The organism is Kingella sp. SNUBH-2017 (assembly GCF_028680565.1).
GTDB classification, from domain to species: Bacteria; Pseudomonadota; Gammaproteobacteria; order Burkholderiales; family Neisseriaceae; genus Kingella_D; species Kingella_D pumchi.
This window is the reverse complement of sequence record NZ_JAPHVK010000005.1, coordinates 113,485-160,683: the sequence shown is the minus strand read 5'-3', so window position 1 is coordinate 160,683 and position 47,199 is coordinate 113,485. Positions and strand designations below refer to the sequence as shown.

The following is a 47,199-nucleotide window of genomic DNA, read 5'->3' as shown; positions in this document are numbered from 1 at the left end:
TGACGATATTGAATGCCCGGATGCGTGATTACTTTGTCAAAAACGATACCACCGAAAATGGTATCCAAACGGCTTGATTTGAGTTTTGGTATTTTTGCCCGACGGGGTGAAAAATACAGTTGCTACGCTTGCTGCAGGGGTGGGAGTTTTCGCTGGGTTTGTCGCTGCGCGAGTGTACACTCCCCCACCCCAACCCTCCCCCGCTTCGCAGGGGAGGGGGTATATCTGTTCACAACACCCCCTTGCTGCTCGGCAGCTCGCTGCCTTCGATACGGATGGCCTGGCGCAGGGTGCGACCGAAGGCTTTGAACACGCTTTCGATTTTGTGGTGGTCGTTGCGGCCTTTTGCGGCAAGGTGCAGGGTGCACATCAGGCTTTGGCTGAGCGAGTAGAAGAAGTGTTCGGTCATTTCGGTGGCAAAGCCGCCAACCTGTTCGCGTTTGAATTCGGCTTTGAAGCAGCAGTAGGGGCGGCCGGAGAGGTCGAGCGTGCATTTGGCGCGGCATTCGTCCATCGGCAGGACGAAGCCGAAGCGGGCGATGCCGCGTTTGTCGCCCAGCGCTTGGCGCAGCGCCTCGCCGAGGGCGAGGGCGGTGTCTTCGATGCTGTGGTGTTCGTCGATGTGCAGGTCGCCCGCGCAGTCGATGTTCATCTGGAAGCCGCCGTGGGTGGCGATTTGGTCAAGCATGTGGTCGAAGAAGCCGATGCCGGTGCGGATGTGGTTGATGCCGGCGCGGTCGAGGTCGAGGCTGATGCGGATGTCGGTTTCACGGGTTTGGCGGTGCACGTCGGCACGGCGCGGCGCTCGCTCGGTCGCGGCTACGGGCAGCAGTTTTTCGGCGATGTGCGCCCAGCCGAGGTGGTCGGGGTGGTAGCGCAGACCGGTGATGCCGAGGTTTTGTGCCAGTTGCAGGTCGCTGTCACGGTCGCCGATGACGTAGCTGTGCGCGGGGTCAAAGCGCGAGGCGGCGATTTCGTCGCGCAGCAGGCCGATTTGCGGCTTGCGGCAGGTGCAGCCGTCTTCAGCGCGGTGTGGGCAGATGTACACCGCGTCGAAGCGGATGCCTTGTGAGGCGAAGGTTTCCAGCATTTTGTTGTGCGGCGTGTCGAAGCTCGCCTGCGGGAAGCTGGCGCTGCCGAGGCCGTCTTGGTTGCTGACGATGACCAGGCGGTAGTGGGTTTGCAGGCGCAGTAGCGCGGGGATGACGTCGCGCTCGAAGCGCAGTTTTTCTAAGCTGTCGATTTGGAAGTCGGTTTTCGGCTCGTCGATGAGGGTGCCGTCGCGGTCGATGTAGAGGGTTGGGCGGGTCATGGGGTTTGCTCCAGTTGGCGCAGGGCGCGGATGAGGGTGTCGTTTTCGGCATGGCTGCCGACGGTGATGCGGATGCAGTTGGCGAGGCCGTGCGCGTTTTCTTGGCTGCGCAGGATGATGCCGCGCTGCCACAGGGCTTGGAACACGGCGGGGCCGTCGCTAAAGCGGGCGAGCAGGAAGTTGGCGGCGCTTGCGTAAACTTCGCGCACCAGCGGGCTTTGTTGTAGGGCGGCTTGCAGGGCGGCGCGCTCGGCGAGGGTGTCTGCCACCCGCTGCCGCATTTGTGCGAGTCCCGCTGCGCTCAAGGCTTGCGCGGCGATGTCGGCGACCGGTGTCGGAATGGGATAGGGGGCGATGATTTTCGCCAACAGGCCGATGAGTTCGGGATTGGCGAGGACGAAGCCGCAGCGAATACCCGCCAGCGCGTGCGCTTTGGATAGGGTGCGGATGAGGGCAAGGTGCGGTTGGCGCGGCAGTTCGCCGGCGAGGGTGTCGGCAGCGCTGTATTCGATGTAGGCCTCGTCAATGACGACGATGGCACGACCGCGCGTCATGGCGAGCAGCGCGTCGAGGTCGGCGCGGTTGAGGCGGGTGCCGCTGGGGTTGTTGGGGTTGCAGATGAAGATGAGTTTGACCGGCTGGCTGTCGAGTGCGTGTGCGATGGCAGGCAGGTCGAGCTGGAAATTGGCACGTTGCGGCACGGTGAGCGCGCTAACGCCGTTGGCAGCGGCAGAGACGGCATACATACCGTAGGTGGGCGGGCAGTAGATGAGCGCGTCGCTGCCGGGTTGGCAGAAGGCGCGCACCAGCAGTTCGATGCCTTCGTCGCCGCCGCGTGTGATGAGTACGTTTTCCGCCGGTACTTGCGCGTAGCGGGCGTAGGCGGCGAGCACTTGCTGCGGCTGCGGTTCGGGGTAGCGGTTGAGCGCGGTGCAGGCAGCCTGAATGTCGGGGGCGGTGGGGGCTTCGTTGGCATTGAGCCACACTTCGCCCGCGCCGCCGATGCTGCGCGCGGATTGGTAAGGGATGAGGTCGCGCAGTTCGGCGCGGGCGAGTTGGGTGATGCTGGGCATGGTTGTGTCCTTTGTTGGTTGGTTTATGTGCGGGGTAGCGGGGTTTTGTCGCTGCGCGGCGTGTTTGCTGCCCCCACCCCAGCCCTCCCCCACGGGGGAGGGAGCCGTTCTGCTGGGTTTTGTCGCTGTGTGGTGCTCATTCCGCGCCTCCTTCGCTGTTGGCAGGGGCAATTTGTGCCGTTTGTAAGGCGACGAGGCGCACGGATACGGCGTTTTTGTGCGCGTCGAGGTGTTCGGCGGCGGCGAGTTGTTCGACGGTCGCCGCCAGCGCGGCGAAGCCTTGCGGGCTGAGTTCTTGCACGGTCATGCGTTTGCTGAAGTCGGCGAGGCCGAGGCTGGAATGGGTTTTGCTGTAGCCGTAGGTGGGCAGGACGTGGTTGGTGCCGCTGGCGTAGTCGCCCATGCTTTCGGGTGAATAGGCGCCGAGGAAAATAGAGCCGGCGTTGTCTAATTCTGGCAAGAGCGCGCGCGGGGCAGCGGTTTGTACGATGAGGTGTTCGGGCGCGTAGGCGTTGCTGATGGCGACGCATTGCGCGAGGTCGGCGGCGATGATGATGCGGCTATGTGCCAGCGCTTGCCGGGCGGTGGCGGCGCGCGGCAGGGCGGCGAGTTGCGCGGCGGTTTCTTGTGCGACTTGGCGAGCGAGTTCGCGCGAGGGCGTAACCAGCATCACTTGGGAATCCGCGCCGTGTTCGGCTTGTGAGAGCAGGTCGGCGGCGACAAAGGCGGGGTTGGCGGCTTCGTCGGCGATGATTAACACTTCTGATGGCCCGGCGGGCATGTCAATGGCGGTGCCGCTTTGTTGTACTTGCCGCTTGGCTTCGGTTACGTAGGCGTTGCCGGGGCCGAAGATTTTTTCGGCTTTGGGGACGCCGCCGCTGCCGTAGGCGAGGGCGAACACTGCCTGCGCGCCGCCGATTTGATAAACGCTGTCGATGCCGCACAGCCGCGCGGCGTAGAGGATTTCGTCGGCTATCGGCGGCGGGCTGCACAGGGTGATGCGGTGGCAGCCGGCGATTTTGGCGGGCACGGCGAGCATTAGCACGGTGGAAAATAAGGGGGCGCTGCCGCCAGGGATGTAGAGGCCGACGCTGGCGATGGGGCGGGTGATTTGTTGGCAGCGCACGCCCGCTTGGGTTTCGATGTCGATTTCCACCGGGATTTGCGCGCGGTGGAAGCGCTCGATGTTGGCTTTGGCGGTCTGCATCGCGCTTTTCAGGCTGTTGGAAACGCGGGCGCTGGCGGCGTCAATGGCCTCGCTGGCGACGGCGAGGCTGGCAAGACGGACGCCGTCGAAGCGTTCGGTTAAAGCCAACAGGGCATCGAGGCCGCCGGTACGCACTTGTTCTTGTATTGCGGCGACGGCAGCGCGGATGTTGGCGTCGTTGTTTTGTGCGGGGCGGCGTAAGGCAGCAGCGCGTTCGGCTTCGTTCAGTTCGTTCCAATTCAGGGTTTGCATGGCGGTATCCTCAAGCAAGCATTTTTTCGATGGGCAGCACCAGTATTGAGCTGGCGCCGACGGCTTTGAGCTGTTCCATCGTTTCCCAAAAGAGGTTTTCTTGGCTGACCATGTGCAGCGCGACGTGGCTGCTGTCGTGGGTGAGCGGCAGGATGGTCGGGTTTTCCACGCCGGGCAGCAGCGCGACTACCGCTTCGACTTTGTCTTTGGGTGCGTGCAGCATGATGTATTTCGACTCGCGCGCCTGCGCCACGCCCTGGATGCGGGTGAGCAGCCGCGCTGCCAGCGCCCGGGTTTCTGCGGCAAGCGCGCCGGCGCGTTGTATCAGGCAGGCGTTAGAGCGGTACACGGTTTCCACTTCGCGCAGGCCGTTGGCTTCCAGCGTCGCCCCCGATGAGACTAAATCGCAGACCGCATCCGCCAGTCCCGCGCGTGGCGCGACTTCCACCGCGCCGCCGAGCAGGCAGGTTTTGTAGGCGATGCCGCACGTTTCCATGAAGCGCTTGAGCAGTTGTGGGTATGAGGTGGCGATGCGCCGCCCTGCCAAATCTGCCGCGTCGCGGTAGGTTTCGTCGCGCGGGATAGCCAGCGCCAGGCGGCAGCCGCCGAAATCGAGACGGCGCAGCAGGGTGTAATCCGCCGTTTCACCGGCTGCAAGCCGCGCCAGTTCTGCTTCTTCCAGCACGTTTTCGCCCAAGATGCCCCAATCGACGACGCCGTCAAAGACCAGGCCGGGAATGTCGTCGTCGCGCACGCGCAGGATGTCGATGGGCAGATTTTCTGCGTAGGCGAGCAGGCGCTCACCGCTGAAGTTGATTTTGACGCCGCATTGTTTGAGCAGGCTCTGCGATTCGCTGCTCAAGCGGCCGGATTTCTGCATCGCAATGCGCAGGCGTGGGGAGTTGGGGTTGGCAGTCATGGTTTCTCCTTTGGGATTTTTAAAAACAAAAACGCAAAAAACCTTTCGGGTTCAACAGAACTTCCGAAAGGTTTTTTGCGTATGAAAACAGATATTGCCGCACGCTCCGGAAGCCTAATCTTCCGGATACAGCCCAGCACCCGAAAGACTAATCGGGGTGGTGATGGTGGCGGACGGCGGCAATCAGATACATGGTGTTTTCGCTTGTGTGATGGGTTAAAGTGTTTTTTACGGTAAACCAAAGCGGCGCTGATTGCAAGGCTTACGCGCAAAAGGGTAAGAATTAGTTAGTTAATGTGTTGATATTTAAAATATGAAAAATGTTTTTTCGCAGCCGTTTTACTGCTTTTCAGGCAGCCTGAAAGCCGTTTTCGCGCATCTGCCGCTTTGTCGGCCGGCACTTGGGCGGGCGGTTTCGGCTATAATCGCGCCTTTTTTCCTACCGCCGCTTTCAGGCTGCCTGAAAGCGGTTTGCAGAAAGCGTTTATGAATGATTTTTCCGTGTTCGATACCGTTTGCGAGCGGCTGCTGCATGCACACGGACTGAGTGCCGAAAACCTGTACGCCAGCCTTGATTTGATCGGCGCCCACCATGTCGATTATGCCGATATCTACTGCCAGCGCACCGCATTCGAGAGCTGGCATCTGGAAGAAGGCATGGTCAAGTCCGGCAGTTTTCAGATCGACCAAGGCGTGGGTGTGCGGGCGGTTTCGGGCGAGAAAACCGCTTTTGCCTATGCCGACAGCCTGACCGATGCCGCCGTGCGCCGCGCCGCCGAAACGGTGCGCGTGATCGGCGCGGCGGGCAACAACCGTCCGGTGCGTGTGCCGCTGCAAAAAGTGGCGGCCGCCCCCATCCACGGCGATGCCAACCCGATTGCCAGCCTTGATTCGCCCGCCAAAGTGGCGCTGCTGCAAAAAGTCGAAGCGCTGGCCAAAGCTGCCGACCCGCGCATCGTGCAGGTGATGGCCGGGCTGACCTGCGAATACGATTTGGTCTATATCGCCCGTCTCGACGGCCGCCACGCCGCCGACATCCGCCCGCTGGTGCGCCTGAGCGTAACCGTGATCGCCCAGCAAAACGGCCGCCGCGAACAAGGCAGCGGCGGTGGTGGCGGTCGTTTCAATTTGGACTATTTTAGCGACGCGCAAATCAAAGGTTATGTTGATCACGCTGTCAAACAGGCGCTGACCAATCTCGAATCCCGCCCCGCCCCCGCCGGCGAAATGACTGTTGTTCTCGGCAGCGGCTGGCCGGGCGTGCTGCTGCACGAAGCGGTGGGGCACGGTTTGGAAGGCGATTTCAACCGCAAACAAACCAGCGCCTTCTCCGGCAAACTCGGCCAGCGCGTCGCCGCCCCCGGCGTTACCGTCGTTGATCAGGGCAACCTTGCCGAGCGGCGCGGCTCGCTCAATATCGACGACGAAGGCAACGAAACCCGCCGCAACGTCCTAATCGAAGACGGCATCCTCACCGGCTATATGCAGGACGAAACCAACGCCCGCCTGATGGGCATGCCGGTAACCGGCAACGGCCGGCGCGAAAGCTACTCGTCAATCGTGCTGCCGCGCATGACCAACACCTTTATGGAAAACGGCAGCCACGACCCGCAGGAAATCATCGCCTCCATCGACAAAGGCATCTACGCCGTCAATTTCGGCGGCGGTCAGGTCGATATCACCAGCGGCAAATTCGTCTTTTCCGCCTCCGAAGCGTGGTGGGTGGAAAAAGGCAAACTGCAGTATCCGGTCAAAGGCTCGACCATCGTCGGCAGCGGCCCCGAAGTGCTCAAACACGTTTCGATGATCGGCAACGACAGCAGCCTCGATGCCGGCGTCGGCGTCTGCGGCAAAGACGGCCAAAGCGTGCCGGTAGGCGTCGGCCAGCCCACCCTGCGCATCGATGCGGGATTAACGGTCGGCGGCAGCGAGGCATAAACCGCCAAACAGGCAAAAGGCAGCCTGAAAAGTTTTCAGGCTGCCTTTTTCCTGCTTCGCCCCACCTGCAGCAAACCAGCCTTTGCCGACCAGCGCCCTACCCTCTTTCAGGCTGCCTGAAAGCCCAAAGCAGCCTGAAAGCCCAAAGCAGCCTGAAAACCGGAAAACCGGCTTTCAGGCTGCTTTGTTTTACTGCAACGGGCGGCGGATGGGGTTTTCAGGCTGCCTGCAAACGCGGTAGGCGGCGGTTTATACGGTTGGCAGCTGTTCGCCGCGGTCGGTGATCAGGATTTTTTCCGGCCAGCGCAGGGCGGCAAGGCGGTAGGCGGAGTGCTGGGGGGCAATGTAGCGCTTGCGTTCGCGCCAGCGGGCGCCGACGGAGAAGTCGCAGCAGAACACTTTGCCGCCGGCGCCGTGCCAGTGGTGCGGCGGCACGGTAAACATTTCGCTGCGGCGGGGCGCGGCTTCGCCCTGCCACGGTCGCCAATAGTGGCCGATAACCAGGGCGGCGCTGGCGGTATAGCGGTTCCACCACGGCTCGCGCACGGAAAAGCGCCAGCGGCCGCCGGCAAAAAACGGGGCGGCGGCGGAGGCTTCGGGGCCGCAGGTCAGCATCCGCAGCGGATTGGCGCCGTTGCGGTAAACATCGTGGGCGGCAGTGGCGGCCAGCAGCGGCAGTTTGGCGGCAGGGTCGTCGAACAAATGGGCGTAGCGGCGCTGCTCGTCGAGATAGTCGTCGTACCACGGGGCGTGGCGGATGCAGCGGCAAAGGTCGTCTTCCCATTCCTGGTAGAGATCGGCGAGGTTTTCGCTGCGGCGCCGGCGCACGGTTTCGACGGCTTTGTCCTGCCAGGCGGCATGGACGATGCGCAAATCGCTGCGTTCGAGCAGCAGCGGCTGTTGCGCGAGAAAATCGAGTATGCGGCCGTGTTCGCCGGCCGGCAGGGTTTGCCACGGGGCGTAGTTGCGCCCGTCCCGCTCGCTGCGTTCGGCGAAAAACCAGCCGGAGCCGTCTTTGGCTTCGCCGGTGAGCAAATTGGCTTCGTGGTTGCCGAGCACCATATGGGCGCGGCCGGCGGCGCAGGCGGCCATTACCCATGCGAAAACCGCGGGCGAATCGGGGCCGCGGTCGGCCAAATCGCCGACAAATACCAGCCGCCGGCCGGCGGGATGGCTGCCGTTGTCGCGGTAGCCCAGATGATCGAGCAGCTCGGTCAGGGCGTCAAAATGGCCGTGGACGTCGCCGATGATGTCGAGTTTGCCTGCAGGCAGGGTGTCGGTAAGCATGGGATGGGGAAACGGAAAGGGTTTTCAGGCTGCCTGATTGCACGGAAAAACAGCCTTTCAGGCTGCCTGAAAGGCTGTGCGGCGGGCTTGGGGCGGTTTGCATTGGGTGTTGTCAGAAAGCGGTATTGGCTACTTTGCAGCGTAAAAGCCGCCACAATACCAATGTAAACAGCCCCTAGCCCAGCTTGGTTTTTTTCAGATACATCGATACGCCTTCGCTGATGCCGGCCGCCATTTTGCGGCGGAACGCGGTTTCGGACAACAGTTTTTCTTCGGTGGGATTGGACACAAAGGCCAGTTCGACCAAAATCGAGGGAATATCCAGCGAGCGCAAAACAACAAAATTGGCCTGCTCGACCCGCCCTTGGTGCAGGCGGTGGCGGCGGCCGAGCTGGCCGAGCACCAGATTGCCGAGACGGCGGCTGTCGTTGGCGGTCTGGCTTTGCAGCATATCGGTTAGCACGACATTGACTTCTTTATTTCGGTTTTGCGGCAGGCCGTCAACCAGATCGGCATCGTTTTCCTTTTCCGCCAGCTTGCGCACGGCTTCGCTGTTGGCCTGCCCCCACATAAAGACATCAATGCCGCTGGCCGCCTTGCTCAGGGCGGAATTGGTATGGATGGAAACAAACAGATCGGCTTTGGCCTGCCGCGCTTTCTGGCGCCGATCGCGCAGCTGGATAAACTGGTCGTCGTTGCGGGTAAGGAATACGCGGTAGCCCTGCGCTTCCAGCAGCTTCTGCGTTTCTTTGGCCACCGCCAGCACCACGTCTTTCTCGCGCACGCCGTTGGGACCGATGGCGCCGGTATCTTTGCCGCCGTGGCCGGGATCGAGCATGATGATTGGACGGCGCTTGCTGACCGGCTTGGCCGGCGCCGGCTCGGCGGGGGCGGCAGGCGCAACGCTATCGCGCTCTTTCGCCTTATCCTGGGCGGCGGGCGCGGCTTTGCGGCTGTGTTTTTGCGCCAGATCGCCGATGGGATCATCGGCTGCCGCAGCCGGCGCCGCAGCCGCGGCGGGAGCAACGGCAGGGGCAGGCGCGGCGGCATTAGGCGTCGTCAGTTCGACTTGCAGCAGGTGCTTTTGGCCGTCGGCCAGCGGGCTGTTGCTGACGGCAACCTGCGCCTTGCCGCGCAAATCGGCCACCAGCCGCACGGTGCGTTCGTCTTTTTTGCCGATGCGGATGCCGGCAATCAGCGGATCGTTGGCGCGAACCTGGCCGGCAAGCGCAGACAAAACCTTATTCGGTACAACGTCTTCAATATCGACCACCAGCCTGTTTGGCGTATCGAGCATAAAGTAGCGGTAGCGCACGCGGCCGGCGGTTTCGATGGCCAGACGGCTGCGGCCTTTGCCGCTGGTAAGCTTGGCGGACAGGATATCGGTAGCAGCAAACAGATTGCCGCTGAAACCCAGCAGCAAACCGCCGGCCGACCACATCAATAATCTGCGGCGACTGATGCCCGCCATAACTCCACTCCTTCTTCTGCCGCCGCACTCAAAGCCGACACCGAGCAGCGGCGGCCGCCTTCTTCGGTGCGCAAATCAAAAACGTAATCGGCCGCGGGCACAAACTCTCCGCCCTGCAAGGGCCATTCGATCAGACAAATGCTGTTGTCCGCAAACAAATCGTCCAAGCCCGCGTCTTCCCATTCCGACGGATCGGCAAAGCGGTACAAATCAAAATGGTGCAACACCCTTTCCTGTGGCAGGCGGTAGCTTTCCACCAGCGCGTAAGTCGGGCTTTTGACTGTGCCGCGGTGGCCGAAACCGTGCAGCAGGCCGCGGGTAAACGTGGTTTTGCCCGCGCCCAGATCGCCCTGCAGATACACCACGCAGGGCGCGCGCAGCAGCTGCGCCCAAGCGCCGCCCAAAGCAAGGGTGGCGGCTTCGTCGGGAAGAAAAACGCTGGGTGGCGGCAAATCGGCCATACGGGTTTCCATCGGTTTTTTGGTGCGGCTGCGACACCGGCATCGGTTTGTTTTTTGCCCGCGACACAAACAGCGGCGGGCGGGAAAACATATTTTCAGGCTGCCTGAAAGCCGGTTTTCATATTTTTCAGGCTGCCTTTGCGAAGCTAAAACGCCCAAACGGCTGTGCAAACGCTCTGCCCGCCTGACGGCATGGGCAGCGGCGGCGGGCAGCGGATTTATTTTTTGGCAAAACCCTGCTGCTGAAGAAACGGCAGCAGACCGGGGCGCACTTCGGTGCACAGATTGGCGCGGATTTGGTCTTGCCAGCTCAAATCGAGATTGCTGCGGTCTTTATAGTATTTTTTCACGACTTCGTCGTAAGCCGCCAGCTCGGCATCTTCAGCCTCACGGTAGCGGTTTTCGCTCATTACCACCTGCAGCGGCAAACGCGGACGCTGGCCGGGATCGTGGTCGGGATAACCCAGGCACATGCCCACCAGCGGCACCACGCCGTGCGGCACTTCGAGAATGCGCGCCAGCGTCGGCAAATCGTTGCGCAGGCTGCCGATAAACACGCCGCCCAAGCCGAGCGATTCGGCGGTCAGCAGCACGTTTTGCGCGAAAATGCCGGTATCGACGGCGCCAATCATCATCACTTCGATCCAATCGATCTGGGCATCGGGCGCCAGGCGCAGATGACGCGAAGCGTCGGCGCAGAACACCAGAAACTCGGCGCAGTTTTCCACATAATGGTGCCCCATCTTGCCTTTGTAGGCGTTGGCGCAGATTTCGCGGATGGCGGCGCGCTTGGCCGGATCGGTAACACGGATCACGCTCACCGCCTGCATATAGCTGGAGGTGGACGCCATCTGGCCGGCGGTAATAATCTGCTCCAGCACGGCGGCGGGAATCGGGTCGGTTTTGAATTTGCGGATGGAACGGTGCGCGAGTGCGGTTTGCAGTGCGGCTTGGCTGTTCATGGATTACTCCTCTGGCGGATGGTAGGGAAAGATAAGGGCTGCGGCGGTTTTTTCAGGCTGCTTTTGGCTTTCAGGCTGCCTGTGCCGGCGGATTGATCTCGCTGCCGTCGGCGCGCAGCAGTTTGGGCATTTTGCCTTCTTCGATAACGCCTTTACCCACCACAACCTTGTTCACATCCTTCCAGTCCGGCAGGTGGTACATGGTGTCAAGCAAGGCGCGTTCCATAATCGATCTCAGGCCGCGGGCGCCGGTTTTGCGCTCCATTGCCTGCCGCGCGATGGCCGACAGCGCTTCGGCGTCGATTTCCAATTCGGCGCCCTCCATCGCAAACAGGCTTTGGTATTGTTTGACCAGTGCGTTTTTCGGCTCGGTCAGGATATTGACCAGCGCCGCTTCGTCCAGTGCTTCGAGCGTGGCGATTACCGGCAGGCGGCCGATCAGCTCGGGAATCAGGCCGAATTTGATCAAATCTTCAGGTTCGACGGTTTCAAACAGTGCGCCGATATCGGCGTTTTCATCCTTACTGTGGACGGTGGCGCCGAAGCCGATGCCTCCTTTTTCGGTGCGCTGGCGGATGACTTTTTCCAAACCGGCAAAGGCGCCGCCGCAGATAAACAGGATATTGGTGGTATCAACATCGATAAACTGCTGGTTCGGATTGCGGCGCCCGCCTTGCGGCGGCACGCTGGCCACGGTGCCTTCGATCAGCTTCAGCAGCGCCTGCTGCACGCCCTCGCCCGATACGTCGCGGGTAATCGACGGGTTGTCGCTCTTGCGCGAGATTTTGTCGATTTCGTCGATATAAACAATGCCCTGCTGCGCTTTTTCCACGTCAAAATCGCATTTGCCCAAGAGCTTGGTGATGATTTGCTCGACATCCTCGCCGACATAGCCCGCTTCGGTAAGCGTGGTGGCGTCCGCCATCACAAAGGGTACGTTCAGCCGCCGCGCCAGACTTTGCGCCAGCAGGGTTTTGCCCGAGCCGGTGGGGCCGATCAGCAGAATATTGGATTTGGAGAGTTCGACATTGCCGGCGGACTTGGGTTGGCGCAGGCGTTTGTAATGGTTGTACACCGCCACCGCCAGCGATTTTTTCGCGCCCTGCTGGCCGATTACGTATTCGTCCAGCTGCGCCGTCAGCTCGGCGGGCGTCGGCAGGGCGCCGCCGGCAGCGGTGGCCGGCACGGCAGACTCGGTCTGCTCGCTGAGAATCAGATGGCTGCAGTCGAGCACGCATTCGTCGCAGATAAAGCCTTTTTCGCCTTCAATCAGGTGTTTGACTTCGTGTTCGGGCTTGCCGCAAAACGAGCAGTTACGGTCTTTTTTGTCCATTATCATTTTGTCCCATATCGGAATTTTGTTTTACGAACCGCCGCACGAAAGGCCGCGGCGCAAAGCGGGCGAGTATAAAGGCAGCCTGAAAAAAACTCAATCGCAGCACAGGCGCGCCGCCGCCCGCCGTTACAGGGTTTTCAGGCTGCCCCGGCCGCTGCCGCCTGCCCCTGATTTGGGCTATAATGCCGCCTTTTCAACCCGCCCCTGCCGCCATGTTTTCCCTGCGCCCCGCACTTGCCGACGATGCCGCCGCCCTGGCGGCTTTGGACTGCCTGTGCAACCCGAAACCGTGGTCTGCCGGCCAGTTTCAGGCTGCTTTGGATGAAGCGCACACCCAGGTGTGGCTGGCGGAAACGCCCGCCGGCTGCGCCGGCTTTATCGTTTGGCAGCAGCTGTTTGACGAAGCCGAACTGCATCTGATTGCCACCGCGCCGGCGCAGCGGCGGCAGGGCATCGCCACGGCGCTGCTGGCGCAGATGTTTCAGGCTGCCGGACTGCGGCGGGTGTTTCTCGAAGTGCGCGCCGGCAATCTGGCGGCGCAGGCGCTGTACCGCCGCCACGGTTTTGCCGATTTGGCTCGGCGGCGCGCTTATTACGGCGACGAAGACGCGCTGGTGATGGAGAAGCTATGTTAGACGCCCGCTATGTCCATCTGCACGAAGCCTTGGGACTGGGGCCGATGTGGCTGCCGGCGTCCGCCCGCATCAGGCAGCCTGAAAAGCCGGAAGCCGATGCCGGCGGCAACACCGATGCGCCGCAGCACCCAAGCAGCCTGAAAACCGCCGCGCACAAGGTTCAGGCTGCCGCCCCAACCCGTCCCGCCGCTGCCGCCCAGCATGCAGACGGTGCCGGCTTTGCCGAAACGCCGCCGGTGCCTGCCCGTACCCCGGCGCCCCGCGCCACCCGCGCCCCGCAAACAACTACCGCGCCCAACTCGCCGCGGCTGGCCGCCCTGCAGCGTGTCGGCAGCACCACGCTCGAGCCGGCACCGGCCGCCGCCGTCCAAGAAAGCCCAGCCGCCACGCCAACGGTCGAACACTATCTCGAACGCCTTGCCGGCCGCGTACCGGCCGCGCGGCTGATGGTGCTGAGCGTCTGCCCGTCGCCCGCCGATGTGGCCGCCCGCCGCCTGTTTAGCGGTGCCGAAGGCGAACTGCTCGATAAAATGCTCGCCGCCATCCGCCTGTCGCGCGAAGACAGCTATCTGAGCTGCTGGCTCAAAGGCCTGCCCGACTTCCGCCCGCAACCGGCCGCAGAAGACGTGGCCGCCGCCGCCGCCCGCGTGGATGCCGAGTTCCGCCTAAGCGGCGCCCGCGCGCTGCTGCTGATGGGGCGTTTTTTCGAGCGCGACGACGTGCGCGACCACCTGCAGCGCATCGCCCCCGACGTGCCGCATTTTTACATCGACCACCCGCAGCAGATGCTGCACAAGCCCCAGCTCAAACGCAAGGCTTGGGAAGGGTTGCAAAAACTTCAGGCTGCCCTTGAAATGCCCGCCGCCTAAACGGCACAGCACCCGTTTCAGGCAGCCTGAAACCAATTTTTCCGCCGGCTGCTGCCGGCTTTCGCCAGCTTACGAGGATTGAACCATGAAATTTCTGAAACTCAGCGAACAAAACGTTGCCGGCAAAACCGTGCTGATCCGCGCCGACCTGAACGTGCCGATCAAAGACGGCCGCATCAGCGACGACACCCGCATCCGCGCCTCGCTGCCCTCCATCCGCTACTGTCTCGACCGCGGCGCCGCGGTAATTGTGATGACCCATCTCGGCCGCCCGACCGAGGGCGAGTTCCACCCCGAAGACGACGTTACTCCCGTCGCCCGCCAGCTCGGCGCCCTGCTGGGCAAACAGGTGGCGGTGCTCAAAGACTGGCGCGACAGCCCGCCCAAACTCCACGCCGGCGAAATCGCCATGCTGCAAAACGTGCGCATCAACCCCGGCGAAAAGAAAAATGACCCCGCGCTGGGCAAAGCCTATGCCGCGCTGGCCGACGTGTTCGTCAACGACGCCTTCGGCACCGCCCACCGCGCCCAGGCGTCCACCGAAGCGGTTGCCGCCGCCGCACCGCTGGCGCTGGCCGGCATCCTGCTGGCCGACGAATTGGACGCGCTGGGCAAAGCGCTGCGCGACCCCGCCCGCCCGCTGGTGGCGATTGTTGCCGGCAGCAAGGTTTCGACCAAACTCACGGTGCTGGAAAACCTGGCCGACAAAGTCGATCAGCTGATCGTTGGCGGCGGCATCGCCAACACCTTTTTGCTGGCGCAGGGCAAAAACATCGGCAAATCGCTGGCCGAGCCCGATTTGGTTGACGAAGCGAAAAAAATCATCGCCAAAATGGCGGCCAAAGGCGGCGCGGTACCGCTGCCCACCGATGTGGTCTGCGCCAAAGAATTTGCCGCAGACGCCGCAGCCGAAACCAAATCCATCGACGACGTGGCCGACGACGACATGATTCTCGACATCGGCCCGCAATCGGCCGCCGTGCTCGCAGACATCATAAAAAAAGCCGGCACCGTGGTATGGAACGGCCCGGTGGGCGTGTTTGAATTCGACCAATTCGCCGACGGCACCAAAGTGCTGGCCAAAGCCATTGCCGACAGCAGCGCCTTCTCGATTGCCGGCGGCGGCGACACGCTGGCGGCCGTCGCCAAATACGGCATCGGCGAACAGGTCGGCTACATCTCCACCGGCGGCGGCGCCTTCCTCGAGTTTCTCGAAGGCAAAGAACTGCCCGCCGTCGCCGCGCTGGCACGCTTTGCCGACTAAAGGCAGCCTGAAAGCCTAAAAACCGGCTTTCAGGCTGCTTTGGAGAGTTTCTCTAGACAGCGAAAACCAAATCCGCCGCATAAAAAGCAGCCTGAAAACGTGTCAAACGCTTTTCAGGCTGCTTTTTGTATATTACCAACGGCGGCGGTTAGAAGCCGGACATTTCGCGGTTGAGTTTGGCGGCTATGTCGTCCACCAGACCCATCACTTCAAAAAAAGTATCGCCCTCGCTGCCGAGCATGACGATGGTGGTGGTGTCGGGATTTTCGTTTTTCGGTTCCAAACGCAGAATCTGGTTGGTATTCACAAAGATGCGGTGTCCGTGAACATTGACTAATTCGGTTAAAGCAGCCATGGCTGTGCCTCTCGGATGACGGTGTTGGTCGGATTTGTGCAAAAAGTGCGCGATGATATATTTTTTGCCCTGTCTGCGCAAGTAAAAACATTGATTAAACCCATAAAAGCAAAGATAAAAACCGGAAAAGTGTCGCAAAAATGCCGCCGGCTTTTTTCAGGCTGCATTTTGGCTGCGGGCAGCCTGAAAAACCGAGTTTTGACTCAAGGCGCCGGCGGCGGCGAAAAAGGCTTGCTCTGCCACCATGCGCCGCGCGGTTGCGGGGCAGCCTGAAAGCCGTCCGGCCGGATGTCCAGACTGATGGCGCCCTGGGTGTCGGTGCGCAGCAGGCGGATGCGGTGGGCGCGCAGGCGCAGCTGTACTTCGGGGTGCGGGTGTTTGAAGGAATTGGCAAAACCGCTGCTGGCCACGGCAAGCTCGGGGGCGACGGTGTTGAGAAAGGCGCTGCCGCTGGCGTGGCGGCTGCCGTGGTGGCCGAGCACCAGAATCTGGCTGTGGATATCGCTGCCGTAGCGCTGCAGCAGCGCCTCTTCGCCCTTAAAGCCCAAGTCGCCGGTAATCATCAGCGCCTGCGTGCCGTACACCGCGCGCAGCACGCAGCTGGCGTCGTTGTCTTCGCCTTTTTGCGGCGGCGGGGTAACAAACTCGAACAGCACGCCGTCGGCCTGCCAGCGGACGCCGTCGCGGCAGTAGCGCGCCTGCGGGTAGAACTCGGGCTGCCCCGCCCACAGCGCTCCGACGGCAAACTGCCGCGCCAGCGCGGGATAACCGCCGTCGTGGTCGTTGTCGTGGTGGGAGAGCACCAGCGTGTCGATGCGGCGCACGCCGTGCGCGTGCAGCACCGGCAGCAGCGTCTGGCCGGAAGCTGGAGTTCCGGTGTCGAACAGCAGCGTGTGCGACGGCGTTTGCAGCAGCACCGCTAAACCCTGGCCGACATCGACGATTTCGGCTTTCAGGCTGCCTGAAGGCGGCGGACGGTAGGCGAAAAACATCACCAGCAGCGCCAAAGCCGCCGGCCGCAGGCGCAGGCCGCGCGGCAGCAGCCACAGCAGCGCGGCGCCGAGCGCCAGCACAAACAGCGGCAGCGGCGCGGCGGCAAAACCGTATTCCGGCAGCCGCCCGCCCAGCCACAGCAGCAGCGCAACCGTCTGCTCAGCCAGCCAGGCGGCGGCGGTGCGCAGGCTGTCAAACGGCAGCGCCGAAGCGGCCAGCGCCAGCGGCACCAGCAGCCACGAGAAAAACGGAATCGCCAGGGCGTTGACCGGCGCGCTGAAGGGCGGCAGCGTGCCAAAGAGCCGCACCGTTGCCAGCGCGCCCAGCAGCATTGCCGCCCATTGTCCGGCCACCGCCTGCTTCAGCGCCGCCCAACGGCCGTGTTCGGGCAGCCTGAAAGCCAGCACCCACATCAGCGCTGCCACCAGCCCGAACGACAGCCAGAACCCCGGCGCCAGCACCGAAGCGGGCTGGTAGAGCAGCACCGCCGTCAGCGCCGCCCACCACACCTGCCAGCCGCTCAAGCTGCCGCGCCACGCCCAGGCGGCGGTAAACACCGTGAGCATAATCAGGCTGCGCAGTGCCGGAATCTCAAAGCCAGCCAAACCGGTATAAAACGCCGCGGCCGCCAGCCCCGCCGCCGACTGCCACACACGCGGCCGCGCGGGCAGGCGCGGCAGCAGCCGCAGCAGCTGTTTGAACAGCCAGCCGGCCAGCACGCCGACCATGCTGATGTGCAGACCGGAAATGCTGATTAGATGATTGATGCCCAGCGGGCGGAACGCTGCCCATACCTGCGGCGGCAGGCCGGAGCCGTCGCCCACCGCCAGCGCCGCCATCAGCGCCGCGCCGCGCGGATAATCGTCTGCCTGACGCCAGTTGCGGCTGGCCGCCAAACGCATGCGGTTGAAACCCCATGCCGCGCCGCTGCGCGTTTCAGGCAGCCTGAAACGCTGCGAGCCGGCCGATGCCAGACCATCGATGCCGTTGGCCAGCGCCCAGCCTTCGCGGTCGAAGCCGACCGGATTGCGCGCCCCCAGCGGCGCCCGCACCCGCGCCCGAAGCTGCCACACTTCGCCCGGCAGCCATTCGCGGCGGGCATAGTCCTGAAACAGCAGCGTGTAGGCGCGGCCGTCGTCGGTGATGGCGCGGGCGGTGAAGCGGGTGCGGCCGCTCTCGTCGCGCTGCGGCAGGCCGGTGATTTCGACGCGCAGCAAAACGGCCTGCGGATAAATCTCCGCAGGCCAGCGTTGCGCGAGCGCGTAATCGGTGCGCGCCAAAGCGTAAATGCAGCCTGAAAGCGCCGCCGCCAGGCAGCAGGCAGCCTGAAAACTGCCGCCGCCGCGCCGCCGGCGCCATAAAGCCAGCGCCAGCGCGGCGGCCAGCGCACCCAGCCACAGCCACCATGCGCCGTGCCGCGGCAGAAACAGCGCGGTGGCCAATCCGAAACACAGGGCGGGCAGAATCAGGGGCATGGCGGGATAGGGCTTGAACAGTTGGGAACAGTCGGAAAGTCAAAAGGCAGCCTGAAAACCATCCGGTGTGTTTTCAGGCTGCCTGCGGTCTATGCCGGGTCGGCGGCTTCTTCGTACCAGCGGCGCACCAGCTCGTCTTCCAGCAGGGCGCGCTGCCAGATACTGCCGGCGGCCGGTTCGGGAAAACCGCTGCGGTTCAAGCCGAAACGTCCGGCAAAATCAAGGGCGGCATGCGGATAGCCGTTGATAAACAGCACGGCAATCTCCTGATTGTGGTGCCAGCAGATTTGCGCTTGGCACGGCAGATGGCTGTCGCTGACATCGGCAACATTGTAAATATGCAGGGCTTCGGCAATCGGTTGTTCGTTGCGGGTATCCAGCGCGTAGAAATAGGCGGTTTGTCCGTCGTCTTCAAATACCGCCGCATAATGCGGCGACAAGGGCGATTCGGCGAACACTTGGGTTTCCCGCCCGACGGTAAATTCTGCTTCCGAAACCAGATAAAGCATGGCGGCATCCTTTCAGAACCATTTCAGAACAAACCGCCGTCAGAACCGGCGCTTCAGATGGCAGGCCTGGATAATCGACACCGCCAGCTCTTCCACCGATTTGTGGGTGGTGTTGGTAAAGGGCAGGTTGTGGCGGCGGAACATCGCCTGCGCGTCGGCCACTTCGCTGCGGCAGGTGGCCAGCGCGGCATAGCGCGAATCGGGGCGGCGCTCTTGGCGGATGTCGTGCAGGCGCTCGGCTTCGATGGTCAGGCCGAAGAGCTTGTGCTTGTGGTTTTTCACCATGCGCGGCAAATCGGTGCTGTCCAAGTCTTCCGGCGTCAGCGGATAATTGGCGGCGCGGATGCCGTATTGCAGCGCCAGATACAGGCAGGTGGGGGTTTTGCCGCTGCGTGAGACGCCCATCAGGATCACGTCGGCTTCTTCCAGGTTTTTGTCGGAAACGCCGTCGTCATGGTTGAGGGCGAAATTGACCGCTTCCATGCGTGCGTCGTAACGCTCGGTGTTCTGGGCGCGGCTGACCACCGAATGGCGGGCGCGCATGCCCAATTCGTCTTCCAACTGGCCGAGAAAGGCGTCGAAAAAGCTCAGGTGCAGGCCGGCGCTGGTTTTGACGATGGTGCGGATTTCATCATTCACGATGCTGGAAAACACCAGCGGCCGCACTTCGTGCTCTTCGGCGGTGCGGTTGATAATCTGCACCAGCGCGCGGGCTTTGTCGGGGGTATCGACAAAGGGATAGGTGGCGCGCTTGAATTTCAGGCCGTTAAACTGCTCGAGCAGGGCGTCGCCCATGTTTTCGGAAGTGATGCCGGTGCGGTCGGAAACGAAAAACGCGGGGCGGCGGATGGGGCTGTTCATGCAATCTCCAATTAAACGGGACGGGCAGCCTGAAAGCCGTCTGCTGCTTTTCAGGCTGCCTTGCGGATGGGAAACGGATGAAAAAGGCTTTTCAGGCTGCCGGAAGCGGCTGCGCTTTAGTTGTCTTCTGCCGGCGGCTCGCGGTAGAGCACCAAGAGTTTGCCGATGTGCTGCACCAGCTGGGCGCCGAGTTCGCGGCACAGGGTGTCGGCGATGGCGGTGCGCTCTTCGCGCTCGTCGCCGAATACGCGCACCTTGATCAGGCCGTGGGCGTTTAGGGCGCTGTCGGTTTCGCGCAGCACCGCTTCGGTCAGCCCTTTTTGGCCGACCATCACCACCGGGTTCAGGCTCTGGGCGCGGGCGCGCATTTCGATAATTTGCTGTTTGCTAAGCGTGTCGGAAGTCATTTTGGATTTTGGACGGGATGTTTGCTGGAAAGCGGGCATTGTACGCGAAAAACCGGCTTTCAGGCTGCCTGAAAATGGCGGCGGCCAGCGGTTTTTCTGTTCGACATATTCCATCCAGTATATAAGGCTATTAGCGCTGGAGATTGAAGGCAGTTTGGGCTAGAATCGCCCCCCGCCCGCCGGCAGCGCCGCACGCGGAGCAAAACACAAACCATTATCCGAAAACGATTTACCGCCGCACATTGGCGGCCCAACCAAGGAAATCCGCCATGTCCTGCGAACATCTCGTGATGCAATACAGCACTTTCAGCAAAGAACCCAACGACGCGCTCAAAGAGCCGATGTTTTTCGGCCAGCCGGTCAATGTGGCGCGCTACGACCAGCAGCGCTACGAAATCTTTGAAAAGCTGATTGAAAAGCAGATTTCCTTTTTCTGGCGTCCCGAAGAAATCGACGTTTCGCGCGACCGCATCGACTACGCCAACCTGCCCAACCACGAAAAACACATCTTTATCAGCAATCTGAAATACCAAACCCTGCTCGATTCCATCCAGGGGCGCAGCCCCAACGTCGGCTTTCTGCCGCTGGTGTCGCTACCCGAATTGGAAACCTGGATTGAAACCTGGGCGTTTTTCGAAACCATCCACTCGCGCAGCTACACCCACATTATCCGCAATATCGTCAACGACCCTTCCGTGGTGTTCGACGACATCGTGCAAAACGAATACATCATCGCCCGCGCCGAAGACATCGCCTGCTATTACGACGATCTGATCGAATACACCCAGTATTACAACCTGCTGGGCGCGGGCGAGCACCAGATCAACGGCAAAACCGTATCGGTGTCGCTGTATGAGTTGAAGAAAAAACTCTATCTGTGCCTGATGTGCGTCAATGTGCTCGAAGCCATCCGCTTTTATGTGTCCTTCGCCTGCTCCTTTGCCTTTGCCGAGCGCGAGCTGATGGAAGGCAACGCCAAAATCATCAAGCTCATCGCCCGCGACGAAGCGCTGCACCTGACCAGCACCCAGCACATGCTCAACCTGATGCGCAGCGGCGCCGACGATCCCGATATGGCGCAGATTGCCGTCGAATTGCAGGACGAATGCTTCGAGCTGTTCAAAAAAGCCGCCGAGCAGGAAAAAGAATGGGCGGAATATCTGTTTAAAGACGGCTCGATGATCGGCCTGAACAAAGACATACTGTGCCAGTACGTCGAATACATCACCAACCACCGCATGCTCGCCGTCGGCCTGCCGGCGGCCTTCCCCGCATCCACCCAAAACCCGATTCCGTGGATCAACGCCTGGCTCTCTTCCGACAACGTGCAGGTGGCGCCGCAGGAAGTGGAGATTTCGTCCTACCTGATCGGCCAGATCGACGCCGAAGTCAATGCCGACGATTTGGGCGGTTTCGAGCTGTAAACAGACTTTCAGGCTGCCGCAAAAGCAGCCTGAAAACGCAAAAGCAGCCCGAAAACCGAAAGCAGCCTGAAAAATCCGCAACCCAAAACACACACCGTCCGCAGCCGTTTCAGGCTGCTTTGCACATCATGCCCCGCATCACCACCGCCGACACCAGTTTCGAGCTGCAGGAAGGCGAAACCCTGCTCGACGCGCTGGAGCGCACCGGCCACGAAGCCGAATACCAGTGCCGCAGCGGCTATTGCGGCTCCTGCCGCGTTAAGCTGCTCTCCGGCAGCGTTAGCTACGACAGCATGCCGATGGCCTTTGTGCAGCCCGGCGAAATCCTGCCCTGCTGCTGCCGTGTTAAAGAAGACATCAGCATCGACAGCCGCCTGCGCCGCAGCGAACCCGACCTTTTCGATTACGAGCAGCAGCTTTTTACCGATACTGATGCCGGCGATACGGCCTGAATCCTTTTCAGGCTGCCTGAAAGCCCCGAACGAAAGCCGCCCCGCCGCCGGCGTTTGTGAAGCCTGCCCTTTTCGCTTACAATCGCGCCCCTTCTCCGTTTCCCCAGTCTTTGCCCTATGCAGTCCGTTTCCGCCTGGACACTCTACCGGCGTTTGTCCGTTTATCTGAAAAAATACCTGGGTATTTTTTCGCTGTCCGTGCTGTCGATGATTGTGGTGGCGGTTACTTCGCCGCTGTTTGCCTATCTGATCAAACCGCTGATCAACGAAGGCTTCGTCGCCAAAAACATGGCGATGATGACCTGGCTGCCCGCCGCCATCGTCGGCCTGTTTCTGCTGCGCGGCATTTTCAACTTCATCAACGAATACACCACCAGCTATATTTCCGGCCATCTGGTTGAAACCATGCGCCGCGAACTGTTTGGCAAAATACTCCGGCTGCCCAACAGCTATTTCGGCGCCAATAACAGCGGCCGACTGGTTTCGCGCGTGCTGAGCGATGCCAACCAGATTTCCGAAGCCGGTTTCAACGCCATTACCGTGGTTGCCAAAGACGGCGTCAGCGTTGTCGGCCTACTGGGCTATCTGATGTATCTGGACTGGAAACTGACGCTGATTACCTTTGCCGTGCTGCCGGTGGTGGCGCTGTGCGTGCGCCTGGTGAGCAAACGGCTGCGCAAGCTCTCACACGAGAGCCAGCGTCTGATGGGCGTGATTACCCAGATTCTCAACGAAAGCGTTATCGGCACCCGCGTCATCAAAATCTACGGCGGCCAGCACTATGAAGAGAGCCGCTTTGCCAATGCCGCCAGCGCCGTGCGCCGCAACGGTGTCAAGCAAACCGCCGCGTCTTCGGTTAGCTCCGCCGTCACCCAGCTGCTGGTGGCCACCGCGCTGGCGGTGATTCTCTATTTCGCCGCCTATCAGGCGCGCAGCAACAATTTCAGCGCCGGCGACTTTATGTCTTTTCTCACCGCCATGATTATGATGTTCGACCCCATCAAACGCCTGACCGGCGTGGTACAGTCGATGCAGCACGGCTTGGCGGCGGCGCAGAGCGTTTTCGATTTCCTCGACGAACCCGAAGAAGAAGACAAAGGCGTAAAAACCCTGCCTGCCGAGCCGGGCGATATTGAGTTTGTCGGCCTGACCCACCGCTACGACGGTGCCGAGCGCAACAGCCTCAACGGCGTCAACCTGCACATTCCCGCCGGCAAAGTATATGCGCTGGTCGGCGCTTCAGGCTGCGGCAAGACCACGCTGGTCAATATGCTGCCGCGCTTTTTCGATCCTAGCGGCGGCGAAGTGCGCATCGGCGGCGAAAACATCCGCAATCTGAGCCTGCAGTCGCTGCGCGAGCGCATGGCGCTGGTCAGCCAGGATGTGGTTTTGTTTAACGGCACGGTGGCAGAAAACATCGCCTACGGCGCCTGCCACAACGCTTCGCGCGAAGACATTATTCAGGCTGCCCGCGCCGCCAATGCCTGGGAATTTATCGAAAACATGCCGCAGGGGCTCGACACCCAGATCGGCGAACACGGCATCAAACTTTCCGGCGGCCAGCGCCAGCGCCTTGCCATTGCCCGCGCCCTGCTGAAAAACGCGCCGATCCTGATTCTGGACGAAGCCACCAGCGCACTCGACAACGAATCCGAGCGCCTGGTTCAGGCTGCTTTGGACCGCCTGATGGCCGACCGCACTACCATCGTCGTCGCCCACCGCCTATCAACCATCGAAAACGCCGACCGCATCATCGTGATGCACGAAGGCCGCATCGACGAAGAAGGCACCCATGCCGAGCTGCTGGCACAGGGCGGCCGCTACGCCCACCTGAGCAAAATGCAGTTTAAAGACCAAAAAAACGAACACCAACCGCAGCCTGAAAACCCATAAGCGCCGCACAAAGGCAGCCTGAAAAGCGTTTTCAGGCTGCCTGTAAAGCCGCCTCCCCTACCCCAATCAACCTTCAGAAAGACCGCCATGGCCGCATTCAATACCCAGAAAGTCCTCTCCGTCCACCACTGGACCGACGCCTACTTCACCTTCACCTGCACCCGCGACGAATCGCTGCGCTTTGAAAACGGCCAGTTCGTCATGGTCGGCCTGATGGTGGACGGCAAACCGCTGATGCGCGCATACAGCGTTGCCAGCGCCAACTACGAAGAACACCTCGAATTTTTCAGCATCAAAGTGCCCGACGGCCCGCTCACCAGCCGTCTGCAGCACCTGAAAGTCGGCGACGACGTACTCATCAGCAAAAAGCCCACCGGCACTCTGGTCGCCGGCGATTTGAACCCCGGCAAACACCTGTATCTCTTATCCACCGGTACCGGCATCGCCCCCTTCTTGGCGGTAACCAAAGACCCCGACATCTACGAGATGTTTGAAAAAGTCATCCTGGTGCACGGCGTGCGCTACCAAAAAGATTTGGCCTACTACGAGCGCTTCACCCAAGAATTGCCCAACGACGAATACCTCGGCGAAATGGTGCGCGACAAACTCATCTACTACCCCATCGTCTCGCGCGAAGAATTTAAGCACACCGGCCGCCTGACCGACCTGATGCGCTCGGGCAAACTCTTTGAAGACATCGGCCTGCCGAAAATCAACCCGCAGGACGACCGCGCCATGCTGTGCGGCAGCCCGGCCATGCTCAAAGACACCCGCCAGGTGCTTAACGACTTCGGCCTGGTCGAATCGCCCAAAGTCGGCGTACGCGGCGATTTTCTGATCGAGCGCGCCTTTGTCGACCAGTAAACCCGCCCCGCTCTTTCCCGCAATGTTTTTCAGGCTGCCTGAAAGCCGTTCAGGCAGCCTGAAAGCATGATTTGAAGCACACTCCTATGGCACAACGTTCCAAATCCTCCAAAGCCTGGCTGCACGAGCATGTGAACGACCATTACGTCCACTTGGCGAAAAAAGACGGCTACCGCGCCCGCGCGGCCTACAAACTTTTGGAAATCAACGAAAAAGACAAAATCATCAAGCCCGGCACGGTGCTGGCCGACTTGGGCAGCGCGCCGGGAAGCTGGTCGCAGGTGGCGGCCAAACTGGCAGGCAATACCGGCAAGGTGTTTGCCCTCGACATTCTGCCTATGGAGCCGATAGCCGGCGTCGATTTTATCCAGGGTGATTTTCGCGAAAGCACCGTGCTGACTGAGTTTGAGCAGCTTTTGGCCGGCCGGCCGCTCGACCTTGTAATTTGCGATATGGCGCCCAATATGGCGGGCAATGCCGTGATCGACCAAACGCGCAGCATCTATCTGTGCGAACTGGCATTGGACTTTGCCGCCGAACATCTGAAACCCGGCGGCACGTTTTTGGTCAAAGTGTTTCAGGGAAGCGGTTTTCAGGAGTTTCAGGCTGCCATGAAGTCGGTATTTGCCGCCGTGGCCACGCGCAAGCCCGAAGCCTCGCGCAACCGCTCGAACGAGATTTACCTTTTGGGCAGAAATAAACGCTGACAAGGGTTTTGCCCTGTTTTACAATCCGTCCCCTTTATTTGAATCTTTTTAACAGGAGTTTGTTTCTGTGCGGATCGACCTAAAAAACCTCTTGCTGTGGGGCATTTTGCTGCTGGCCGTATTTTTCGGCCTGCAAAACATGATGAAAAACGGCAGCGGCGGTACCCAGCAAATCGAGTATTCGCAATTTATCCAGCAGGTAAAAAGCGGCGGCATCGACAATGTGAGCCTGGAAGGCTCGCCCGCCGGCTATGTGATCAAAGGCCAGCGCAAAGACAGCGAAAAATCGTCCTTTGTTACCAACGCGCCGCTGGATGACAAACTGGTGCAGACACTGACCGACAACAAAGTCCGTTTCAAAGTCATCCACGAAGAAAAACCCGGCTTTCTCAGCAGCCTGCTGGTGAGCTGGCTGCCGCTGTTGCTGCTGGTGGGCGTGTTTTTCTACTTTATGCGCGCCCAAAGCGGCGGCGGCAAAGGCGGTGCCTTTTCCTTCGGCAAAAGCCGCGCCCGCCTGCTGGATAAAGACGCCAACGTCGTAACCTTTGCCGATGTGGCCGGCTGCGACGAAGCCAAAGAAGAAGTGCAGGAAATCGTCGATTACCTCAAAGCGCCCAACCGCTACCAGAGCCTCGGCGGCCGCGTGCCGCACGGCATCTTGCTCGCCGGCAGCCCCGGCACCGGTAAAACCCTGCTGGCCAAAGCGATTGCCGGCGAAGCGGGCGTACCGTTTTTCAGCATTTCCGGCTCGGATTTCGTTGAAATGTTCGTCGGCGTCGGCGCCAGCCGAGTGCGCGATATGTTCGAGCAGGCCAAGAAAAACGCGCCCTGCATCATCTTTATCGACGAAATCGACGCCGTCGGCCGCCAGCGCGGCGCCGGACTCGGCGGCGGCAACGACGAGCGCGAACAAACCCTCAACCAGCTTCTGGTGGAAATGGACGGCTTTAACAGCGACGAAACCGTAATCGTCGTCGCCGCTACCAACCGCCCCGACGTGCTCGACCCCGCCCTGCAGCGCCCCGGCCGTTTCGACCGCCAGGTCATCGTGCCGCTGCCCGATATCCGCGGCCGCGAGCAGATTTTGAACGTACACGCGAAAAAAGTGCCGCTGGATGCGTCCGTCGATTTGGTGGCGCTGGCACGCGGCACACCCGGCTTTTCCGGCGCCGACCTGGCCAACCTGGTCAACGAAGCCGCCCTGTTTGCCGGCCGCCGCAACAAAATCAAAGTCGACCAGAGCGACTTTGAAGACGCCAAAGACAAAATCTACATGGGTCCCGAGCGCCGCAGCATGGTGATGCACGAAGACGAAAAACGCGCCACCGCCTACCACGAATCCGGCCATGCCATCGTTGCCGAAAGCCTGGAAGGCACCGATCCCGTGCATAAAGTCACCATTATGCCGCGCGGCCGTGCACTGGGTCTGACCTGGCAGCTGCCCGAGCGCGACCGTATCAGCATGTATAAAGACCAGATGCTCAACCAGATTTCGATTCTGTTTGGCGGGCGCATCGCCGAAGATCTGTTTGTCGGCCGCATTTCCACCGGCGCGTCCAACGACTTCGAGCGCGCCACCCACATGGCCCGCGAAATGGTTACCCGCTACGGCATGAGCGAAAAAATGGGCGTGATGGTCTATGCCGAAAACGAAAGCGAAGTCTTTCTCGGCCGCAGCATCACCCGCTCGCAAAACATCTCCGAGAAAACCCAGCAGGAAGTCGATGCCGAAGTGCGCCGCATTCTCGACGAGCAATACGCCATCGCCTACAAAATCCTCGACGAGAACCGCGACAAAATGGAAACCATGACCCGCGCGCTGATGGAATGGGAAACCATCGACCGCGACCAGGTAATCGAAATCATGGAAGGCAAACAGCCCAGCCCGCCCAAGGACTACAGCCACAACCTGCGCGAAAACCAAAGCGCCCCCGCCGAAGCAGGGCAGCCTGAAAACGCCCAAGCAGCGGAAGGCGGCCTCAGCCTCGACAAAGAAACCGGCAGCAGCCGGCCGGACGCAGACGCCGCGCAATAAAACCGCGCCCCAAGCCCAAACCGCTTGGGGCGTGGTTTTATCCGCTTTTCAGGCAGCCTGAAAGCGATAAGTGCTTGCCGCGAAAGTTTCAGCAGCCTGAAAACCTGCGGCAGCCCCTGTTTCCCAAAAGCAGCCTGAAACCCCCTGCCCCGCTTTTCAGGCTGCCTTTATCCGCAGCCGCAAACAGCGTTACAATCGCGCCCCTTTAGCACACACGAACAGGAAAACATCATGGCCGATGCCGATCTTCATGCCGCTGCCGAAGCGGATTTGGTTTACCGCTTGGAAGACAAACCGCCCTTTGCCAAATCGCTGCTTTCCGCCGTTACCCACCTTTTAGCGATTTTCGTGCCGATGGTTACGCCGGCGCTGATTGTCGGCAAGGCACTCAATCTGCCGGCGGAAATGACCGCCTATCTGGTGTCGATGGCGATGGTTGCCTCCGGCATCGGCACCTTTTTGCAGGTCAGCCGTTTCGGGCCGCTGGGCTCGGGGCTGCTGTCGATCCAGTCGGTAAACTTTTCCTTTGTCGGCGTGATGATTTCGCTGGGCTTGGGCATGAAAGCGGGCGGCGTAGACGAAAACGCGATGGTCTCGACGCTCTTGGGCGTGTCTTTTGCCGGCGCCTTTCTGGTGTGCGGCGCGGCCTGGCTGCTGCCCTATCTGAAGCGGGTGATCACGCCCACGGTCAGCGGCGTGGTGGTGCTGCTGATCGGCCTGAGCCTGATCGACGTGGGCATCACCGATTTTGGCGGCGGCTTCCACACCAAAGGCAGCGACGCTTTCGGCTCGCTGCAAAACATCGGCCTAGCCGCGTTCGTGCTGGTGGTGGTGCTGCTGTTTAACTGCATGCGCAACCCGTTTTTGCGCATGAGCGGCATCGCCGTCGGCCTGGTTGCCGGCTATCTGGCGGCGCTGGCGATGGGCATGGTTGATTTTTCGCCGCTGCAAAACACCCCGCTCTTTACCGTGCCGGTACCGTTCAAATACGGTTTCGCCTTCGATTGGAGCGCGTTTTGGGTAGCGGCGGTGATTTACCTTTTGAGCGTGTTTGAAGCGGTGGGCGACCTGACCGCCACCGCAATGGTGTCCGGCCAGCCCTACGAAGGCGATGCCTTCCAAAGCCGCCTGCGCGGCGGCGTGTTTGCCGACGGGCTGGTATCGGTCATCGCCACCGCGCTCGGTTCGCTGCCGCTGACCACCTTCGCGCAAAACAACGGCGTTATTCAGATGACCGGCGTCGCCTCGCGCCACATCGGCCGCTACATCGCCGCCATCTTGGTGCTGGCCGGACTCTTTCCCGCCGTTGGCCGCCTGTTCACCACCATCCCCTCGCCGGTACTCGGCGGCGCGATGGTGCTGATGTTCGGCCTGATCGCCATCGCCGGTGTGCGCATCATTATGACCCACGGCATCAACCGCCGCGAAGCCGTTATCGCCGCCACTGCCGTCGGCATCGGCCTGGGCGTCGCCTTCGAGCCAGAAGTGTTCAAAACCCTGCCCGAAGTGTTCCGCAACGCCATCGCCGCCGGCGGCATCACCGCCGTGGCGCTGAACCTGATCCTACCGCGCGATGCGCAGGACAAACCGGTGTATTTGAGCGAAAACGAAGGCAAATAAACAGGCAGCCTGAAAGATGTCCTAAGATCAATGCTCCACAACAAAAAGGCAGCCTGAAAACCATTATTCGGTTTTCAGGCTGCCTTTATCTTTGACAGAATTTCGGAAGTTTCTGCCCGCTCTGCCTTTGCGCTCCATCGCCGCGCGGCGCCCTACTTTCTTTGCGTCGCCAAAGAAAGTAGGCAAAGAAAGGCGACCCCGGTTGCAGGCCGCGCTTGGGCACGGTTTCCCTCACGCCGCACGGTTTTTCCGGCGCGTGCGAACTCGCCGCTTTGGCGGCTCAAACAGGGCACACGCTTGAATCCGGAAAAACCGCGCTCTGTTCGGCTGCGCCAGGGGGAGGCCGGTAGTGGCAAACCTTGCTGCAAGGCAGCCTGAAAACCATTATTCGGTTTTCAGGCTGCCTTTATCTATCCGCGCAATTCAATTACGCGCCGTACACCGGATTTTTATCGCACAGCGCTTTGACCTTTTCGGCGACGCGCGCGAGGTTGGCTTCGTCGTCGGGATTGTCCAGCACGTCGGCAACGAGGTTGGCGAGTGCGCGGGCATCGGCTTCGTTAAAGCCGCGGGTGGTAATCGCCGAAGTGCCAACGCGGATGCCGCTGGTTACGAAGGGTTTTTCTGGGTCGTTGGGGATGGCGTTTTTGTTAATGGTGATGTGCGCTTTGCCCAAGGCTTCTTCGGCGGCTTTGCCGGTGATGTTTTTCGGGCGCAGATCGACGAGGAACAAATGGCTTTCGGTGCGGCCGGTTACGATGCGCAGACCGCGTTTGACCAGCTCTTCGGCCATCGCCTGCGCGTTGGCTTTCACCTGTTTGGCGTAGGTTTTGAACTCGGGTTGCAGCGCTTCTTTAAAGGCCACGGCTTTGGCGGCGATCACGTGCATCAGCGGGCCGCCTTGCAGGCTGGGGAAAATCGCCGAATTGAGCGCTTTTTCGTGGGTGGTGTCGCGGCAGAGAATCACGCCGCCGCGCGGGCCGCGCAGGGTTTTGTGGGTGGTGGTGGTAACAAAATCGGCGTGCGGCACGGGGTTGGGATACTCGCCGGCGGCAATCAGGCCGGCGTAGTGCGCCATATCGACGAATAAATACGCGCCCACTTTGTCGGCAATCTGGCGGAAGCGCGCCCAGTCGATTTCCAGCGCGTAGGCCGATGCGCCGGCTACGATCATTTTCGGCTTGTGTTCGAGCGCAAGGCGTTCGACTTCGTCGTAGTCCAAAATTTCGTCTTCGTTCAAACCGTAGGCAACCACGTTATACAGCTTGCCGGAAATATTGACGCTCGCGCCGTGGGTCAGGTGGCCGCCGTGGGCAAGGCTCATGCCTAAAATGGTGTCGCCGGGTTTGAGCACGGAAGTGTACACAGCCTGGTTGGCCTGCGAGCCGGAATGCGGCTGCACGTTGGCATAGGCGGCGCCGAAAAGTTTTTTCACGCGGTCGATCGCCAGCTGCTCGGCCACATCCACGTGTTCGCAGCCGCCGTAATAGCGTTTGCCGGGATAGCCCTCGGCGTATTTGTTGGTAAGCTGGCTGCCCTGCGCTTCCATCACGGCGGGGCTGACGTAGTTTTCCGAAGCAATCAGCTCGACATGGTCTTGCTGGCGCTGGTTTTCGGCGGCGATGGCGGCGGCGAGTTCGGGGTCGAATTTTTCGATGGTCAGACTTTTGGAAAACATATTTTTCTCCTGTATGGGCGGATGGTCGGAAGCGCAGCGCCGCAGCGGCTGCGCGGGCATTGTAACCGAGTTTGCCGCCATCAGGCAGCCGCACGCATATTTGCCGGTGCAGGCAGCCTGAAAAGCGCTTTCAGGCTGCCTGAAAAACGTGCGCCCGCCGCCGAATCGGCTACAATGCCGCCCTTTGCCCGCCGCGCCCGTTTTCCCTTATGACACCCGCCCGCCTTGCCCACACCGCCGCCGTCCTTGCCGAAGTGCTTGCTTTCGAGCGCCCGGCCGATGCCCTGCTGGCCGCCTATTGGCGCCGCCATCCCAAGCTCGGCCGCCAAGACCGGCACCGCATTGCCGAAACCATTTTCGCCGCGCTGCGCCACTACCAGAAAATCCTTTCCCTGCTGCCCGATGCGCCCCGCCAAGCCCGCGCCGCCGCCCTGCTGGCGCTGCAGTTTGGCGGCGAAGATGCCGCCGCGCTGGCCGGCGAAGCCGAGTGCGAACTACTCGCTCGCGCCGCCCAAACCGATTTTTCAGGCTGCCTGAACACCGCATCCGAGCTGCCGCAATGGCTGACCGACACCCTGCGCGCAGGCGGCTGGGACGACGCGCGCATACTGGCTTTCGGCCGCAGCAGCGCCCAAAGCGCACCGCTCGATTTGCGCGTCAACACCCTTAAAGTGCGGCGCAGCAAAGTCCTGCCGCAGCTGCAGGCCGAGTTTGCCGGCACCGCCGCCACGCCCTACGCGCCGTACGGCATCCGCATCGGCGGCAAACCGTCGCTGGCCGGCCATCCGCTGTTTGCCGGCGGCGCGCTCGAAGTCCAAGACGAAGGCAGCCAGCTGCTGGCGCTGCTGCTCGGCGCCCGCCGCGGCGAAACCATAGTCGATTTCTGCGCCGGCGCCGGCGGCAAAACCCTTGCCATCGGCGCCCAAATGGCCGGCAGCGGCCGCATCTACGCCTTTGACACCGCCGAAAAACGCCTCGCCAACATCAAACCGCGGCTCGAGCGCGCCGGCCTCACCAACGTCCGCGTCGAGCGCATCGCCCACGAACACGACGCCCGCCTGCAGCGCCTGGCCGGCAAAGCCGACCGCGTGCTGGTCGATGCCCCCTGCTCCGGCATGGGCACCCTGCGCCGCCAGCCCGACCTCAAATACCGCCACAACCCCGACACCGTAGCCGAACTCGTCCGCCTGCAGCAGTCGGTACTCGCCGCCGCCGCACAGCTGGTACGCCCCGGCGGCCGGCTGGTATATGCCACCTGCAGCGTGCTGCCCGCCGAAAACGCCGCCCAAGCCGCCGCCTTTCTCGCCGCCCACCCCGATTTTGCCGAACTCGATGCTGCCGACATCCTGCGCGCCCAAAAAATCCCGCTCGACACCGGCCGCTTTTTGGAGCTGGACACCGGCCGCCACGGCACCGACGGCTTTTTCGCCGCCGTTATGGAACGCCGCCGGTAAAGCGTTTGCGCCAGTCAAAGAACGAAAGCAGCCTGAAAAGTTTTAGCTTCGCAGGCTGCTTTTGCTTGGTAGCTTGTCGATCAGGCAGGGGGTTTGATTCGTTGTTGTGGTGCACGGTGTGCACCCTACGCCCGCTACCCCGTTTACCTGCTCCAAACCGCCCATTAAAAGCAGCCTGAAACCATAAATCAGTTTTCAGGCTGCCTTGCAGTGAGGTTTGCCACTACAGCCCTACCCCTGGCGCAGCCGAGAAGCCGCGCGGCGATGAAGCGCAAAGGTAGAGCGGGCAGCATAGTCAGACCAAACAGCAAAGCCGTTGCGAGAGAAATCCCAAGCAGCCTGAAAAAAACCGTCCGCCACTCTCCACAAACCGTCCATCCAAAAAGCAGCCTGAAAACCGCAAATCCGGTTTTTCAGGCTGCTTTGCCATCAACCACATCTCAGGCCGGATGCAAAAATCCGGCCTAACGCCTGCCGATATTCAAACAGAAAATACCAAACATCACCGCCAGCAGGATATTGGCCAGCACCCAGAAAAAATAGGCGGTTTTCGCTTCGCGGACGCCTTCGCGCCTGAGTTCGTCCACCTTATTCCACACCGCCACCTTGCTGAACCTGACGCGCGGATCAACCCGGTGCTTAATCTTGGCGGCATAAAAATGATACAGGGCAAAGGTTGCGAAATAGGCAATCAACAAGACTTTAAATGCGCCGTACATAATCATCTGAATCTGCTCCCATCACCCACCCCCTTAAGCGGCCAAACCGTTTTCAGGCTACTTTGTTTTTTCTGGAACACCCCCGTCATCCCCGCTCCAAACCCAGCCAGTCGCGCGCCTGCAAGTAGGCGTTGAGTTTTTCCTCGGGGCTGCCGGCTTCGGGGCGGTATTGGTACTCGAAGCGCACCAAAGGCGGCATCGACATCAAAATGCTTTCGGTGCGGCCGCCGCTCTGCAGGCCGAAGAGCGTACCCCTGTCCCACACCAGATTGAATTCCACATAGCGGCCGCGGCGGTAAAGCTGGAACTGGCGCTCGCGCTCGCCGTAGGCGGTATTTTTGCGCCGCGCGACGATGGGGCGGTAGGCGGCGGCGTAGGCGTGGCCGACTTCGTTGAGAAAATTCAGGCTGCGCTCGAAATCCCAGCGGTTGAGATCGTCGAAAAACAGGCCGCCGACGCCGCGGGTTTCGCCGCGGTGCTTGAGATAGAAATATTCGTCGCACCAGTGTTTGAACTCGGCATAAACGCCCTCGCCGTAGGGCTGGCAGACGGCTTGGGCGGTGCGGTGCCAGTGCAGGATGTCTTCATCAAAGGGATAAAACGGCGTCAGATCGAAGCCGCCGCCGAACCACCATACCGGCTCGCGGCCGGCGGGGCGGGCGGTGAAAAAGCGCACGTTGGCGTGGCTGGTGGGCACATAGGGATTGCGCGGGTGGATTACCAGCGATACGCCGGCAGCTTCAAAGGGGGCGCCGGCCAGTTCGGGGCGGCGCTCGGTGGCGGCGGCGGGCAGCGCCTGCCCTTTAACGTGGGAAAAATTCACGCCGGCCTGCTCGAACACCGCGCCGTTTTTCAGCACGCGGCTCTCGCCCTCGCCCAGCGCGCTGTGCCACGAATCGGGCACGAAACGCGCGCCGTCTTCTTCGGCTTCCAATTCGGCGCAGATGTGGTTCTGCACGTTTTTCAATACTGCCAATACCTGTTCGATCTGCATGTCTGCTCCTTGGGTGGTTTCAGGCTGCCTGAAAGGCTGTTTGCGTTCGGCGCAGTGTAGCCGTCCGCGCGGCGGCGGGCAAGACAAGGGGACTTACTTTCAGGCTGCCTGCCGCTTTGGCGGCGCCATCTATTATAATTGCCGGCAAAACCCTTTTCCCCTCCCCTTTTTCAAGGAACGCAAATGGCTTTTTCCTCGCTGTTTACCCTGCTCGACGATATCGCTTCGGTGCTCGATGATGTATCGCTGATGACCAAAGTGGCCGCCAAAAAAACCGCCGGCGTGGTCGGCGACGATCTGGCGCTGAACGCCAACCAGATTACCGGCGTGCGCGCCGATCGCGAGCTGCCGATTGTGTGGGCGGTGGCCAAAGGCTCGCTGCTGAACAAGGCGATACTGGTGCCGCTGGCGCTTTTGCTGTCGGTGTACGCGCCCTATCTGGTGCTGCCGCTCTTAATGGCCGGCGGCGCTTATTTGTGCTTTGAAGGCGCGGAAAAACTGCTGCACCGCCTGTTCCACCGCCACGACGAAACGCCGGACACCGTACCCGACCACATCGCCGGCGACGAGAAAAGCAAAATCCGCGGCGCCATCCGCACCGACTTTATCCTGTCCGCCGAAATCGTCATCATCGCGCTGGGCAGCCTGCAGGAAGCATCGACCACCGTTAAAATCCTTGCTCTTTGCGCCGTGGGAATCGCCATTACCGCCGGCGTGTACGGGCTGGTGGCGGCGGTGGTGAAGGCCGACGACTTCGGCGCCGCGCTGCTGCGCCGCGGCGGCCGCCTGCTGCCCCTGCTCGGCCACGCCATTTTGCTGCTGATGCCGTGGTTTATGCGCCTGTTGGGCGTAATCGGCACGCTGGCGATGTTTACCGTGGGCGGCGGCATTTTCGTTCACAATATTCCCGCGCTGCACCATCTGATGCAGGCATTGGCGCTCGATGGCGGCGCCGCCGGCATGCTCGGCGATTTGCTGGCCGGACTGGCAATCGGCAGCGCCGTCTGCGCCCTGGTGCTGCCCGCCGCCAATCTGCTGCGCCGGCGCAAGGCAGCCTGAAAACGCCGCGACTCCTTTCAGGCTGCCGATACGAGCAGCCTGAAAATCCGGCAGCCGCCCCCGCCGAATATTTTTCCCTGAATCGGCGGGATTATTTGTTAAAATGCCGCGCTTTCAGGCTGCCTGCCTGAAGAAGTCCAACATCCAACCTCAAAGGAAAACGAAATGTCCGACAAACTGATTTTAGTATTGAACTGCGGCAGCTCCTCGCTCAAAGGCGCGGTCGTCAACAAAGACAACGGCGACGTGCTTTTGAGCTGCTTGGCCGAAAAGCTCAATCTGCCCGATGCCTACATCACCTTTAAAATCAACGGCAACAAAGAGCGCGTGGAATTGAGCGACGCGCCCAACCACACCGGCGCCGTCGGCGCGCTCTTGCAGGAATTGAAAAAACACGGGCTCGACAGCCGCATCGGCGCCATCGGCCACCGCGTGGTCAGCGCCGGCGAAGAGTACAGCGAATCCGTGCTGATCGACGGCAAAGTCATCGACGCCATCGAGCGCTGCATCCCGCTGGCACCGCTGCACAACCCCGCCAACCTGCTGGGCATCCGCGCCGCGCAGGAAATCTTCAAAGGCCTGCCCAATGTCGCCGTGTTCGACACCGCCTACCACCAAACCATGCCCGAGCATGCCTACACCTACGCCATCCCGCGCAAATACTACCGCGAGCTGCACCTGCGCCGTTACGGCTTCCACGGCACCAGCTACCGCTTCGTGGCCGACGAAACCGCGCGCTTCCTCGGCAAAGACCTCAAAAGCCTGCGCCTGGTAATCGCCCACTTGGGCAACGGCGCTTCCATCGCCGCCATTAAAAACGGCCAGTCGCAAGACACCAGCATGGGTTTGACCCCGCTCGAAGGCCTGGTAATGGGCACCCGCAGCGGCGACATCGACGCCAGCGTTTACCAGTTCCTTGCCGACAACACCGGCATGGGCATCAAAGAAATCACCGACGTGCTGAACAAGCAAAGCGGCCTCTTGGGCATTTCCGAACTCTCCAACGACTGCCGTACCATCGAAGAAGAAGCCGCCAAAGGCCACGAAGGCGCCAAGCTCGCGCTGGAAATCTTCACCTACCGCCTGGCCAAATACGTTGCCTCGATGGCCGTAGCCGCCGGCGGTTTGGACGTGCTGGCCTTTACCGGCGGCATCGGCGAAAACTCCGACGTCGTCCGCGCCAAAGTGCTGGGTTACTGCGAATTCCTCGGTCTGAAGCTGGATAACAACGCCAACCTGGCCGCCCGCTTCGGCAAAGCCGGCGTGATCACCACCGCCGACAGCCCGGCTGTTGCCGTGGTCATCCCCACCAACGAAGAGCTGATGATCGCGCAAGACACCGCCCTGCTCTCCGGCCTGTAAGCCCTGTGCCGCAACCAGGCAGCCTGAAAAGCCCGTTTCAAGGTTTTCAGGCTGCCTTTTTCGGTTGTTTCAGGCAGCCTGCGGAGCGAAGCGGAGTTGCGAAGCTAAAACCCCGCCGCATTTGGGTCTGCACGGCCGCATCGTTTATCATCCGCCCCGATTTCATCTTTCAGGCAGCCTGAAAAGCCAAAATCCACTTTTCAGGCTGCCTTTGCCTTATCAACATGCACATCGCCCACTACACCCTGCCCGCTCCCGCCATTGCCCTTGCGCCGATGGCCGGCATCACCGACAAACCCTTCCGCCGCCTCGCCCGCCGCTTCGGCGCCGACTGGACGGTGGGCGAAATGATCAGCAGCGACGCCTCGCTGCGCCACACCAGAAAAACCCTGCACCGCAGCGACCGCAGCGGCGAAGAAGGCGTGATTGCCGTGCAGATTGCCGGCAGCCGCCCCGAAGAAATGGCCGCCGCCGCCCGCTACAACGTCGAGCAGGGCGCGCAACTTATCGACATCAATATGGGCTGTCCGGCAAAAAAAGTCTGCAATGTGCTCGCCGGCAGCGCCCTGCTGCAAAACGAACCGCTGGTCGAAGCTATCCTCAAAGCCGTTGTTGCCGCCGTTGATGTGCCCGTTACCCTAAAAACCCGCTTAGGCTGGGACGAAAACCACAAAAACCTGCCCCGCATCGCGCAAATGGCCGAGCAGGCCGGCATCGCCGCGCTGGCGGTGCACGGGCGCACCCGCAGCCAGATGTACCGCGGGCAAGCCGAATACGCGCTGATTGCCGAAGTCAAACGCCGCACCAGCCTGCCTTTGTGGGTGAACGGTGACATCACCAGCCCGCAGAAAGCCGCCGCAGTACTCGCCCAAACCGGCGCCGACGGCGTGATGGTCGGCCGCGCCGCGCAGGGGCAGCCCTGGCTGTTTGCCGACATCCGCCACTACCTTACCCACGGCAGTCTGCCGCCGCCGCAAGCCTTTCAGGCTGCCGCCGCCACCGCGCTCGAACACATCCGCGCCATCCACGAGTTTTACGGCGAAACCGCCGGCACCCGCATCGCCCGCAAGCACATCGGCTGGTATCTGCAAGCCCTGCCCGCAAGCGACGCCTGCCGCCACCTGTGCAACCAAAGCGACAGCGCCGCCATGCAGTACGACACGCTGGCGCAGTTTTTCGCAGAACGCGCGCAGCAAACGGCATACTGGCCGCGCAGTTATTAGCCGGGGTTTTACCAACGTTTCAGGCTGCCTTTGATGGACAAGGCAGCCTGAAACCAATCTGCCCCCCCAAACTTTCAGGCTGCCTCCAAAGCAGCCTGAAAACGCAAAAGCCTTGCCGCAGCGGGCGGCATCCTGCACAATCGGCGCTCCCACCCTAACGAAAGCCGTCATAATGAAAACGCTGAAAAAAACTGCCCGCCTGTTCGCCGCCGCCGCGCTCGGCCTGCTGCTGGCCGCCTGCTCCGGCGCCTCATCCAGCCCCGAATCCGCCGCCAAAACCTTTGTCGAAAAAAGCTATGCCGGCGATGCCGACGCGGTGGTGTCGATGGTTTACCTTTCCGACGCCGACAAAGCGAAAAGCGGCGTCGAAGACATGCTGCGCGGCAAGGTGAAAGCCGCCGTCGATCGCAAAAAAGCCTATGCCGAGCAGCGCGGCGGCGTGGACGAAATCACCACCGAAGCCGCCGAAGCCGCCCCCGCCCGCGACGACGGCCAGCAGCGTGCTACCGTCAAAGTGCTGGTCAAATTCAAAAAAGGCGACAGCCGCCACGAAAACGTGCGCCTGATCGAAAGCGACGGCGCTTGGAAAATCCGGCTTTAAGCCTTGCCGATATCCGGTTTTTGCAACGCAAAAAGCAGCCTGAAAGCCCTGAGCAGCCTGAACCGAAACCCCATGCCCCGCTTATTCCGCCGCCTGTTGTGCGTTCTGCTGCCGCTGGCGCTCTGCACATCATTCTTCCCCTACCGTGCCGCCATCCCGCTGCCCGCCGCCGCGCTGCTGCAACGCGGCGACTGGATACTGCGCGGCGGCACCGGCGCCGACAGCGCCCTTATCCGCCGACTCAGCCGCAGCCGCTATTCGCACATCGGCATGGTGGTACAGACCGCGCCGCAGGTCATCATCGCCCACGCCACCACCGACGACGACCCCGCCCATTCCGACCAAGTGCTGCTCACGCCGCTGCGCCAGTTTCTCGCGCCCGACAAAGCCGACGCCGTGCTGGTGCTGCGCCCGCGCTTTCTCACCGCCGAGCAGCGCCGCGCCGCCGCCGCCGATGCCGCCGCCCAGCAAGGCCGCTCGTTCGTGCTCACCGCCCGCAGCGAAAACCCGTTTTACTGCACCCATCTGGTTCTCGACGCCGTGCGCCGCCAGGGCGCCGATTTCAAGCCGCAATGGCAGTATCTCGACATCGCCGTCTTTCGCGGCGAATACCTGTTCCCCCAGGCCTTTCTCGCCGCCGATGCCGAAACCGTGTACCGCTACGACGGCGGCGAATAGTTTTCAGGCTGCCTTTACCCCCAAAGGCAGCCTGAAAAGATAAAATGCCGCCTTTTTGCAGGCAGCCTGAAAGCATCGTTTGCCGAACCCACCACCTGAAAGCCCTACCATGCCCATTTTGGATCTCGAATTTGTTGCCCAAACCCTGAATCTCCCCGCCCCCGCGCACAATGCCGCCGTCGGCCGCGTTTTGATCGACAGCCGGCAGGCGCAGGCGGGGGATTTGTTTGTTGCCCTGGCGGGCGAAAACCGCGACGGCCATGATTTTGTTGCCGATGTATTGGCACGCGGCGCCTATGCGCTGGTGTCGCGCGACGACTGCGCCGCTCTTTCAGGCTGCTTTGCGGTAGCCGATACGCTGGCGGCGCTGCAAACGCTGGCGGCGGCGTGGCGGCGGGCGGTGAACCCGCAGGTGTTCGGCATCACCGGTTCCAGCGGCAAAACCACCGTGAAGGAAATGCTGGCCGCCGTGCTGCGTGCCAAGTTCGGCGCCGATGCGGTGCTGGCCACGGCGGGCAATTTCAACAACCACATCGGCCTGCCGCTGACCCTGCTGGCGCTGCGCGATACGCACCGCTATGCCGTGATCGAAATGGGCATGAACCACGCCGGCGAGCTGGCCGTGCTCACCCGCATCGCCCGCCCCGATGCCGCGCTGGTGAACAACGCGCAGCGGGCGCACGTCGGCTGCGGTTTTGACGGCACCGCCGACATCGCCCGCGCCAAAAGCGAGATTTATCAGGGGCTGGCCGCAAACGGCACCGCGCTGGTGCCGCTGGAAGACGCCCACGCCGCTATTTTTCAGGCTGCCTGCGCCGCCTTGGGCGTCAACACCCAAACCTTCGGCATCGAAAGCGGCGATATCCACGCACAAAACATCGTCCTGCAGCCCTTTGAGAGCACCTTCGATTTGGTGTGCGGCAGCGAAACGGCAAGCGTCGTCCTGCCCGCGCCCGGCCGCCACAATGTCGCCAACGCCTGCGCCGCCGCCGCACTGGCGCTGCATGCCGGACTGACGCTGCCCGAAATCGCCGCCGGCCTGGCGCGTTTTGCCAATATCAAAGGCCGCCTGCAACGCAAAGCCGGCATCCGCGGCAGCATGATTATCGACGACAGCTACAACGCCAACCCCGACAGCATGAAAGCCGCCATCGACGTGCTGGCCGCGCTGCCCGCGCCGCGCGTGTTTGTGATGGGCGACATGGGCGAGTTGGGCGACGACGAAGCGGGCGCCATGCACGCCGAAATCGGTGCCTACGCCCGCGACAAGGGCATCGAAGCGGCATATTTTGTCGGCGATTACAGCGTCGAAGCCGCCGAAACCTTCGGCGCCGACGGCCTGTGGTTCGCCGCCAAAGACCCGCTGATTCAGGTGATCACCCACGTTCTGCCCGAAAACGCCAGCGTGCTGGTCAAAGGCTCGCGCTTTATGGAAATGGAAGAAGTGGCGGCCGAGCTGACCGACCCGGAATTACAGCATGATTAGGGAAAGCTGCCGCTGGCCGACCTATCCCGCCAGCGACCACTACAACCCCGCCAGCGGCCGTTTTTTCAACCCCGAGCCGCAGCGGGTAGTGCGCCCGCTCGATGCCGCATCCGCCGTGGCGCCGATGATGTTCCGCCGCAAAGACCGTTTTCCGCCGCAGCCGCTGCCGGTTATTGCTCCCGATTTTTCCCCGTTCAGGCAGCCTGAAAACAGCGAAAACGGCGAAACCGCCCGCTTTATCTGGTTCGGCCACTCCACCCTGCTGGCGCGCATCGGCGGTCTGAACCTGATAACCGACCCCGTTTTCGGCGCCGCCGCCTCGCCCTACCGCTGGATGTTCCGCCGCTTCCAGCCGCCGCTGGTGCCCGCCGCCGCGCTGCCGCCTTTGGATGTCGTCCTGATCAGCCACGGCCATTACGACCATCTCGAAGAAGCCTTTGTGCGCCGCTTTGCCACCGGCGGCGCGCTGTTTGTCGCCCCGCTCGGCGTCGAAGTGTGGCTCAAACGCTGGGGCGTGCCCGCCGAACGCATCCGCATTGCCGACTGGTACCAACCAATCCGCATCGGCCATCTTACGCTGACCGCCGTCCCCGCCCGCCACGACTGCGCGCGCGGCATTGGCGATCGCAACCGCAGCCTGTGGGCCGGCTGGGTGCTGGCCGCCGCCGGCGAGCAGTTTTATTTCAGCGGCGATTCCGCCTACGGCCGCCACTTCGCCGAAATCGGCCGTCGCTTCGGCGGTTTCGACCTCGCCTTTGTCGAAAACGGCCAGTACGACCGCCGCTGGCCGGACAACCACATGTTTCCGCACCAAACCGTGCAGGCCGCGCTCGACGTCGGCGCCCGCCGCCTGATGCCCATCCACTGGGGCATGTTCAGTCTCGCCCGCCACGCCTGGGACGAACCCGTGCGCCGCAGCAGCGCCTTCGCCCGCCAACGCGGCCTGCCCCTGCTCACCCCGATGCTCGGCGAATTGTTCGACAGCCGCAGCAGCGGCAGCGGCGACTGGTGGCAGAATGTGGCGGAGAAAGCCAAGGCAGCCTGAAAAGCCGTTGATACGGTTTTCAGGCTGCTTGGGCTAAAGCATGGGCATCCGCTAAACGCCCGGGCGTTACAGGCAGCCTGAAAACAACATTCAAGGCGGGCAGACACTCCGTTCCGCAACCACAAAAAAGCAGCCTGAAAGCCGCTGACACGGTTGTTCAGGCCGCCTTTTGCTTGGGCGGCAATACCGCAGGCTATTCCTGCCAATCCGCCCCGCAGCTTTGCGCGTGGCGGCGCAGGATGGAAAGCGTTTCGGCGCGGTCGGAATCGGCGAGCAGGTGCAGCGGCAGGCGCAGTACGGCGCGAGTGTCCTTGCTGCCGCCGTCAAATTTAAGCTGGGCGTAAGGGCGGCGGAACACCCAAGTGCGGCGGATACGCACGCTGCGCAGCGTGCGCCAAAGGGCGAAATACGCCCAGCCGTCGCCTGATTGGCTGCTCAGGCAGTAAAATTCGGTGTCCGTCCACGCCCACGGTAGGCTTTTGGACAGCAGCCTGTCCCAAAAGTTGATTATGCTGCCCATAAGCCCCCCCAATCCAGGCGCTGTAAGGGATTTGGCTGCCAAACAGCCGCCAAATGCCGTCCATCAGAAACATCACGCCAACGCCAACCAGCAGGCTTTCAAACCAGTATTTGACCATGCGGCGGCGTTGGCACTCAAAACGCCGCCCCGGCACCTGCGCCAAATCGTGCAGGCTGCGGAAGCGCCAAAAGGCTTTTGTACGGGGGGTACCGGACTGAAAGTGATGCTTTCAACGGCGCCGCTGCCATCGCATTGCAGCCACAATTCCACCGCCATGCCTTTTGCCGGCAGGGCAAAGTTGCTTGCATCGGGGCGGTAGTTGTCAAACGACAGCGTGTAAACGGCGCCGTTATCGGCACGGGCGCTGCCGGCAGACTGCTGTCATTCGCTAATTTCGGCGTGCTGCCGGCGGGTAACGGGTTCGAGCATGGCGGGCAGGGTTTGCAGTTGGAAATGGCAAGGATTATGCCTGTTTTTGCAGCAAATATGGCCGCTCTTGATACAAAAGCAGCCTGAAACTGCCCAAGAATTTTCAGGCTGCCTTGCCGGCAATAAACACAAAGGAGAAACATGCCAAACAAGCCAAAAGTCGCCCAACCCCTTTACCGCAGCCCGCTGCGCCTGTGGCTCGGGCGCGAGTATTTTATTTTCAAGCGTTATTGCCGGTGGTTTTTCGGCGGCACAAACTGGGCACGGCCGCAAAAACAGCCTGAAACGCCGCATCTGGTGTTCCGCCACCATTCGCCCGTGCTGCGCCCCTTGCAGGGCGTCGATATGCGTTTGCAGGAGAACAAGCGCACCAATCTGGCGCTGGCGCTGCGGCATCTGCACGATACCGTAATCGCGCCAGGACAGACCTTTTCGGTGTGGCGGCTGGTCGGCCGGCCGACGCGGCGCAAAGGCTACCTGCCCGGGCTGGTGCTGGACAACGGGCAGATCGGCAGCGGCACCGGCGGCGGGCTGTGCCAGCTCGGCAATCTGCTGTTTTGGCTGTTTGCCCACAGCCCACTGGCAATTACCGAGCGCTACCGCCACAGCTACGACGTCTTCCCTGGCGTCGCCCGCAGTGTGCCTTTCGGCGCCGGCGCCACGCTGGCCTACAACTACATCGACCTGCAGGCGTACAACCGGACGCCGCACCATTTCCGTATCCGCCTGTGGCTGGACGAAACCGACCTGAACGGCGAACTGCTTTGCGACGCCGAACCGGCCGAGCGCTACCGCGTTGAAGAGCGCGACCACCGCATCGTCCAGCAGCCCTGGGGCGGCTACACCCGCCACAACCGCATCGTGCGCGTGGGCGAAAAAAGCGGCGAAGAAACCCTGCTGGCGGTCAACCATGCGGTGATGATGTACGCGCCGCTGCTATCTGATGGCGAAGCGGCGCGCTAAATACTTTTCAGGCTGCCTTGCAACAGACAAGGCAGCCTGAAAGCATTGCGGCACCCGGTTTGGCCGCTGCTTTGACTGCGTTCGGAAAAATACCCGATTCGAGCGAGAGTTTTCAGGCTGCCATAGACTGCCAAGAACAAAAAAAGCAGCCTGAAAACCAAAATCATGGTTTCAGGCTGCTTTTTTGCGTTTGGCGCTTCACATCTCCTGCGCGGCGCTCATCATGCGCAGGGCTTTCAGGCTGCCGGAGACGCAGTGGGCGAGGCCGGCGAAGCGGCCGTCGGGGGCGTAGATGCGCAGCGGGTGCGCTGACAGGCTTTCAGGCTGCCTGAAAATGTCGGGGAAACTCGTAGCGAAGTCCGGTGGCAGGGCGGCGCTTTGGCCGCAGGCCAGGCGGCGGACGGTGCCGGCATCGGCGTTTAGGCGCGGCAGGTGGGCGAGCATGGCGTCGCAGGGCAGCAGCAGTGCGTCGCGTTCGGCTTCGGTGAGCGCGGCGAGTTGCTCGTAAGTATGGGCGTCGTTTACCGAGAAACCAGCGCTGGCGGTGCGGCGCAGGGCGGTAAGGTGGGCGTAGGTGCCGAGCTGTTTGGCGATGTCTTCGGCCAGGGTGCGGATGTAGGTGCCTTTGCTGCAGGCAACGTCGATTACGGCGTGCGGCGGGGCGAATTCGCGGATATCGATGCGGCGGATGACGATGTCGCGCGCTTTGCGCTCGATAACGATGCCTTTGCGGGCGTATTCGTACAACGGGCGGCCTTCGTGTTTGAGCGCGGAAAACATCGGCGGCACTTGGCGGATGGCGCCGGTGAGTGCGGTGCAGGCAGCCTGAAATTCGGTGGCGGATACGTCGGCACGGCCGCGGGCGACGATTTCGCCTTCGGCATCGCCGGTGGCGGTGGCGGTGCCCAGTTGGAGCGCGGCGGTGTAGGCTTTGTCGGCATCGAGCAGGTATTGGGAGAACTTGGCGGCTTCACCGAAACATACGGGCAAGAGGCCGCCGGCCAGCGGATCGAGCACGCCGGTGTGGCCGGCTTTTTCGGCGCGGTACAGGCGGCGCACCTGCTGCAGGGCGGTGTTGCTGCTGATGCCGACGGCTTTGTCGAGCAGCAGCACGCCGCTGATTTTGCGTTTTTGGGGCTTGGGGCTTGGGGTCATGGCGGATAAGGCGGGGGAACGTGGGGCGGGGGCGGGGCTGCGGCAAGGCAGCCTGAAAGCGGCTATAATCGCGGCGTTTTCAGGCTGCCTGCGCCGCGCGAGTGCGTACAAACGGGCTTTCAGGCTGCCTGCGGGCGCGCATTGTTGCCCATCGTTTCCCGTCTGTAAAGAAATTGCGGCGCCGCGCCGCGCCAACCGAAAGGTCGTGTTATGAGCGAAATCCAGAAATTCAGCGAAGAGAAAGTGTTGTGGGTGAAACGGCACAGCCCCAAGCATCTGACTTTTGCCATCAGCCGCCCCGAGAGCTACCGCTTTGAAGCGGGGCAGTTTTCCCGCCTGGGCTTTTACGAGGGCGAGGGCTTTATCTGGCGCGCTTATTCGGTGATTTCTGCCGAATATGCCGACACGCTGGAGTATTTCGTGGTGCTGATCGAGGGCGGGCCGATGTCGGCGCTGCTGGACAAAATCCAGGAAGGCGACAGCATTTTGCTGGACAAAACCGCGCAGGGCTTTTTCCTGCCCGGCCGTTTTCCCGACGGCCGCGACCTGATTATGCTGTGTACCGGCTCGGGCATCGCGCCGTTTTTGTCGATGCTGCACCAGCCGGAAATCTGGCAGCGCTTCGATACGCTGGCGCTGGCGCATTCGGTGTCTTATCCGTCGGAGTTGGTGTTCAACGAATTTTTGGGCAGCCTGAAAGAGCATCCGCTGGTGGGCGAGTTTGCGCACAAGCTGCGTTTCGTGCCGGTTACCACCCGCGGCAGCGAAGAAGGCACGCTGCATTTCAGGCTGCCTGAAGCGCTGAAAAACGGCAGTCTCAGCGCCGCGTTCGATCTGCCCTTCAGCAAAGAGCACAGCCGCTTTATGCTGTGCGGCAACCCGCAGATGGTGCAGGACACTTTCAAAGCGCTGCTGGGCATGGGCTATGCCATGCACCGCAACAAAATCCCCGGCCAGATTATGATGGAAAACGGTTTTTAAGCCCGTTGCCGACCGGCAGGCAGCCTGAAAGCCCCCTTGCCGCTTTCAGGCTGCTTCTGCGCCCGGCGCCGGCATTTTGATCTTGCCTGCACGTTTTCCCCGATCCGCCGCCTATCCCGTCCGTTTTCCCGTTTTACGCTCCGCCGCGCAGGCAGCCTGAAAGAACATCCGCCCCGCCATGATTTACCACCACGTCGCCCTAAACACCCCCATCGGCCTGCTCACCTACCGCCACCCGCAGCCGATTGCCGCCGGCAGCCGCGTGCTGGTGCCCTTTCGCGGCAAAACCGTCTTGGGCATCGTCTGGCAAAGCGGCATCACGCCCGACATCGCCGCCGGCAAAATCCTGCCGGTGGGCGAAATACTCGCCGACGGCTGGACGCTGCCGGACAACTGGCGCGATTTGGTGTCGTTCGCCGCGCGCTACTACCACTACCCGCTGGGGCAGACGGTATTCGCCGCGCTGCCGCAGGGTTTGAAAGAAAGCCGCCCGCAGCCGCTGCCGGTACCGCCGGTGCGCCATCGCTTAAGCGCCGCCGGCCGCGCCCAAGCCGCACCACCTGCCCGCGCCCGCCGGCAGCTGGCGCTGTGGCAGGCATTGGCAGAAGAACACGGCGCCGACGCAGGCAGCCTGAAAAGCCTGCATCCGGACGCGGCCAAGCTCGTGGCGCAATGGCAGGCGCAGGGCTGGCTGGAAACCTTTGCCGAAGCCGCCGCCGCGCCGCTGAGTGCGCCGCATCCCTTAAACGCCGGCCAAAACGAAGCCGCCCAAGCCATTCAGGCTGCCCTGGGCACCTATCAGACTTTTTTGCTCTACGGCATCACCGGCAGCGGCAAAACCGAAGTCTATTTCGAAGCCGCCGCGCAGGCGCTGGCAGCGGGGCGGCAGGTGCTGTTTCTGCTGCCGGAAATCAATCTCACGCCGCAGCTGATGGAGCGCGTGGCGCGGCGTTTTCCCGGCATCCCCACCGCGGTGCTGCACAGCCAGACCCCCGCCGGCCAGCGCTGCCGCGACTATCTGCGGGCAATGTCCGGCGAAGCGAAACTGCTGATCGGCACGCGGCTGGCGGTGTTCACGCCGCTGCCCGATCTGGGGCTGATTGTGGTCGATGAAGAACACGACGCTTCGTTCAAACAAGACAACGAATTGCGCTACCACGCCCGCGATCTGGCGGTATGGCGCGCGCGGCAGAGCGGCTGCCCTGCGGTATTGGGCAGCGCCACCCCCAGCCTGGAGAGCTGGCGCCACGCGCAGGAGGGCGGCTACCGCCTGCTGACGCTGGCCGAACGCGCCCGCAGCCAGGCGCGGCCGCCGCAGGTGGAGATTCTCGACGTGCGTAAGCTCAAGCTCGAACACGGCCTGTCGCCGCAAGCCCTTGCCCTGCTGCGCGACAATCTGGCGCAGGGTGGGCTGTCGCTGGTTTACCTGAACCGCCGCGGCTTTGCCCCCGCCCTGTTTTGTTCCGACTGCGGCCACAGCTTCGGCTGCCCGCACTGCGCGGCGAAAATGGTGCTGCACCGCCGCGCCGGCCAGCTGCGCTGCCACCACTGCGATTTCAGGCTGCCGGTGCCGCCGCGCTGCCCCGACTGCGGCAACCAGGATTTGAGCGCGCTCGGACAAGGCACCCAGCGCGTGGAAGAACACCTGCGCCTGCTGCTGCCGCAGGCGCGCATCGAACGGGTGGACCGCGATTCCACCGCCCGCCGCCAAGACTGGCAGACGCTGTATGCCGCGGTGGCCGCCGGCAGCGTCGATATTCTGGTCGGCACCCAGATGCTCGCCAAAGGCCACGACTTTTCCCGCCTGAATCTGGTGCTGGTGCTCAATGCCGACGGCTCGCTGTTCAGCACCGACTTTCGCAGCGGCGAGCGCCTGTTTGCCGAACTGATGCAGGTGTCCGGCCGCGCCGGCCGCGCCGACAGCAGCGGGCGGGTGCTGATTCAGACCCAGCTGCCCGAACACCCGCTGTTTGCCGCCGTGCGCGCCCAAGACTACGCCGCCTTTGCCGCGCAGGAGAGCGAAGAGCGCCGCCGCTACGGCCTGCCGCCCTACGGTTTTCAGGCTGCCTTGCGCGCCGACGCACCGCGTTTTGACGAAGCCGCCACCCTGCTCAACGGCATCAAACAGCAAATCACCCCGCAGCTGCCGCCCGAAGTGTCGCAGTTCGGCGCGGTACCGATGCTGATGGCGCGTCTGGCCGGCCGCGAGCGCGCGCAGCTCTTTCTCGAAAGCCCGTCGCGCCCCGCCCTGCACCGCGCCGTATCGCTGTG

General features: G+C 62.0%; 42 protein-coding genes and 1 other annotated feature (1 of these 43 only partly in view). Of the genes, 23 read left to right on the top strand and 19 right to left on the bottom strand.

Going from position 1 to position 47,199, the window contains the following annotated elements:
• Nucleotides 1–229: 229 nt before the first annotated feature.
• From hisB to hisG, 4 genes are all read right to left on the bottom strand, one after another.
• Nucleotides 230–1,312 carry a bifunctional histidinol-phosphatase/imidazoleglycerol-phosphate dehydratase HisB gene (hisB, locus tag OP500_RS05915; protein WP_238746623.1) on the bottom strand — a complete coding sequence of 361 codons (1,083 nt, stop codon included), beginning with the start codon at nt 1,310–1,312 and terminating at the stop codon, nt 230–232.
• On the bottom strand, nt 1,309–2,385 hold the full coding sequence (hisC, locus tag OP500_RS05910) for a histidinol-phosphate transaminase (protein ID WP_274070471.1): 1,077 nt from the start codon (nt 2,383–2,385) through the stop codon (nt 1,309–1,311). The genes hisB and hisC overlap by 4 nt, the downstream gene beginning before the upstream one ends.
• Before the next feature lie 136 nt (nt 2,386–2,521).
• The gene (gene hisD / locus OP500_RS05905; protein WP_274070470.1) at nt 2,522–3,844 is read right to left on the bottom strand and encodes a histidinol dehydrogenase; all 1,323 of its coding nucleotides are present in this window, start codon (nt 3,842–3,844) and stop codon (nt 2,522–2,524) included.
• 10 nt (nt 3,845–3,854) lie between these two features.
• The gene (gene hisG / locus OP500_RS05900; RefSeq protein ID WP_238746618.1) at nt 3,855–4,763 is read right to left on the bottom strand and encodes an ATP phosphoribosyltransferase; all 909 of its coding nucleotides are present in this window, start codon (nt 4,761–4,763) and stop codon (nt 3,855–3,857) included.
• 33 nt (nt 4,764–4,796) lie between these two features.
• Nucleotides 4,797–4,936, bottom strand: a sequence feature (His leader region).
• A gap of 313 nt (nt 4,937–5,249) precedes the next feature.
• Between hisG and tldD the strand changes: the two genes are divergently transcribed.
• Nucleotides 5,250–6,701 (top strand): metalloprotease TldD, encoded by a 1,452-nt coding sequence (tldD, locus tag OP500_RS05895; RefSeq protein ID WP_274070469.1) that lies wholly within the window; start codon nt 5,250–5,252, stop codon nt 6,699–6,701.
• A 249-nt stretch (nt 6,702–6,950) separates the two neighbouring features.
• On the opposite strand, the gene OP500_RS05890 is transcribed toward tldD, so the two are convergent.
• The 5 genes from OP500_RS05890 to clpX all read right to left on the bottom strand — a co-directional run bounded on the left by OP500_RS05890 (nt 6,951) and on the right by clpX (nt 12,215).
• Nucleotides 6,951–7,988 carry a metallophosphoesterase gene (locus OP500_RS05890; protein WP_274070468.1) on the bottom strand — a complete coding sequence of 346 codons (1,038 nt, stop codon included), beginning with the start codon at nt 7,986–7,988 and terminating at the stop codon, nt 6,951–6,953.
• Nucleotides 7,989–8,163: 175 nt separating this feature from the next.
• The gene (locus OP500_RS05885; protein ID WP_238746614.1) at nt 8,164–9,459 is read right to left on the bottom strand and encodes an N-acetylmuramoyl-L-alanine amidase; all 1,296 of its coding nucleotides are present in this window, start codon (nt 9,457–9,459) and stop codon (nt 8,164–8,166) included.
• Nucleotides 9,429–9,920 carry a tRNA (adenosine(37)-N6)-threonylcarbamoyltransferase complex ATPase subunit type 1 TsaE gene (tsaE, locus tag OP500_RS05880; protein WP_238746635.1) on the bottom strand — a complete coding sequence of 164 codons (492 nt, stop codon included), beginning with the start codon at nt 9,918–9,920 and terminating at the stop codon, nt 9,429–9,431. Before tsaE ends, OP500_RS05885 begins: the two co-directional genes overlap by 31 nt.
• A gap of 218 nt (nt 9,921–10,138) precedes the next feature.
• Entirely contained in the window at nt 10,139–10,882 is a 744-nt protein-coding gene (nfsA, locus tag OP500_RS05875; RefSeq protein WP_274070467.1) for an oxygen-insensitive NADPH nitroreductase, read from the bottom strand.
• A 70-nt stretch (nt 10,883–10,952) separates the two neighbouring features.
• Nucleotides 10,953–12,215 (bottom strand): ATP-dependent Clp protease ATP-binding subunit ClpX, encoded by a 1,263-nt coding sequence (gene clpX / locus OP500_RS05870; RefSeq protein ID WP_238746612.1) that lies wholly within the window; start codon nt 12,213–12,215, stop codon nt 10,953–10,955.
• Between the two features lie 185 nt (nt 12,216–12,400).
• On the opposite strand from clpX, the gene rimI reads away from it, so the two are divergent.
• From rimI to OP500_RS05855, 3 genes are all read left to right on the top strand, one after another.
• Nucleotides 12,401–12,853, top strand: a complete 453-nt coding sequence (gene rimI / locus OP500_RS05865) for a ribosomal protein S18-alanine N-acetyltransferase (RefSeq protein WP_407659225.1) — start codon at nt 12,401–12,403, stop codon at nt 12,851–12,853.
• On the top strand, nt 12,847–13,722 hold the full coding sequence (locus tag OP500_RS05860; protein WP_238746611.1) for a uracil-DNA glycosylase family protein: 876 nt from the start codon (nt 12,847–12,849) through the stop codon (nt 13,720–13,722). Before rimI ends, OP500_RS05860 begins: the two co-directional genes overlap by 7 nt.
• An 85-nt stretch (nt 13,723–13,807) precedes the next feature.
• Nucleotides 13,808–14,986, top strand: coding sequence for a phosphoglycerate kinase (locus OP500_RS05855; RefSeq protein ID WP_238746610.1), 1,179 nt, complete (start codon nt 13,808–13,810; stop codon nt 14,984–14,986).
• A gap of 148 nt (nt 14,987–15,134) precedes the next feature.
• Here OP500_RS05855 and OP500_RS05850 read toward each other — a convergent pair whose 3' ends face one another.
• The 5 genes from OP500_RS05850 to yhbY form a co-directional block, all read right to left on the bottom strand.
• Nucleotides 15,135–15,341 carry an ATP-dependent DNA helicase RuvA gene (locus tag OP500_RS05850; protein ID WP_238746609.1) on the bottom strand — a complete coding sequence of 69 codons (207 nt, stop codon included), beginning with the start codon at nt 15,339–15,341 and terminating at the stop codon, nt 15,135–15,137.
• Between the two features lie 203 nt (nt 15,342–15,544).
• Nucleotides 15,545–17,809, bottom strand: coding sequence for a DNA internalization-related competence protein ComEC/Rec2 (locus OP500_RS05845; RefSeq protein ID WP_238746608.1), 2,265 nt, complete (start codon nt 17,807–17,809; stop codon nt 15,545–15,547).
• Between the two features lie 89 nt (nt 17,810–17,898).
• Entirely contained in the window at nt 17,899–18,318 is a 420-nt protein-coding gene (locus OP500_RS05840) for a DUF2251 domain-containing protein (protein WP_238746607.1), read from the bottom strand.
• 39 nt (nt 18,319–18,357) lie between these two features.
• Nucleotides 18,358–19,179, bottom strand: a complete 822-nt coding sequence (gene ppsR, locus OP500_RS05835; protein ID WP_238746606.1) for a posphoenolpyruvate synthetase regulatory kinase/phosphorylase PpsR — start codon at nt 19,177–19,179, stop codon at nt 18,358–18,360.
• Nucleotides 19,180–19,295: 116 nt separating this feature from the next.
• Complete coding sequence (gene yhbY, locus OP500_RS05830; RefSeq protein ID WP_238746605.1) at nt 19,296–19,586, bottom strand: ribosome assembly RNA-binding protein YhbY; 291 nt, start codon at nt 19,584–19,586, stop codon at nt 19,296–19,298.
• A 290-nt stretch (nt 19,587–19,876) separates the two neighbouring features.
• Here yhbY and nrdB point away from each other — a divergent pair, with 290 nt between their 5' ends.
• The 7 genes from nrdB (at nt 19,877) to OP500_RS05795 (ending at nt 28,581) form a co-directional block, all read left to right on the top strand.
• Nucleotides 19,877–21,010 carry a class Ia ribonucleoside-diphosphate reductase subunit beta gene (gene nrdB, locus OP500_RS05825; RefSeq protein ID WP_238746631.1) on the top strand — a complete coding sequence of 378 codons (1,134 nt, stop codon included), beginning with the start codon at nt 19,877–19,879 and terminating at the stop codon, nt 21,008–21,010.
• Between the two features lie 128 nt (nt 21,011–21,138).
• Nucleotides 21,139–21,462, top strand: a complete 324-nt coding sequence (gene yfaE / locus OP500_RS05820) for a class I ribonucleotide reductase maintenance protein YfaE (protein WP_238746604.1) — start codon at nt 21,139–21,141, stop codon at nt 21,460–21,462.
• A gap of 117 nt (nt 21,463–21,579) precedes the next feature.
• On the top strand, nt 21,580–23,355 hold the full coding sequence (gene msbA / locus OP500_RS05815; RefSeq protein WP_274070466.1) for a lipid A export permease/ATP-binding protein MsbA: 1,776 nt from the start codon (nt 21,580–21,582) through the stop codon (nt 23,353–23,355).
• An 87-nt stretch (nt 23,356–23,442) separates the two neighbouring features.
• A complete protein-coding gene (locus OP500_RS05810) occupies nt 23,443–24,219 on the top strand; it encodes a ferredoxin--NADP reductase (RefSeq protein ID WP_274070465.1) in 777 nt (258 codons plus the stop codon).
• An 86-nt stretch (nt 24,220–24,305) separates the two neighbouring features.
• Nucleotides 24,306–24,926 (top strand): RlmE family RNA methyltransferase, encoded by a 621-nt coding sequence (locus tag OP500_RS05805; protein WP_274070464.1) that lies wholly within the window; start codon nt 24,306–24,308, stop codon nt 24,924–24,926.
• Nucleotides 24,927–24,993: 67 nt separating this feature from the next.
• A complete protein-coding gene (gene ftsH / locus OP500_RS05800) occupies nt 24,994–26,961 on the top strand; it encodes an ATP-dependent zinc metalloprotease FtsH (protein ID WP_274070463.1) in 1,968 nt (655 codons plus the stop codon).
• 231 nt (nt 26,962–27,192) lie between these two features.
• Nucleotides 27,193–28,581 (top strand): nucleobase:cation symporter-2 family protein, encoded by a 1,389-nt coding sequence (locus tag OP500_RS05795; protein WP_274070462.1) that lies wholly within the window; start codon nt 27,193–27,195, stop codon nt 28,579–28,581.
• A gap of 427 nt (nt 28,582–29,008) precedes the next feature.
• On the opposite strand, the gene glyA is transcribed toward OP500_RS05795, so the two are convergent.
• Nucleotides 29,009–30,259 (bottom strand): serine hydroxymethyltransferase, encoded by a 1,251-nt coding sequence (glyA, locus tag OP500_RS05790; RefSeq protein WP_274070461.1) that lies wholly within the window; start codon nt 30,257–30,259, stop codon nt 29,009–29,011.
• Between the two features lie 209 nt (nt 30,260–30,468).
• Between glyA and OP500_RS05785 the strand changes: the two genes are divergently transcribed.
• Nucleotides 30,469–31,713 carry an RsmB/NOP family class I SAM-dependent RNA methyltransferase gene (locus tag OP500_RS05785; RefSeq protein WP_274070460.1) on the top strand — a complete coding sequence of 415 codons (1,245 nt, stop codon included), beginning with the start codon at nt 30,469–30,471 and terminating at the stop codon, nt 31,711–31,713.
• Nucleotides 31,714–32,177: 464 nt separating this feature from the next.
• On the opposite strand, the gene OP500_RS05780 is transcribed toward OP500_RS05785, so the two are convergent.
• Both OP500_RS05780 and hemF read right to left on the bottom strand, forming a co-directional pair.
• Nucleotides 32,178–32,438: a hypothetical protein gene (locus OP500_RS05780; RefSeq protein ID WP_274070459.1), complete on the bottom strand. Its 261-nt coding sequence runs from the start codon at nt 32,436–32,438 to the stop codon at nt 32,178–32,180.
• Nucleotides 32,439–32,517: 79 nt separating this feature from the next.
• On the bottom strand, nt 32,518–33,426 hold the full coding sequence (gene hemF / locus OP500_RS05775; protein WP_274070458.1) for an oxygen-dependent coproporphyrinogen oxidase: 909 nt from the start codon (nt 33,424–33,426) through the stop codon (nt 32,518–32,520).
• 183 nt (nt 33,427–33,609) lie between these two features.
• Here hemF and OP500_RS05770 point away from each other — a divergent pair, with 183 nt between their 5' ends.
• The 7 genes from OP500_RS05770 to OP500_RS05740 all read left to right on the top strand — a co-directional run bounded on the left by OP500_RS05770 (nt 33,610) and on the right by OP500_RS05740 (nt 40,880).
• Complete coding sequence (locus OP500_RS05770) at nt 33,610–34,485, top strand: DUF808 domain-containing protein (protein ID WP_274070457.1); 876 nt, start codon at nt 33,610–33,612, stop codon at nt 34,483–34,485.
• Nucleotides 34,486–34,650: 165 nt separating this feature from the next.
• Nucleotides 34,651–35,847, top strand: coding sequence for an acetate kinase (locus OP500_RS05765; RefSeq protein WP_238746588.1), 1,197 nt, complete (start codon nt 34,651–34,653; stop codon nt 35,845–35,847).
• A gap of 224 nt (nt 35,848–36,071) precedes the next feature.
• Complete coding sequence (gene dusB / locus OP500_RS05760) at nt 36,072–37,070, top strand: tRNA dihydrouridine synthase DusB (RefSeq protein ID WP_238746587.1); 999 nt, start codon at nt 36,072–36,074, stop codon at nt 37,068–37,070.
• Between the two features lie 172 nt (nt 37,071–37,242).
• Nucleotides 37,243–37,671 (top strand): DUF4878 domain-containing protein, encoded by a 429-nt coding sequence (locus tag OP500_RS05755; RefSeq protein WP_274070456.1) that lies wholly within the window; start codon nt 37,243–37,245, stop codon nt 37,669–37,671.
• Nucleotides 37,672–37,743: 72 nt separating this feature from the next.
• Nucleotides 37,744–38,349: a YiiX/YebB-like N1pC/P60 family cysteine hydrolase gene (locus OP500_RS05750; protein WP_274070455.1), complete on the top strand. Its 606-nt coding sequence runs from the start codon at nt 37,744–37,746 to the stop codon at nt 38,347–38,349.
• A gap of 109 nt (nt 38,350–38,458) precedes the next feature.
• Nucleotides 38,459–39,835: a UDP-N-acetylmuramoyl-tripeptide--D-alanyl-D-alanine ligase gene (locus OP500_RS05745; RefSeq protein WP_274070454.1), complete on the top strand. Its 1,377-nt coding sequence runs from the start codon at nt 38,459–38,461 to the stop codon at nt 39,833–39,835.
• Nucleotides 39,828–40,880, top strand: a complete 1,053-nt coding sequence (locus OP500_RS05740; protein WP_274070453.1) for an MBL fold metallo-hydrolase — start codon at nt 39,828–39,830, stop codon at nt 40,878–40,880. Before OP500_RS05745 ends, OP500_RS05740 begins: the two co-directional genes overlap by 8 nt.
• 193 nt (nt 40,881–41,073) lie before the next feature.
• Here the strand turns inward: OP500_RS05740 and OP500_RS05735 are convergent, their stop codons facing one another.
• Nucleotides 41,074–41,400, bottom strand: a complete 327-nt coding sequence (locus tag OP500_RS05735; protein WP_274070452.1) for a hypothetical protein — start codon at nt 41,398–41,400, stop codon at nt 41,074–41,076.
• 31 nt (nt 41,401–41,431) lie between these two features.
• On the opposite strand from OP500_RS05735, the gene OP500_RS05730 reads away from it, so the two are divergent.
• Both OP500_RS05730 and OP500_RS05725 read left to right on the top strand, forming a co-directional pair.
• Nucleotides 41,432–41,719 carry a hypothetical protein gene (locus OP500_RS05730; RefSeq protein ID WP_274070451.1) on the top strand — a complete coding sequence of 96 codons (288 nt, stop codon included), beginning with the start codon at nt 41,432–41,434 and terminating at the stop codon, nt 41,717–41,719.
• Between the two features lie 251 nt (nt 41,720–41,970).
• Nucleotides 41,971–42,792 carry a VanW family protein gene (locus OP500_RS05725; protein WP_274070450.1) on the top strand — a complete coding sequence of 274 codons (822 nt, stop codon included), beginning with the start codon at nt 41,971–41,973 and terminating at the stop codon, nt 42,790–42,792.
• Nucleotides 42,793–42,990: 198 nt separating this feature from the next.
• Here the strand turns inward: OP500_RS05725 and truB are convergent, their stop codons facing one another.
• Nucleotides 42,991–43,947: a tRNA pseudouridine(55) synthase TruB gene (gene truB / locus OP500_RS05720; RefSeq protein ID WP_274070475.1), complete on the bottom strand. Its 957-nt coding sequence runs from the start codon at nt 43,945–43,947 to the stop codon at nt 42,991–42,993.
• Between the two features lie 210 nt (nt 43,948–44,157).
• Here truB and OP500_RS05715 point away from each other — a divergent pair, with 210 nt between their 5' ends.
• Entirely contained in the window at nt 44,158–44,928 is a 771-nt protein-coding gene (locus OP500_RS05715; RefSeq protein WP_274070449.1) for a ferredoxin--NADP reductase, read from the top strand.
• Between the two features lie 178 nt (nt 44,929–45,106).
• A protein-coding gene (locus OP500_RS05710; RefSeq protein WP_274070448.1) for a primosomal protein N' crosses the window boundary here: on the top strand, nt 45,107–47,199 show its 5' portion. The gene runs 73 nt beyond the window's last position; the window shows 2,093 of its 2,166 coding nt (coding positions 1–2,093); its start codon is at nt 45,107–45,109; its stop codon lies off the right edge, out of view.

Coding starts and splice junctions, on each gene's coding strand:
- OP500_RS05845 (WP_238746608.1), bottom strand. CDS start 17,809: ATGCCCCTGATTCTGCCCGCCCTGTGTTTCGGATTGGCCACCGCGCTG.
- nrdB (WP_238746631.1), top strand. CDS start 19,877: ATGCAATACAGCACTTTCAGCAAAGAACCCAACGACGCGCTCAAAGAG.
- OP500_RS05735 (WP_274070452.1), bottom strand. CDS start 41,400: ATGGGCAGCATAATCAACTTTTGGGACAGGCTGCTGTCCAAAAGCCTA.
- OP500_RS05750 (WP_274070455.1), top strand. CDS start 37,744: ATGCCCCGCTTATTCCGCCGCCTGTTGTGCGTTCTGCTGCCGCTGGCG.
- ppsR (WP_238746606.1), bottom strand. CDS start 19,179: ATGAACAGCCCCATCCGCCGCCCCGCGTTTTTCGTTTCCGACCGCACC.
- hisB (WP_238746623.1), bottom strand. CDS start 1,312: ATGACCCGCCCAACCCTCTACATCGACCGCGACGGCACCCTCATCGAC.
- hemF (WP_274070458.1), bottom strand. CDS start 33,426: ATGCAGATCGAACAGGTATTGGCAGTATTGAAAAACGTGCAGAACCAC.
- yfaE (WP_238746604.1), top strand. CDS start 21,139: ATGCCCCGCATCACCACCGCCGACACCAGTTTCGAGCTGCAGGAAGGC.
- OP500_RS05885 (WP_238746614.1), bottom strand. CDS start 9,459: ATGGCGGGCATCAGTCGCCGCAGATTATTGATGTGGTCGGCCGGCGGT.
- msbA (WP_274070466.1), top strand. CDS start 21,580: ATGCAGTCCGTTTCCGCCTGGACACTCTACCGGCGTTTGTCCGTTTAT.
- hisD (WP_274070470.1), bottom strand. CDS start 3,844: ATGCAAACCCTGAATTGGAACGAACTGAACGAAGCCGAACGCGCTGCT.
- OP500_RS05795 (WP_274070462.1), top strand. CDS start 27,193: ATGGCCGATGCCGATCTTCATGCCGCTGCCGAAGCGGATTTGGTTTAC.
- clpX (WP_238746612.1), bottom strand. CDS start 12,215: ATGGACAAAAAAGACCGTAACTGCTCGTTTTGCGGCAAGCCCGAACAC.
- OP500_RS05765 (WP_238746588.1), top strand. CDS start 34,651: ATGTCCGACAAACTGATTTTAGTATTGAACTGCGGCAGCTCCTCGCTC.
- nfsA (WP_274070467.1), bottom strand. CDS start 10,882: ATGAACAGCCAAGCCGCACTGCAAACCGCACTCGCGCACCGTTCCATC.
- tldD (WP_274070469.1), top strand. CDS start 5,250: ATGAATGATTTTTCCGTGTTCGATACCGTTTGCGAGCGGCTGCTGCAT.
- hisG (WP_238746618.1), bottom strand. CDS start 4,763: ATGACTGCCAACCCCAACTCCCCACGCCTGCGCATTGCGATGCAGAAA.
- yhbY (WP_238746605.1), bottom strand. CDS start 19,586: ATGACTTCCGACACGCTTAGCAAACAGCAAATTATCGAAATGCGCGCC.
- OP500_RS05860 (WP_238746611.1), top strand. CDS start 12,847: ATGTTAGACGCCCGCTATGTCCATCTGCACGAAGCCTTGGGACTGGGG.
- OP500_RS05725 (WP_274070450.1), top strand. CDS start 41,971: ATGCCAAACAAGCCAAAAGTCGCCCAACCCCTTTACCGCAGCCCGCTG.
- OP500_RS05770 (WP_274070457.1), top strand. CDS start 33,610: ATGGCTTTTTCCTCGCTGTTTACCCTGCTCGACGATATCGCTTCGGTG.
- truB (WP_274070475.1), bottom strand. CDS start 43,947: ATGACCCCAAGCCCCAAGCCCCAAAAACGCAAAATCAGCGGCGTGCTG.
- OP500_RS05780 (WP_274070459.1), bottom strand. CDS start 32,438: ATGATTATGTACGGCGCATTTAAAGTCTTGTTGATTGCCTATTTCGCA.
- hisC (WP_274070471.1), bottom strand. CDS start 2,385: ATGCCCAGCATCACCCAACTCGCCCGCGCCGAACTGCGCGACCTCATC.
- OP500_RS05745 (WP_274070454.1), top strand. CDS start 38,459: ATGCCCATTTTGGATCTCGAATTTGTTGCCCAAACCCTGAATCTCCCC.
- rimI (WP_407659225.1), top strand. CDS start 12,401: ATGCCGCCTTTTCAACCCGCCCCTGCCGCCATGTTTTCCCTGCGCCCC.
- OP500_RS05740 (WP_274070453.1), top strand. CDS start 39,828: ATGATTAGGGAAAGCTGCCGCTGGCCGACCTATCCCGCCAGCGACCAC.
- OP500_RS05890 (WP_274070468.1), bottom strand. CDS start 7,988: ATGCTTACCGACACCCTGCCTGCAGGCAAACTCGACATCATCGGCGAC.
- OP500_RS05810 (WP_274070465.1), top strand. CDS start 23,443: ATGGCCGCATTCAATACCCAGAAAGTCCTCTCCGTCCACCACTGGACC.
- OP500_RS05755 (WP_274070456.1), top strand. CDS start 37,243: ATGAAAACGCTGAAAAAAACTGCCCGCCTGTTCGCCGCCGCCGCGCTC.
- OP500_RS05840 (WP_238746607.1), bottom strand. CDS start 18,318: ATGCTTTATCTGGTTTCGGAAGCAGAATTTACCGTCGGGCGGGAAACC.
- glyA (WP_274070461.1), bottom strand. CDS start 30,259: ATGTTTTCCAAAAGTCTGACCATCGAAAAATTCGACCCCGAACTCGCC.
- tsaE (WP_238746635.1), bottom strand. CDS start 9,920: ATGGCCGATTTGCCGCCACCCAGCGTTTTTCTTCCCGACGAAGCCGCC.
- OP500_RS05805 (WP_274070464.1), top strand. CDS start 24,306: ATGGCACAACGTTCCAAATCCTCCAAAGCCTGGCTGCACGAGCATGTG.
- dusB (WP_238746587.1), top strand. CDS start 36,072: ATGCACATCGCCCACTACACCCTGCCCGCTCCCGCCATTGCCCTTGCG.
- OP500_RS05715 (WP_274070449.1), top strand. CDS start 44,158: ATGAGCGAAATCCAGAAATTCAGCGAAGAGAAAGTGTTGTGGGTGAAA.
- OP500_RS05785 (WP_274070460.1), top strand. CDS start 30,469: ATGACACCCGCCCGCCTTGCCCACACCGCCGCCGTCCTTGCCGAAGTG.
- OP500_RS05855 (WP_238746610.1), top strand. CDS start 13,808: ATGAAATTTCTGAAACTCAGCGAACAAAACGTTGCCGGCAAAACCGTG.
- OP500_RS05850 (WP_238746609.1), bottom strand. CDS start 15,341: ATGGCTGCTTTAACCGAATTAGTCAATGTTCACGGACACCGCATCTTT.